Here is a 57,671-nt window from a genome sequence, read left to right as displayed (position 1 = left end):
GCAGCTACGCCCGGCATCGTCAATTTGTAGGGAACATTACTGTACAGCCAGGTTTCACCCTGCGTCGGCACATTGGCGACAAACTGCAAATAGCCTAACATGGCATCGCTCAGCACGATGTCGCGCGCCATGCCGGTAATCGTGGGATTAGTCAGTAATTCAACCCAACGAGTAAACTGTGGCTGGACGCCGGAAAGCGCCACCTCCGCCAACTGTTGCTGGAAAGCCTGCACCGCTTGCTGATCCTGCCAGAGTGGCGCCATATTACGCGCGGCGTAGATACCGGCTAATCCCGGCAGATAGAAAGGCTGCTGACTGGGGCTAAAAGCCTGCTGAATTTGATGCTGACTCGCCGCCACTGACATGGCGCTATGTGAAGTTCCGGGTAAAGCGGCAATGATCGCGGCATGGCTGGTGGCCAGCGGCGACAATACCAGTGAAACACTGAGTGCGAGTACCGCACGATTCATTCTGCTTCTTCTATTCAGCCACATCCCTGCCCCCTTCTCACCTAAGACACAGCGCCCTGTTTTCGCTATGTACAGCCTTACTCTTATTGTTGAGTATACAAATAAAAAACGGCATCTGCCTCAGTGTGCAGATGCCGCTTACAGATTAAACGGTGCGCTGTTTTTTAACCAGATTCAGCGTCAGGTATTTTCTGTTTCTAAATCGATATCACTGGTGTCGCGTTTTGCTGGCACAGGATCTGCCGAGAATCCACGCAGCCCCACCACATGCACGTGTTCAGTGTTGTTAAACACTTTACGCACCAGCTTGTAGGTGGTGCCTTTCTCCGGGCTGATGTTCTCTGGCGCAGCAATCACCAGCTGCATCTCCAGACGCTCACACAGTTCGAACAGGGTGGCGATGGAGCGGGCATCGAGACGCGCCGCTTCATCAAGGAACAGCAGTCGGCATGGCGAAATGTCTTTACCGCGCAGACGACGTGATTCCTCTTCCCAGCTTTGCACCACCATCACCAGAATTGACATACCGGTACCGATCGCTTCACCGGTCGACAACGCTCCACTCTCTGCGCGCAGCCAGCCATCGGAGCCGCGGTTCACTTCCACTTCCATCTCAAGATAGTTGCGGTAGTCGAGCAGCTCTTCACCGATGGTTTGTGGTGTGCGCTGCCCCATATCAATTTGTGGATTCAGACGTTGATAGAGTTTCGCCAGCGCTTCGGAGAAGGTCAGACGATTGCTGGTAAACAGATCCTGATGCGCTTCATGTTCTTCAGACAAGGTATCGAGCAGCGTAGAGTGCGCTTCACGCACGTTAACATTCAGACGTACACTGCGCACCTGACCAAAGCTCACGGCCTGCAAGCCCTGGTTCAGCTGACGAATACGATTCTGCTCACGCTGAATGGTTTTACGAATGATATTCGCCGCGCTGCGTGAACTGATGGCCAGCGTCTGCTCGCGTGCCGTCAGCTCTTCCGTCAGACGATTCAGCTCAATCTCCATCTGCTCGATGGCTTCAACCGGATCGTCAGTACGAATGATGTCCTGACGAATACGTTCGCGCAGATGCTGATAAACTGCGATAAAGAACTGTACTTTGCGTTCTGGACGTTTTGGATCTTCCGACATGCGCAGCACATCACGCAGATGTTCGTTATCCGCCACCGCCAGACGCAGTGCACCCAATGCCTTATCCGACATTGAACGCAGTTCATCTCCGCCCAGATAGGCCATCTCACGACGATGCAGGCGACGCTCCATGCCGTTCTCTTTGACCAGACGCAGCACCGTACACCAGCCTGCTTTAGCGCTGACGACCTGCTCACGAATCTGGTGATAATCGCGCTCCAGCTTGCGCAGTTTCTTCTGCAGGCCGTCCATTTCGGCTTCGCAGAACGTGAGCTGTTTCTCCAGCTGATTACGACGAGCACGGTTATGGCTTAATGCGGTATAAAGTTCGTCGCGTCGGGCGCGGGCGCGCTCTTCGGCGCTGGCATCGGCATGCACGCCGATATCCTGCATCTCCTGCTGCAACTCTTTCAGCATGTCACGCTTGGCGTCATAGGAACTTTTCAGTGATGCCAGCACTTGTGAATATTGTGTCAGCTGCGCCTGATGTTCGCGCAGACGTTCACGCGCACGACTGCGCTCACCCTCCGCCTGATCCAGACGCTGGCGCAGTTTTTCATTGAGATCGCTGTTGCCGGTCAGCATGCCGGCAGAATCTTCATAGCTAAAGTGGGCGCGACGTTGCACCACCTCCGTCAGGGCAAAGGCCTGCTGACGCGCATCACGCTGCTGCTGCTGTGCTTGCTGGTAATCGCGCTCCAGCTGATCATGCTGCTGCGGATCGCTTTGCAACACCGACACCAGCGGTTCCAGCTTGCTGATTTTAGCGCCATGCTGATGCAGGAAGCGCGCCGCTTCCTGAGCTTCTTCGACGCGTTCACGGATCTCTTCGCAGCGATCGCCAAGTGAATCATCCAACAGCAGATTCACGCGTGGCAGCAGGCGGTTGAGCTGGCTGACGCCCTCTTTAGCCTGTTCAAACTGGGCACGCTGCTGCTGGTTATCATTCTCATGCTGTGCCAGACCCCGTTCCAGCTCGCCACGACGGCTGTTTAGCTGGCGGATCAGCGCTTCAGGATCCTCATCAAAGGCCACCGCTAAATGGCTACCGATAAAGCGGCTGAAGGATTGATGCAAGCGCTGCGTTTTCTGCACGTCAAAGGACAAAGTGGCAAACCGTTCTGCCAGCTGGTCGCGTTCATTGTTCAGCAGTTCCAGCTGGTTTTCACGCGCAGCGCGGCCAAACAGCGGCACTTTAGGGAAGCGGGAGTAGCGCCATTGACGCTCAGCCACTTTCACTACCACGGCGTTTTCCAACTCATCAACACTGAAGACGCTGTCATCAAACGCCTGCGGATCCCCTTCAATCAGATAGAGGTCTTCCGGGCAATCCTCCAGGCCATCCAACAGTTCACGCACCAGAGATAAATCGGGTACCACAATCGCATGACGCGATGGGCCATACAGCGCCGAGAAGTACGGTGCGTCATCCAGTGTGACGTCATCGTAAATTTCCGACAGCAGTACGCCGCCAAATCGTTCCGCTAGTTGCGTCAGGCGAGCATCTTCCGCACCACCAGGTTGACTTAAACGCTCGATCTGCTGCTCGACTTCACGTTTACGTGCCGCCACATTGTCACGTTCAACGGTGGTTTCACGCTCACGTTCCAGCAACTGCTGCATGAACTCAGTGATCTGCTGGCTGTTAGTCAGCGCCTGACCCGTTTGCTCGCTAAGCTGCGTCAGGATTTCCTGCGCGGCCAGCCAATGTGGCGCACGCGCCGTCAGTGCAGTGATGCGTTCACGCAGCTGTTCCAGTTCCTGGCGCATCAGCATGCGGCGTTCACCGGCATCGGACACGCTTTCGTTCAGCTGTTCAATCTGTGCTTCCAGCTCGCGCTGCAGCCCTTCCAGCGCGTCGGCATCGTACTGTTGCCCCTGACGCTTGCAGAAATCGGCTAACAGGCGCTCGGCATCATGCTGCTCGCGCAGGCGCGTTTCCAGCTCATTGAGACGCAGGCGCAGCGAAGAGAGCTGATCGGCATGATGACGCTGGTTAGCCGCATCACGCAGTAAGTCGCGTCCCACTTGCCATGCATCCTGACGGCTCACTTCTCCGGCAATGCTGGTCACCAGCGCTAAGGCCTGCTCAAACTGGCTGTGCGCCGCTTCGGCCACGCTGAGTTTCTGTTCCAGACGCAAAAGCTGCTCAGTGGCTTCTTCTTCGCGTGCCTGGAAGGTTTCCTGCCACTCCGTTGCATTATCGATGGTCAGATCGGGCAACTGACACTGCGCGCGCGCTTTATCCAGCGCCTGCAACGCTTGCTGATACTGAATGGCCCGCGTTTGTTGCACATCGAGTGCCTGCTGGAAATCGGCTAACTGGCTTTTCAGCTCATCCACTTCAATTTCAGCCGCTTCGGCACGCGCTTCATTCTCTTCCTGCACTTCACGGGCTTCCGCCACCACTTCATTCTGTTCTTCGAGGCGGTAAGTCAGCTCTTCGAGATCGGCATCATAGCGCTCGATCTTCTCCTGCTGACGCATGGCTGTCTGGACCAGATTCAGGTGATCGCTGGCGCCTTGATAGTCAGTTTCCAGATCGCTTTCTGCACCGTTGTGCTCAGAAAGTTCACGCGCCATTTCGATGTGGCGATACTGCTCCGAAGCCAACTGGTTACGGCTGGTAAACAGCTCATTGCGCAGTTGCAGTGCCCCATCGAGATGAATGCGACGCTCGTTGGCGTGACGCATATAATCTGCCGACACATAGCTGGTGGCTTCAGAGATCAAATGCTTAAACAGGTCGCGATCGGACTGCGTAACGCGAATCGCTTCCAGCGTCATGCGGTTTTCACGCAGCGCGGCTTCCATATCCTGGAAGGCTTTGCGCACGCCACCATTTTCTGGCAACAGATAATCACGTAGTGAACGGGTGATAGCGCTGGAGATACCGCCGTACAGCGAGGCTTCAATCAGACGATAGAACTTACTGCGGTCGCTGGCGGTGCGCAGACGACGCGGCACCACGCCCAGCTCGAACAGGACGGCGTGGTAATCCGTAACCGAGTTGTACTGACGGAACTGCACGCCTTCCTGCGCTTCAACGCGTTCTTTCACTTCCGCCAGCGGTAATACGCGCGCCTGGCGGCTGTTAAGGATTTCGGTCAGCATATCGGTCGGCTGCGAATCGGTCGGCAGGCCATGAATACTGAAGGGTTTGATATCGACTTTTTTATCGCGTCCAGCAACCTGTTGCAGACGCACGCCGACCACCACGCGCTGATGGCGCGAATTGACCACATCCAGCACCGCATAGCAGACACCCGCGCGCAGTTTACCGTGCAGACCTTTATCGCGAGAGCCCGAGGTGGCCCCCGCTTCGGTGGTGTTACGGAAATGCAGCAAGGTGAGGTCGGGGATCAGCGCCGTGACAAAAGCCGCCATGGTGGTGGATTTACCCGCACCGTTACCGCCGGAGAGCGTGGTCACCAGCTCATCGAGATCAAAGGTACGGGCAAAGAAGCCGTTCCAGTTGATCAGCGTTAGCGAACGAAACTTACCGCGTTCAATCATTCCTGTTCATCCTCCGCGTTATCATTCGCATCGCTTTCAACGTCATTGTCGTTATCTGCATCATCACTCTCGTTGGCCGCGGCTTTGTTCTCCAGCGTCATGGCTTCGCCGTCGCGGATCAGACGCAGCTGTGCTTCACGCGCATCGTCACCGCTGCGCACATCCGCACCAAAGCGGAACACCGACTCCATGATGCGGAACTTGCTGCTGTCGTTGCCCATGTACCACACCATACCTAAGCGGCGCAGGCGGCTGATCGAAGCACGCATTTTTTCCTGCAGCTTGGCACGATCCAGGTCAGAACCGGTCGAACGCTGGTTTACCAGCTTGAGCAGTTTGCTCTCATCCGCCAGTGACAGCAGTTCGTCATACAGCTCCTGCTGGGTGAAAATCCCCTCATTGGCCAGACGCTCCGGGCTGAGGTAGAGGTAACACAGGATCTTACCGACCATCATATCCAGCTCGGACAGCACCGAGCGTGGAATCAGCGTGGTGGAACGTGGACGCAGATAGAAGAAACCTTCCGGCGCGCGCATCAGCTCAACGTTGTAGCGCGCATAAAACTCTTCCAGGTACTCCTGGTAATCCATCAGAAAAGCGTGATTATCCAGTTCTTCAATACCAATGTGGCGTCCCGCGCGTAACTGGCTATCGAGCGCCGGGAAAATCGGGTTTGCCAGTGCCAACGCCAGTTTAACTGGCATCACTTGTTCAATATTTGTCGATGACATGTGCCTGCACCTTGGCTCCGTAATCATTAATAGTCTGCCATTCTGCCGGCAGACCGGCTAAATCAGCTTCGGCGACACCGAGGCGTACTGCCTGATCGATGACGATACGCGCCAAATCAAAGTGGCGCGCACGCGGGTATTGCGCCAGATAATCGCGCATCACCGTAGCGAGATGGAGCGGCTTTTGCTCCAGCTTATAAATCTGCAATGCTTCTTCGATCATCGCGGCAAGCTGCTCACGAATCTCGTTAAACTCTTCGTACTCCATCTCTGGCGGCAGTTCGCCCATCACCTCATCATTACGCAGCGTCATCTCTTCATCGCGCATATCGTAAAGACGGTCGGCATTCGCGTAGGTCAATGCCCAAGGCTGGTCGAAGTAGTTCTGCACCGACAGGCGTAAACGTTGCGCGAAGACGCGGTTCTTATCCATGTCGATAGCGGTACGGATAAATTTATGTACGTGGCGGTCGTAGCCAATCCACAAATCGATGGCCTGCTGCCCCCAACTGATGATGCGGTCCAGCTTATTTTGCAGGTCAAACACCAGCTTATCGACAAAGCCCAAATCCGGGCTGCTCAGCGTAGCATCCTGAATGCGCAACAGATTGGCCTGCAATTTGTCACCCGCCGCTTCCAGCGTATCCTGCAGTTCACGCAGTGTGCCGGAGGTTTCGGACAGCAGCAGTTCACAGCTTGAAATCGCGGCACGCCAGTCTTTGTTGAGCAGGTCCGCAATATCGGTTTTCACCGCTTGTTGCTGCTCATCCATCAGACGTTGCGTCATGTCGATGCTGTCAAAAATCTCGGCCACGGAATATTTCAGCGGGGCAAAGACATTGCGATGCCAGTGGAATTCGTCACCGTCTTCTTCGGCGGCATCTGCGGCGCGCTTCAGTTCTTGCGCCACAATCGACAGCTGCATTGACAGGCGCAGCGTGGAAAATTCACGCTGGCGAATGTAGTAGTCGGTAATGCCGATGGCCAGCGGCGTCAGACGGTAAATCGCGTGGCCTTCAGTGAGCTCACTGGTAAAGCGATTGAGCAGACGCTGACGCACCATGTCATTGATGGCGTTGTTGGCACGCACCTGCACGGTTTCATGGGTTTGCTCAAAGGCTTTACTGACGTGACGAAACGCATCGATCAGTTCACCTTCACTCATTTCACCGTCCATGCGCTCACCGTTTAAGGTGGCGATAGCCAGCAAAAAAGCCAGACGTTCTACCGGCAACGCAAGTGAAAAGTCATTCTTGCGCGCCCATGCCACCAATTCGGGGACCGTCTGGGAAAATTCGCTCATAGTTGATCCTTCTACCTGGGTTTGCGCGCGGTCACGTGGATATAGCGCCCTAAACTTAAAAAGGGCTCCTGACGACAGTAGCGCCGTTCCATCTCAATAATCTCTTCAACGCTTTTGACGACGCCGGGCGGTGGCGGTTTCATGTAATCACAAAACACGCGAATGCCTGCACGCTGTTCAATTTCAAAGCCCGCATCACTTAACCAGCGATTGACGTCCTGAGGATCGCGCGGGAAATCCGGTGACAGCGTACGCTTTTTGCGTTTGGTCATATTGGCACGCAGATAGCCGAAATTGCCGAGTTGCAGGGTGCGGAACGTCAGGGCATGCGCATTGTAAAACATCAACGACAGCACGCCACCGGGCTTCAGCGTGTGCCACAAGGCACGCAGCACCACTTCCGGTTCTGCCACCCACTCCAGCACAGCGTGAAACAATACCAGATCAACCGGCTGATCCAAATGTTCGCCCACCTGCTGCGCGCTAATTTGTTTGAATTGCATGTTGTGGCTCACACCCTCGGTGTGCGCATGCGCTTCAGCCAGCTTTAACATCTCCGCGGAGAGATCGCACAACAGCACCTGATGGCCACGTGCCGCTAATCCACAGGAGATTTGTCCTACGCCACCGCCGGCATCCAGCACTGACAGTGCGCCTTCAGGCAGTGTCGGTAACAGCGCATCCAGTTCGTCCCACAGGATCGCCTGCCGTACCTGCCCTTTGCGGGTGCCATAAATGTTCTGCGAAAATTTGTCCGCCAGATCGTCAAAGTTACGATCCTGCATGATGATGGCTCCACTGTGCTGCATTCAACTTGTGCTATTTTGTCACAGGCTCAACAAGAATGAACCTTTCACGCCACAGTAACTGTCTGGCTGCTGTTTTTTCGGACAAAAGGAGCAAATTTCGATGTTTTTTGCCTTAAAGAAATGGATTGGCGCGATGTTATTACCTTTACCACTGCTGTTGTTGCTCATGGCAGTAGGACTTTTACTTCTCTGGTTTAGCCGTTGGCAAAAAGGCGGCAAAATCCTGATCTCTCTGAGTTGGCTGCTGCTTTTATTGCTCAGCTTGCAACCCGTTGCCGATCGTCTGTTGCGCCCCATCGAACAGCATTATCCAACCTGGAACGGTAGCGAACCGGTGGATTATATCGTCGTGCTGGGCGGTGGCTACACCTTCAATCCGAATTGGGCACCAAGTTCTAATTTGCTCAACAACAGCCTGCCGCGCGTAACAGAAGGTGTGCGCCAATGGCGTCGGAATCCACAAGCAAAAATGATTTTCACTGGCGCTGCTGCTGGATACAACCCCCGCAGCAACGCCAGCGTGGCGGCAGAGGTAGCCGAAAGTCTGGGAGTGCCACGGTCGGCGATTATCACGCTGGACCAACCACATGATACGGGCGAAGAAGCGCTGGCCGTCAAACAAACTATCGGCAATCACCCTTTCCTGCTGGTCTCATCGGCGAACCACTTGCCACGTGCAATGCATTTTTTCCTGAGCGCAGGTCTGAACCCCATCGCCGCACCGGCCAATCAGCTCGCGATTACCTCGCCAATCAGCGCCTGGGACCGCATGTTGCCATCGCCAATGTGGCTGGGTCACAGTGAACGTGCGATTTATGAAACCCTGGGCCAGATTTGGCAACGGCTGCGTGGCGATGATTTGCTGTCATCCGAGCCAGGGAAGTAACTGCTCGCGGGCATGATCAAAGCGCGGACGGTCAAACTGTCCGCTGCTTACCAACGTATCGACACAATCCCATAGCTGATACAGCCAGCGCCGCCAGATAAAGCCTTCAGAAACCGGCGCGCGTTGCAGGTAATGCTGCAGCAGTGAGGCTTCAGCCCCGCTATCTGCCAGCCGGATTAATTCATACTCACGCGGAGCCCAGAGAATATTGCCTGGCTGCATCATCGCTACCAGTTGGTCACTGCGTGCATCTTTCAGCATGCTGGATAAACGCAGGTTGCCGTGCATCAGCACGCAGGGATCGTCGAAGTCTTTGAAGAGATGAGTTAACTGCTGTCGGCTGCGGTACAGGATCTGCCGATCTTCCAATGTGAAAAATGGCGGTGACAGATAGCCCAACGTGGCCCACAGCACCTCGATGCGCTGGCGATACCAGGCTGGCCAGTTGTTTTCCTGGACACTATCAACCCTTCCCACTAATCCGTGGCTGTCGATACGGTGCCAGCCGAGTACACCCTCGACAATTTGCTCACACAGTTGCTCCCAGCGCACGGCGGTGCGCGCTGGCGCTTCGGCGGAGACGCCATTGAATCGCGCCATCAGTAGCATTTCATGTACCGGCGGCTGCTGACTCAGTACCAGGCCAAAAACCGCAGGTACTGTGACCAGTCCCTCATGGCCCAACATGGTGAGTTTTTTGGCTTCCAGCGCCGCACGGCCTTGATGACGAAAATACTTCGCCACCAGCGGCATCGGTTTACCGTCGTTGTCATAGAGTGCGTACAGCCGCGACTGCGCCTGTTCGCTAATGGTTTCGAGGCGGCTGATACCTTCACCCAGTATCAACGCCAGTTCTGAACGGAGCTGTTCCATGCGTTATCCTCCGCAGTCAATTGACTTCACTATCCTGGAGGTCATGGTGGCGCGAAACTTAGCGCCAGATCAAACTTTATGGCCAGCGCGAGCGGCTGGCCGGTCGGGCTTTACCCCTGCATGGCCGCACGAACACGGACCAGATCCTCTGGTGTGTCCACGCCAACACTTGGCACGGTTTGCGCTACGGCAACGTGAATCTTCTCGCCGTACCACAGCACGCGCAACTGCTCCAGCAATTCAATGTGCTCTAACGGGCAAGGTTCCCACGCAATGTAACGACGGATAAAGCCAGCGCGATAGGCGTAAATGCCAATGTGACGCAGCAAAGTGTCACCAATCTGTTCGCGCGATTTCGCATAGCGCTCGCGATCCCATGGAATGGTGGCGCGTGAGAAATAAAGCGCATAGCCTTTCGCGTCCATCACCACTTTAACCGCATTGGGGTTAAACGCTTCTTCAGCGTCGGTAATCGGCACGGCTAATGTCGCCATCCCTGCATCAGCCTGCGCCAGATTATCGGCGACCTGACGTACGATTTCTGCCGGAATCATCGGCTCGTCGCCCTGCACGTTGACGATAATGGTGTCATCGGCAAACTGATATTTCTCAATCACTTCTGCCAGGCGCTCGGTGCCCGACTGGTGATCCGCGCGCGTCATGCACACTTCGCCACCGGCAGCGGTTACCGCTGCAGCAACCTCGGGGTGATCGGTCGCCACAATTACGCGATCGGCGCCCGACTCGCGTGCGCGCTCCATCACGTGTATCACCATCGGTTTACCGTGAATATCCACCAGCGGTTTGCCGGGCAGGCGCGTTGATGCATAACGCGCCGGAATGATGGCGACGAAACTCATGGATGGATCTCTTCAACAGACAGCGTACGCGCTTCCACTTCGAGCAATACCGGAATGCCATCGCGCACCGGGTAAGCCAGGCCGTCTGGTTTACAAATCAGCTCCTGCTGCTCTTTGTTGAAATACAGTTTTCCGTTGCAAACCGGACAGGCAACAATCTCAAGTAAACGGTGATCCATAATTTTCTCCTTTCAGCACCGATTTGTCAGGCGCCTAGCATACCATAGCGCACCCGAAGCACAGTGCGCCGGGCGCGGCATTATTACGATGAACTCAATCGTTGATAACCCAACGATGCGTCCAGGCAGCAAGCAGTTCGGCTGGGACATTTTCAACGATGACCTCATCGGCACCTTGCCACTGTGCAAAGCGACTGATGGCTTTTTGCACATCATTCATAAAGGCCTGGGTAACACGCACGCCGGGCTCAAGCCAAAATGCACGAATAATCAGCTGCTGTGCCTGGCGGTCCATCTTTGCATCAATACGCGCTTTGAGTGCACCTCGGTGTAACACCGGCAGAACAAAGTAACCATAGACGCGCTTCTCAGCAGGGGTATAGCACTCAATGCGGTAATCGAAATTAAACAACTCCAGAGCGCGCCGGCGATCCCATACCACCGGATCGAACGGTGACAACAAGGCCGTGTGGGTGGCGCTGGGCATTTTATCCAGCAGAGGTAACAAGCTCTTATGCAGCCACATCTCACCGAGCTGTTCTACCTCAACGCACACGATTTCGCCTTGTGCTTCGGCATCCTTAATCCAGGATTGCAGGGGTGCACGCTTCAGCCGATAGTAATCGGCCAACCAACTGGCACGAAAAATACCGAGACTGCGGGCACTGTGTCGTAGCATCGCCAGTACCGCATCAGATTCACTCACTGCATGCTGTTCGTCATCCCAATCAGGCATCACGCGGGTGCGCAGATCGTACACCCGCTGGAAGTTACGTCGTTCGACCACCATTAACTCACCTGCGCTGAACAAGTTTTCCAGATGCCGCTTGTGGGGTTTCCAGGCCCACCAGCCGGGTTTAGTGTGCTTATCACTGGTAAAATCAGCCGCGCGTACCGGGCCATTTTCGGCGATGTGATTGAGTAAGGCAGCGATTTCCTGCTGATGTTCGTTTACCCACTGCTCGTTATATTTCCATCCCAGCCGCTGCGGCTCCAGCATGCGATGGCGTAGCAACGGGTAATCTTCGAAGGGGATGAAACAGGCTTCGTGCGCCCAATACTCAAAAAGCGCACCGGAGGCCAATGTTTCTTCCAGCCACTGTGTGGGATAAGCGCCAAGGCGGCTGAACAGCACCAGATAAGGGCTACGGGCGACGACATTGATGGTGTCGATTTGCAGTAATGACATCTGCCGCACGCAGGCATGGATATCGGACAGGCGGGCGCGGCGGCTCGGTGGGCGTAACAACCCCTGAGCAGCCAGGTGTAAATGACGAGCAATTTGGAGTGAAAGGGAAGATGTTGTGGTCATGACTCGATTCCCTTTGAGCAGGTTTAGCGCGAACGGGTGTCGCGCGCAGTCGTGCAGAGTTGGGTCACATCGGCGAGTAAAGCATCCAGGGACGCCCCCGACAGATCGGCATCAACCGGTAGATACCACCAGTTGTCACGAGCAAAACTACGGCATTTCACTGCGTCTTTTTCGGTCATCAGCAGGCATTGATGAGTCTGCGTCAAACGCTGTAACTCTTCTTTGCTATAAGCATGGTGATCGGCAAACGCGATTTCTGCCACCGGCTGGATGCCGTGCTGTTGCAACGTTTTGAAGAACCGCGGCGGATGCCCAATGCCGGCCATCGCCACCGTTTCTGGCAATTGATCGAGGTTGGCTGTCTCACCGTTCACCAGATTGATCGCCTTGCCGGGACGCAACGTCATGGCGATCTCACCGGCTTGCGCCTCTCCACCATTGACGATGATGGCATTGACGCTTTGCAGCCGGGATGCGCGCTCACGCATCGGACCTGCGGGCAGCCACCAGCCATTACCGAAGCGACGGACACCATCCACTACCACAATTTCACGATCGCGCTGCAACGCGTAATGTTGCAGCCCGTCGTCGGTAATAATCACATCCAGTTCCTGTGCGGCCAGCAGTCCTTCTACCGCCATACGGCGTTGAGGCGCGACGGCTACCGGCGCCTGAGTACGCTGCGCGATTAATACCGGCTCGTCGCCGGCTTGTGATGTCGGGGTATCGGCCGTCACCAGCAGTGGATAACGCTCAGCCTTTCCACCATAGCCGCGTGAGACAACGCCAACGCGCAGGCCACGCTGTTGCAGTGCCTGAACCAGCCAAATCACCACCGGCGTTTTACCGTTGCCGCCAGCCGTCAGATTACCTACCACAATCACCGGACAGGGCGCACGCCAGCTTTTACGCCAGCCACGCTGATAGCTGAGGCGAATCAAACTGCTGATTGCGCCATACAGCAAACTCAGTGGCCACAATAGCAGCCACAGTGGCGAGCGCCCGCTCCAGATGCGTTCAATCATTGACCAAACTGCAGTTTGTGAAGCTGTGCATAGGCACCCTTTTCGGCCAGCAACACGCTGTGCGTACCGCGTTCAACGATACGACCATCCTCAACGACCACGATTTCATCGGCTTTTTCGATGGTCGACAGGCGGTGCGCAATCACTAGCGAAGTGCGGTTTTTCTGCAGCTCATCCAGTGCGGCCTGAATCGCGCGCTCGGATTCGGTATCCAGTGCTGAGGTCGCTTCATCAAGGATCAGAATCGGGCAATCACGCAGCAATGCGCGCGCGATGGCGATACGTTGACGCTGGCCACCTGACAGCAACACGCCGTTCTCACCAATCACGGTATCCAGACCGTTATCCATCTTCTTAATAAAGTCCATGGCGTGCGCCATAGTCGCTGCCTGTTCAATCTGCTCGCGGGTGTATTCTCCATTGCGTGCATAAGCAATGTTATTGGCAATGGTGTCGTTGAACAGATGAACATTCTGAGATACCAGCGCCACCTGATTACGCAGCGAACGCAGGGTGTATTCACGCAGATCGTGGCCATCCAGCAGAATTTCACCGGAGTCGATATCGTAGAAACGGGTCAATAGGCTCGCCATGGTCGATTTACCCGATCCTGAGCGTCCTACCAATGCCACGGTTTTGCCCTCGGGCAGTGACAGATTGATATCACGCAGCGCCGGGACTTCACGGCCAGGATAGGTAAAGGTCACATTGCGGAATTCGACATCGCCTTTGGCACGCGTGATTTCACGCTTGCCATTATCGATTTCCTGTTCGCTATCCAGAATTGAGAACAAGGTCTGACAAGCAGCCATACCGCGCTGGAACTGGGCATTGACGTTAGTCAGCGACTTCAGTGGACGCATCAAGGCAATCATCGATGAGAACACCACAGTGATGGTACCGGCGGTGAGAGTTTCCATCACGCTGGGGAAACTGGCGGCGTAGAGCACAAATGCCAGTGCCAGAGAAGCAATCAGCTGAATGACCGGATCGGAAATGGAAGATGCCGAAACCAGTTTCATGCCCTGCTGGCGCATTTTGTTGCTCACCTGGGAGAAACGCTGTGCTTCAACATCCTGACCACCAAAGATCAGCACCTCTTTGTGCCCTTTCAGCATCTGTTCAGCACTGGTGGTGACTTGTCCCATGGTGTTCTGCATGTTTTTACTGATGCTGCGGAAGCGTTTGGACACTGTGCGAATCGCAAAGGAAACAATTGGCGCAAGGACAATCAAAATTAATGACAGCTGCCAGCTGTAGTAGAACATCATGATAAACAGGCCGATGATCGAGGCGCCTTCACGTACGACCGTCACCAGTGCACTGGAAGAGGACGAAGCAACCTGCTCGGAATCATAAGTGATGCGTGACAGCAATGTGCCGGTTGATTGCTGGTCAAAGAACGCCACGGGCATGCCCATCATGTGACCAAACAAGCGGCGGCGCATATTCATGACCACGTTGCCCGATACCCAAGAGATGCAATAACTGGAGATGTAGCTGGTCACGCCACGCACCAGCATCAGGCCAATCACCACCAGTGGCATCCAAAGCATGACGGAGCGGTCGGCCTTGCCGAAGCCATCATCCAGTAAAGGTTTCAACAGCGACAGCATTAAGGTATCGCCGGCCGCATTGAGAATCAGCGCCACCGCAGACACAAACAGTCCTGCTTTGTGCGGCGCAATCATCGGCCAGAGTCGGCGGAACGTCTGCCACGTTGAGAGATCTTTGTCTTGATGCATTATTTATTCACGCTGTTTGAAATAGCCGCTCATTCTACCTGGATTCACGTTTGACGCCAAACCACTGATGATACCAGCGAGGTTTTATTTGCTCCCTCAATCCCTTAATCTGCCATTCACCCTGCCGAATACCAATGTGGACCTGCCCGGATTGTGCCGTGTCATACCAGAGATAGCCCTGCTGGCGATAGCGTTCAACCACCGCTACGGCAGGCATGCGCCAGGCGTTATAGCGCGCCACCGACGCCACCGCGCCCTTTCCTGCAACACTACGTAACAGTAAAGGCCCCGAAGAGGTTCGGCTACCATGATGAGGGACCTGCATTAACGTGCTGGTGAGCTGGGTTTTCTCTAATGCCACCAATTTTCTTTCTGCTTCTGACTCAATATCCCCGGTGAGCAGCAGGCTGACAGCTCCATCGTCTACGCGTACGACACAAGAGTCATTATTTTGCCCTTGCGTATTCCCTGCGGGCGGCCAGAGTGCCGTAAAGGTCAGTTTGCCCCATTGCCACTGCTCTCCTCGCTGACAGGGTAAATGTCCCGCTTCACCCAATGCACTGCGGATCATCATATTGGGATTGGCCTGATGCAGTGAATTCAGCCCACCCCGATGATCCAGATGCTTATGACTTACCACCACCGTGTTTAGCTGTCGTCCCTTATACAGTAACCATGGCAGTATCACACGCGCGCCCGCATCATCTTCATTCCAGCGTGGACCCGCATCGTACAACACCACTTCATTACCCTGTGTAATCGCGATCGCCAGACCATGGCCCACATCCAGCACATCAATCTGCCAGTCATCTTGTTCAGACTGATGACGCCATAACAGAAATGCCAGTGCGCAGCCGCAGCAAAGCATCAGCGTGTTATTCAGCAAACCACTGCGCCACATAAATAAACCGCCCCATAGCAGGGCCACTGCCGGCAAGGCATCATTTAACGGCCACCATCCTGCTGGCAAGTATGCCAGGCCCTGCATCACCTGATTGACAGAAAAATCCGCCAACCGCCACAGTACCGAAGCGATGGGTTGTATGGGCAGCAAAAGCGCCAGCAGTATCAATGGCACGGTGAAAAGCGATACCACAGGCACCGCGATGAGGTTAGCGGCCAGTGCACTGAGGCTGATTCCCTGAAATAAAAAAATTTGCAGAGGAGCCATCAGTATCATCATGCCGAGTTGTAAGTGCAGCAATCTCAGCGGCAGCCAGCGCCAGGCCTGACGGTATCGATCCGGCAAGGCAAACCACTGGAACCAGATGATTAACATGGCGACGGCAAGAGCAGAGAGCCAAAAGCTTGCAGATAAGACGGTGAGGGGATCAAGCCAAAGCAGTACACCCATGCACAGTGTCCAAATCTGCCAGCCTGTTAACTGCCAGCCAGCGATTCTTATCGTTGTCCACAGTAGTAGCGCGACCAGCGCGCGCTGTGCTGGCGCATGGCTGCCCGACAGCCAGCAGTAGATTGTCGCGGTAATGATGCTCCCCATCAGTGGCAGCAGATAACCGATGGTGTGCGCAGGCTGCAGCAGCTGCAAGCCACGAACCAACATCCAGCCAACGCTGGCCGCAAGCGCAATATGCATACCGGAAATCGCCATTAAGTGTGCGGTTCCGGTCTCACGTAATAATTGTCGCTGAGTTTTGGTCATGTTCTCACGTTCGCCAAAAGCCAGCGCCTGCAAAATGGCAGGTTGTTGCAGGTGTTCAAAAAGAGGTTGATGATGGCGCATAACCTGCGTTCGCAAATTACAATCTACCGATTCCGCCAGCTGGTTAATGATTCTCCCCTGCAAAGGCGTATGGTTTGCCAGCGCAAAACGTTGAGCATCAAACCCGCCTTCATTCAAGCGACCATGCACTGCACGCAAACGTAAGGTCATTTTCCAGCGCTGCCCTGCACAATACCCCGATACACCTGGCTCCGCATTGATACTGACAAACAACGGCGGGAACTGATATCGCTCACCCACACGGATAATCTGGGCTTTAAATTGCTGTTGATTTTCCTTCACATCAACAATACGCAGCGTCACTTCGGCTGGCGCCATTGAAAACTGGTCAATCACATTCAGCATCTGTCTCGCTTCCAATAGCGCCCACGCCAGAAGCAGGATACCCATGCCAATAAGACGCAGCCCAGCCCAAGGCAGGGATGCCACAATAAGTGCTAGTAGCACCATCACAGCGATCATTTCCATGGTCGGTATTTGAGGTAACAAACCCAATGGTAGCGCCGCCAGGATCATGATTCTGGCTACTGCAATCCCTGTTATACGCATCACTTTTCTCCCGCAATGGGCACCAGTTTGCGTGCAATTGGCAGGAATAGCTTTCAGGAATGGGGAGAGCTGGATTGCGGATGCCAAAAAATCGAAGTGGCTTTCATTGTTGATGTGGGTTTAGGAATCAGATTCACAACAACGAATTTAGAGCAAAAAAAAACGACACCCAGAGGTGTCGCTTTGTCGTTCGGTAACGGCTTAGCCGTAGATATTTGCACGGTCACGCAATTCTTTGCCCGGCTTGAAGTGGGGAACGTATTTACCTTCCAGATCCACTTTGTCGCCCGTTTTCGGGTTACGACCAGTGCGCGGTGCGCGGTAGTGCAAAGAAAAGCTGCCGAATCCCCGGATTTCAATGCGCTCGCCCTGTGCCAACGTGGTGGCCATGTGCTCAAGCATCTCTTTAACTGCATCCTCAACGACTTTCGCCGGAATATGAGTATGCTGTCCAGCAAGTCTTTCAATAAGTTCTGACTTGGTCATGTAACCTCCGGTTAATCCTTAATGGGAAAGGTATGACAGCTTTTACCGAAACCGGACGACTTACATCGTCCGGTGCCTCGGGTCGATTACTCGCCTTTAGCCGCTTTGAACGCTTCAGCCATAGCGCTAGAGAAGTTGCTTTCTTCCTGTTTGGTGTTAACAGTGTTGATAGCTTCTTTCTCATCAGCCTGGTCTTTAGCACGAACAGACAGGCTTACAACGCGGTTCTTACGGTCAACGCCGGTGAACTTAGCTTCAACGTCGTCACCAACACTCAGAACCAGAGTTGCGTCTTCGATACGGTCCAGTGAAGCTTCTGAAGCGCGCAGGTAACCTTCAACGCCATCAGCCAATTCTACTGTAGCACCTTTAGCGTCTACTGCAGTTACTTTACCGTTAACGATAGCGCCTTTCTTGTTCAGGGTGATGTAGTTGTTGAATGGATCTTCAGCCAACTGCTTCACGCCCAGAGAGATGCGCTCGCGCTCTGCATCAACCTGCAGTACAACAGCAGCGATTTCGTCGCCTTTTTTGTACTCACGAACGGCTTCTTCGCCAGTCGCGTTCCAGGAGATGTCTGACAGGTGAACCAGACCGTCGATGCCACCGTCCAGGCCGATGAAGATACCGAAGTCAGTGATTGACTTGATTTTACCTTCAACGCGATCGCCTTTGTTGTGGGTCTCAGCGAACTGCTGCCATGGGTTGTTTTTGCACTGCTTCAGACCCAGGGAGATACGACGACGTTCTTCGTCGATGTCCAGAACCATAACTTCAACAACATCGCCCACGTTAACAACTTTAGATGGGTGAATGTTTTTGTTGGTCCAGTCCATTTCAGAAACGTGTACCAGACCTTCAACGCCCTCTTCGATTTCAACGAAGCAGCCGTAATCAGTCAGGTTGGTTACACGGCCAGTCAGCTTGGTGCCTTCTGGGTAACGCTTAGCGATAGCAACCCATGGATCTTCGCCCAGCTGTTTCAGGCCCAGAGATACACGAGTACGCTCGCGGTCGAACTTCAGCACTTTAACAGTGATTTCGTCGCCCACGTTGACGATTTCGCTTGGATGCTTAACGCGTTTCCAGGCCATATCGGTGATGTGCAGCAGGCCGTCAACGCCACCCAGGTCCACGAATGCGCCGTAGTCAGTGAGGTTCTTAACGATACCTTTAACTTCCATGCCTTCCTGCAGGTTTTCCAGCAGCTGATCGCGTTCAGCGCTGTTTTCAGATTCGATAACTGCGCGGCGAGAAACCACCACGTTGTTACGTTTCTGATCAAGCTTGATAACTTTGAACTCAAGCTCTTTGCCTTCCAGGTGCAGAGTATCGCGAACCGGACGAACGTCTACCAGTGAACCTGGCAGGAACGCACGAATACCGTTCAGCTCAACTGTGAAGCCACCTTTAACTTTGCCGTTGATAACACCGGTAACAGTTTCAGCTTCTTCGTAAGCTTTTTCCAGCGTGATCCAAGCTTCGTGACGCTTAGCTTTCTCACGGGACAGCAGGGTTTCACCGAAGCCGTCTTCAACTGCGTCAAGCGCAACGTCAACTTCGTCGCCAACCTGGATTTCCAGTTCGCCGGCTGCGTTCTTGAACTGCTCTGCAGGAATTGCAGACTCAGATTTCAGACCCGCATCAACCAGGACTACGTCTTTATCGATAGAGACAACAACGCCACGAACGATGGAACCCGGACGGGTTTCGATTTCTTTCAGTGATTCTTCAAATAGTTGAGCAAAAGATTCAGTCATATTGATAATCTTAGGATTCTTCAATTTAACGTCCACCTGACGTCATTGTCGGATGGGGTTGTTTCACATGCCCAGCACCGGATCCGTGGTACAGGGTTACTACAATTCAGTTACCGAATAGATTAAATGCCCAGCTTTTGGCGGGCATAATCAAGTGCCTTTTCAATCACTTGCTCAATGGACATACTGGTTGAATCCAGCACCAGAGCATCAGCGGCAGGCACTAAAGGCGCAATTGCACGATTACGATCGCGGTCGTCGCGTTCCTTTATCTCGGATAAAAGGCGATCAAAGTTAACATTAAAGCCCTTCTCCTGCAACTGTAGCATACGACGGTGAGCACGCTCTTCCGAACTTGCATCCAGGAAGATTTTTACCGGTGCATCGGGGAATACCACGGTGCCCATATCGCGGCCATCCGCAATCAAACCCGGCTCTTCACGGAATGCTCGCTGGCGACGCAGCAGCGCTTCACGCACGCGTGGGAAAGCAGCAACCCGCGAAGCCGTATTGCTCACTTCCTGCGTACGGATTTCACCGGTCACATCCTCACCTTCCAAAATGACCTGCATTTCGCCTTCAACAGACAAGAAACGCACGTCGAGGTGAGCCGCCATAGGCACTAATGCTTCTTCGGATTCAATATCCACCTGATGATGAAGTGCAGCCAATGCGAGTACGCGATAAATGGCACCAGAATCCAGCAAATGCCACTGCAATGACTCCGCCATCGCTTTACACAAGGTCCCTTTACCTGCGCCACTTGGGCCATCAATGGTAATTACCGGGGCGATTGCCGTCATTGTTCTCTCCTGTTGCTGCGTGCTTATTATCAGCCTTCTTGGCTGTTTGAATGCGCGGCATTATACGCTGCCCGCGTCAGGTTAGTTACCCTTTAGCGTAGACAGCGCCAGAAATTTCGACAGATTCAGAAGAATTTCCGCCCAACAAGACCAGAAGAGAGCGAGGAAACCCGGCACAAGCGTACCGGGTAGCGTGATCAAGAGGTCTGGCTGATTTTCGCCAACTGCTGGAAGTAATCCGGGAAGGTTTTCGCCGTGCAGCCGGGATCAAGAATGGTGACAGGCGTGTCCGATAACGCCACCAGCGCAAAGCACATCGCCATGCGGTGATCGTTATAAGTGCCAATATCCGCATGCTGAAGCTGAGCCGGTGGAGTGACACGAATAAAATCGTGACCCTCTTCTACTTCCGCACCCACTTTGCGCAATTCGGTCGCCATCGCCGCTAAGCGGTCAGTCTCTTTCACACGCCAGTTGTAGATATTTCGCATCAAGGTGGTGCCTTCCGCGAACAACGCCGTGGTGGCAATGGTCATCGCCGCATCTGGAATATGGTTCATGTCCATATCAATCGCGGTCAGAGAACCTCGTGTGCAGGCAATATAGTCATCACCCCACTCGATCACCGCACCCATTTTTTCCAGCACATCAGCAAAGCGGATGTCGCCCTGAACGCTGTTGCGGCCAATCCCGGTTACGCGAACCGTTCCACCTTTAATGGCGGCGGCGGCGAGGAAATAAGAGGCAGAAGAGGCATCGCCCTCCACCAGATAATCGCCCGGAGATTGATACTGCTGCTGGCCTTTCACCACAAAGCGCTGGTAGTTCTGGTTATCGACTTCGACACCAAAACAACGCATCAGGTGCAGTGTAATATCAATGTACGGCTTAGAAACCAGATCACCTTTGATGGTAATCACAGTGTCTTTCGGTGCCAGCGGAGCGGTCATTAGCAATGCGGTCAGGAACTGGCTAGAAACACTACCGTCCACACTGACATCGCCACCTACAAACCCGCCGTTCAGACGCAGCGGCGGATAATCCGTCTGCTCCAGGTAATCAATTTTGGCTCCGCCCTGACGCAACGCATCCACCAGATGACCAATTGGGCGCTCTTTCATGCGAGGTTCGCCAGTCAGCACAATCGACTGTTGACCCAGGCATAGTGCGGCAGCCAGCGGACGCATAGCAGTACCGGCGTTGCCCAGAAAGAGTTCCAGGGCCTGGTCACTGTGCAGCGGACCTGCATTTCCCACCACTTCGCACACGGTACGATCGGCAGAGAGCGTGTAATTGACGCCCAGCGCCTTCAGCGCATTCAGCATGTGTTTAACGTCATCGCTGTCCAGCAAATTGGTCAGGCGAGTCGTGCCGTTGGCCAGCGCGGCCAATAACAATGCACGGTTAGAAACGCTTTTTGAACCCGGTAAGTTTACCGTGCCGTCAACGCGAGCAATCGGTTGTAGAGTCAGGGAGTCCTGCATGTGAAACCAAATCTCCAGAAAAGACAAAACCCCGTTGTTTAACGGGGCCAGTGGCCAGCCAGGCTGGCCGATGATGAGTAATTAGCCGTGACGACGTTCGAAGTCGATCATGAACTCAGTCAGGGCTTTCACTCCTTCCAGCGGCATCGCATTGTAGATCGACGCACGCATACCGCCAACCACGCGGTGTCCTTTCAGTGCATGCAGGCCTGCCTGCAGAGACTCGTCCAGAAACACTTTGTCCAGCGCGGCATCAGCCAGCTGGAACGGCACGTTCATACGTGAACGGTTCGCAGCGGCAACATCGTTACGGTAGAAGCTGCTGTTATCAATGACGCCATAGAGCAGGTCTGCTTTCGCCTGATTGACCTTATCCATCTCAGCAACACCGCCCTTCTCTTTCAGCCATTTGAATACCAGACCAGAGAGGTACCAGGCAAAAGTCGGCGGTGTGTTGAACATGGATTCGTTTTCAGCCAGCACCTTGTAATCAAGGATAGACGGCACATAACGCTGCGCTTTGCCCAGCAGATCCTCTCGCACCACCACCAGCGTTAATCCCGCTGGACCGATGTTTTTCTGTGCGCCCGCGTAGATCACACCGTAACGGCTGACATCGATTGGGCGAGACATAATGGTTGAAGAAAGATCAGCTACCACGACTTTGTCACCAAAGTCAGGCTCTTCATCGATAGCAATACCATCAATGGTTTCATTCGGGCAGAAATGCACATAGGCGGCATCATCGTTCAACTGCCATTCACGCATTGGTAACAAAGCACGCTTACCGTCAAGCGTGGTTTTGACGTCGATGGTGTTCGGGGTGCAATATTTTTCAGCTTCTTTAATCGCGCTGTGTGCCCAGTAGCCGCCATCAATATAGTCAGCGGATTTAGCATCACCCAGCAGGTTACCTGGAATAGCCGCGAACTGCGCTCGCGCGCCACCATGGCAGAATAAAACTTTGTAGTTCGATGGGATCTTCAGCAGATCGCGAAAATCCTGTTCTGCGGCTTCAGCGACAGCAATGAACTCTTTACTGCGATGGCTGATCTCCATTACAGAGGTGCCTAATCCGTGCCAGTTTGTCAGTTCTTGTTCTGCACGACGGAGCACTTCTACCGGCAGCATCGCTGGGCCGGAGCTAAAATTATAAACCTGCGTCATTTCCCCTCACCACTGTCATATCGAACGGTTATGAATACCGTATCGGTTTTATCATTGCCTCCGAATGGCTGCAATCATTAATCCGATAGCGATCACAATTCCGGGGCGGGCTCCACCGCAGCTTATGTCATAAATGCAATAAGCCACGGAATTTTGTGAGGGAGATTCCCGATGTAAAATCAGAATGCTGCCAGGTGATGAAATAGCCATGACAATACCGCGATAAATTTAGACCACTGAATAGCGAAGCAGGCGCAAAACCCGTATCATTGCGCGCTTTACGCCCACCCCATCGACTTGAGAGAGCGCCAACATGACGCAAACGTTTATTCCAGGAAAAGACGCCGCACTGGAAGACTCCATCGCACGTTTCCAGCACAAACTACAGGACCTGGGCTTCAACATTGAAGAAGCCTCCTGGCTGAACCCGGTTCCACACGTCTGGTCTGTGCATATCCGCGATCGCGACTGCCCGCTGTGCTTTACCAATGGTAAAGGTGCCAGTAAGAAAGCGGCATTGGCTTCGGCGTTAGGCGAATATTTTGAGCGTCTCTCAACCAACTACTTCTTCGCCGATTTCTGGCTCGGTCAGTCCATCGCCAACGGCGATTTCGTTCACTACCCGAATGAGAAGTGGTTCCCATTGACCGACGATGACAGTTTACCAGCAGGGATTCTGGATGCGCGTCTGCAGAAATTTTACGATCCAGAAGATAGTCTGAGCGCCTCAGATCTGATTGACCTGCAGTCAGGTAATGTTGACCGTGGTATCTGCGGCCTGCCATTTACTCGTCAATCCGACCAGCAGACGGTGTACATCCCGATGAACATCATCGGCAACCTGTATGTTTCTAACGGCATGTCTGCCGGTAACACCGCGAATGAAGCGCGTGTACAAGGCCTGTCTGAAGTCTTTGAGCGCCACATCAAAAACCGCATTATCGCTGAGTCAATTAGCCTGCCAGAAATTCCTGCTGAAGTGATGCAGCGTTACCCCGGCGTGATTGAGGCGATTGAACGTCTGGAAGCCGAAGGTTTCCCGATCTTCTCCTACGATGCTTCACTGGGCGGCAAGTACCCGGTTATCTGCGTAGTGTTGTTTAACCCGGCCAACGGCACTTGCTTTGCTTCATTCGGCGCGCACCCTGACTTTGGTGTGGCATTGGAACGTACCGTTACTGAACTGCTCCAGGGCCGTGGGCTGAAAGACCTGGATGTCTTCACCCCACCGACCTTTGATGATGAAGAAGTGGCTGAACACGCCAACCTGGAAACCCACTTTATCGATTCCAGTGGTTTAATCTCCTGGGACATGTTCAAAGATGATGCGGATTATCCTTTCGTCGACTGGAGTTTCTCAGGCAGCACGCACGAAGAGTTTGATACGCTGATGGCTATCTTCCGCGCGGAAGATCAAGAGGTTTACATCGCGGATTATGAGCATCTGGGCGTTTACGCCTGCCGTATCATCGTACCGGGCATGTCAGATATTTATCCGGCAGAAGACCTGTTATTGGCCAACAACAGCATGGGCGCGCCGCTGCGTGAAACGTTGCTGGCGCTGCCAGCCAGTGAGTGGGAACCGGAGGCGTATCTGAACCTCATCGAGCAGTTGGATGAAGAAGGTCATGACGACTTCACTCGCGTCCGTGAGCTGCTGGGTCTGGCGTCAGGTAAAGACAATGGCTGGTACACCCTACGTATTGGCGAGCTGAAAGCCATGCTGGCACTGGCGGGCGGAGATTTGGATCAGGCTCTGATCTGGACGGAATGGACCATGGAGTTCAACCAGTCAATCTTCAGCCCTGAACGCGCCAACTATTACCGTTGCCTGCAAACCCTACTGTTGCTCGCCATGGAAGAAGAACGCGATCCTCTGCAATATCATCGTGCCTTTGTGCGGATGTATGGCGAAGCCGCCGTTGATGCCGCTTCTGCAGCGATCAGCGGTGAAGCGCCATTCTACGGCTTGCAGGCAGTGGACCTCGATCTCAAAGCCTTCCCGGCTCATCAGGCCCTGCTGGCCGCCTATGAAAAACTGCAGGCAGCAAAGCGCAACTACTGGTCGAAGTAATATTCACGAGCGCTTAGCGCGATATTTTTGCTAACGTTGAGAATGGCACTGATTAATCCCGGTGCCATTTTTTTTGCCTCAAATTGTCATACTCAACATTGAATATTGGTAATTAACAATTCAGTTTCATTGATTAAACTGAATTAACATTAAGTCAATTTCAAAGACCCTTCATTAAACTTATTTTGCATAAATTAAAAATTTTTTAGTTGTTATAATTCAAATTGTTACATGCAAATTCCTTAGCTTAACGCCTCGCTTATCCCGTGCCTCCCTGCCATTTATGATCCACATCAATTCCTGACCTATACTCCTTTGTTAGTATCTTTACAGACAATTTCAGGAGAGCGTTAGTGTGAAAGCTGACAACCCTTTTAATGCATTATTACCCGCGGCCATGGCGAAAGTTGCTGAAGATGCCGGCGTCTATAAAGCCACTAAACATCCTTTAACCACCTTCTTCTTAGCCATCACTGCTGGCGTATTTATTTCTATCGCATTTGTTTTCTACATTACTGCCACCACCGGTAGTGGCGCGATGCCCTATGGTATTGCGAAACTGATTGGCGGTATCTGCTTCTCTCTGGGTTTGATGCTGGTTGTGGTATGTGGCGCGGACCTTTTCACTTCGACGGTTTTGATTGTGGTGGCGAAAGCCAGCGGGCGCATCACCTGGATGCAACTCGGTCGTCATTGGCTGAATGTCTATATCGGTAACCTGTTTGGTGCGCTGTTCTTTGTCGCGCTGATTTGGTTAGCAGGTGAACATATGGTTGCCAACGGTGCGTGGGGGTTGAACGTCCTGCAAACCGCCGATCACAAAATGCATCACACGTTTATTGAGGCCGTTAGCCTCGGCACACTGGCTAATCTGATGGTTTGCCTGGCCGTATGGATGAGTTACTCCGGCCGCAGTCTGTTTGACAAAATGTTTGCCATGATATTGCCGGTCGGGATGTTCGTTGCCAGCGGATTTGAGCACAGCATCGCCAACATGTTTTTAATCCCTATGGCCATTGTCATTCGCGACTTCGCCAGCCCGGAATTCTGGCAACTGGCCGGCTCCAGCGCCGCACAGTTCCCCTCTCTCAGCGTTGGCGACTTTATTGTTAACAACCTTATTCCCGTGACAATCGGCAACATTATCGGCGGCGGATTGTTAGTCGGTTTGACCTATTGGGTCATCTATCTTCGTGGTGATGAGCCGGTTCACTAAGCAATTGATACGGGCGTGCTCAAGGGCACGTCATCGTCAGAGTCTCCCTAAATAAGGCAGGTATATCATGTCCGAACTTAACGAAAAAATGGCGTCAGCCTGGGAAGGATTTAGCGCCGGCGAATGGCAGAACGGTGTCAACGTCCGTGACTTTATCCAGAAAAACTACACCCCCTATGAAGGTGACGAATCTTTCCTCGCAGGCGCCACACCCGCCACCACTAAACTGTGGGACAGCGTGCTGGAAGGTATAAAGATTGAGAACCGCACCCATGCACCGGTTGATTTCGATACCGACCTGGCTTCTACCATCACGTCACATGATGCGGGTTATATCAATAAATCGCTGGAGACCATCGTAGGTCTGCAGACTGAAGCTCCACTAAAACGCGCCATTATCCCGTTTGGCGGCATCAAAATGGTCGAGGGCTCTTGTAAGGTTTATGGCCGTGAACTCGACCCAGCGCTGAAAAAAGTCTTCACCGACTATCGTAAAACTCATAACCAGGGTGTGTTCGATGTCTATACCCCTGATATTTTGCGCTGCCGTAAATCCGGTGTCTTAACCGGTCTGCCAGATGCTTATGGTCGTGGTCGTATCATCGGTGACTATCGCCGCGTGGCGCTGTACGGCATTGATTATCTGATGAAAGATAAAGTGGCGCAGTTCAATTCACTGCAAAGCGATATGGAAAATGGTGTCAATCTTGAAGCCACCATCCGCCTGCGTGAAGAAATCTCCGAGCAACACCGTGCGCTTGGCCAGATTAAAGAAATGGCGGCCAAATACGGCTCTGATATTTCTCTGCCCGCTACCACAGCGCAAGAGGCTGTACAGTGGACCTACTTCGGCTATCTGGCCGCGGTGAAATCACAGAACGGCGCCGCGATGTCATTTGGTCGCGTATCCACCTTCCTCGATGTTTATATCGACCGTGATATTAAAGCGGGCAAACTGACTGAAGAAGGCGCGCAGGAGTTAATTGACCACCTGGTGATGAAACTGCGTATGGTACGTTTCCTGCGCACTCCAGAATATGACGAACTGTTCTCAGGTGACCCAATCTGGGCAACCGAGTCTCTGGCCGGTATGGGTGTCGATGGCCGTACTTTAGTCACCAAAAGTACCTTCCGCTTCCTGAATACCTTGTACACCATGGGCCCATCACCGGAACCTAACATGACCATTCTGTGGTCAGAGAAGCTGCCGGTTAACTTTAAGAAATATGCGGCCAAAGTCTCTATCGATACGTCTTCATTGCAGTATGAGAATGACGATCTGATGCGTCCTGACTTTGATAACGATGACTACGCGATCGCCTGCTGTGTGAGCCCAATGATTGTCGGCAAACAGATGCAGTTCTTCGGCGCCCGCGCCAACCTCGCTAAAACACTGCTGTATGCAATCAACGGTGGCGTGGACGAAAAACTGAAAATGCAGGTTGGCCCGAAAGAAGCGCCAATCACTGATGAAATTCTGGATTTCGACACGGTGATGGCACGTCTGGATCACTTCATGGATTGGCTGGCTAAACAGTATGTCACTTCATTGAATATCATCCATTACATGCATGATAAGTACAGCTATGAAGCTTCACTGATGGCGCTGCATGACCGTGACGTCTATCGCACCATGGCGTGTGGTATCGCAGGCTTGTCAGTGGCGGCGGATTCCCTGTCTGCCATTAAATATGCCAAAGTAAAAGCCGTGCGTGATGCGGATGGTCTGGCCGTAGATTTCGAGATTGAAGGCGAGTATCCGCAGTTTGGTAACAACGATTCACGCGTCGATGATATGGCGTGTGACCTGGTTGAACGTTTCATGAAGAAAATTCAGAAACTGCAAACCTATCGTAATGCAGTACCTACCCAGTCGGTGCTGACCATCACCTCTAACGTGGTGTACGGTAAGAAAACCGGTAACACCCCTGATGGTCGTCGTGCAGGTGCGCCATTCGGTCCAGGTGCTAACCCTATGCACGGTCGCGATCAGAAAGGTGCCGTTGCCTCACTGACCTCTGTTGCCAAACTGCCGTTTGCTTACGCGAAAGATGGTATTTCCTATACCTTCTCCATCGTGCCAAATGCACTGGGTAAAGATGACAACGTGCGTAAAACCAACCTTGCGGGCCTGATGGATGGTTACTTCCACCATGAAGCCAATATCGAGGGCGGTCAGCACCTTAACGTCAACGTAATGAACCGTGAGATGCTGCTGGATGCGATGGAACATCCGGAGAAATATCCACAGCTGACCATTCGTGTTTCCGGTTATGCTGTGCGCTTTAACTCGCTGACCAAAGAGCAGCAGCAGGATGTGATTACCCGTACGTTCACTCAGTCCCTGTAATCCTCCCTGAAATGTAAAGGCTCCTGCGGGAGCCTTTTCTCCACAAGTCTGTTTTGCCAGTTTGCTTTCGCTGGCAGCCTGGCAAAATCGACTTTAATCCAAGAGCACAACACAGATTGTGCCGCCTGTTGTTAAGGCTAACCCGGAGAATACATCGCAATGTCAACCATCGGTCGTATCCACTCATTCGAATCCTGCGGCACCGTTGACGGTCCCGGCATCCGTTTTATCACCTTCTTTCAGGGCTGCCTGATGCGCTGCCTCTACTGCCATAATCGCGATACCTGGGACACGCATGGAGGTAAAGAAGTCACGGTGGATGACCTGATGAAAGATGCACTGTCGTATCGTCACTTTATGAATGCCTCTGGCGGAGGAGTAACGGCATCAGGTGGGGAAGCGATCTTACAAGCCGAGTTTGTGCGTGATTGGTTCCGTGCCTGTAAGGCAGAAGGCATTCACACCTGCCTGGATACCAACGGCTTTGTACGTCGTTACGATCCAGTGATCGACGAACTGCTGGATGCCACCGATCTGGTGATGCTCGACCTAAAACAAATCAATGATGATGTGCACCAGATTCTGGTTGGCGTCTCTAATCATCGCACCCTCGATTTCGCGCGCTATCTGCAGAAGAAAGGCAAACGTACCTGGATTCGCTTTGTCGTGGTGCCTGGCTATTCCGATGATGATGACTCTGCCCATCGCCTCGGCGAATTTACGAAGGATATGGAGAACGTCGAGAAGATTGAGCTGCTACCCTACCATGAACTGGGCAAGCACAAATGGATTGCCATGGGTGAAGAGTACAAGCTGGATGGGGTAAAACCACCCAATAAAGAGACCATGGAACGGGTCAAAAGTATTCTGACAGGATATGGTCACGAAGTGATGTTCTGACAAAAAAGGGAGCTTAACGCTCCCTTTTTTCATTTGTTCATTCAGATATTATGCATGTGCAATTGGCGTGGCATGCTGGTCAGCTTTACGCAGCAGCATCACCAGATAGACCAGCGCCACAGCGGCTATCATCACAAACAGCAAACGGTCAGAGTAATTCTGCATCAGCATTGATGTCATGCCCGGCCCGACCAAACTGCCAATGGTGTAGCTGAACAGCAGCGCCTGATTCATCGCAACCAGTTCATGGTGCGCAACGGTTTCACATGCCCATGACATCGCCACTGGATAGAGCGTGAAGCCAGCCAGCCCCAGCACAAACAGCGCAGGCGCCATGGCAGTATCGCCCAACATGGCAATCGCCCCTAAAATGACCACAAACACCTGAACGCGCAACACCATCAGGCGCCCAAAGCGGTCGGCAAGACGTCCCACTGGCCATTGACCGACGATGCCTGAACTCACCAGCAACGCCATCCAGTAACCGACGTTAGCATCACTCATTCCCCGATGGGACAGATATAGCGGCATCAGTCCATACAGTGAGCCCAATACAATACCGGAAATAATGCAGCCGTTAATGCCCAGACGTGAGCTGCGACGGCGCAACATGGTCCAGATGCGACCGGTAGAAGCCTCTTCAGTCGCGGAGCTGGCATTAACACGCAGGAAGACCACCGGCAGCACGGCACAGACGATCAGCGCGGTAACCCATGGGATCACCTGCAGGAGCTCAGTCGAAACGCGACTCACCAGCAACTGACCCGCTACCGTGCCGAGATAGTAGATGATCATATAGGCAGCCAACAGTTGACCGCGATTACGCACTGTACCGCTGCACAGCAACGCACTCTCCACCACCACCCAAATCAGCGCACAGCCGACACCCGCGACAAAACGCAGTGCAGTCCAGCTGTAGAAGCCTTCTAACAACACCATTCCCATGGTTGCGACGGCAAACAGGGCGCTGGCCAGATAGAAACAGCGATTAAAGCCATAGCGGTTGATTAACCAGCCCGCCAGCAATGTCCCCAGCAGATTCCCGGTGTAATAGGCTGAGCTGGCCATACCCACCTGCCATGTCGGCAGTTGATCGTGAGTAAGCCAAAGCGGTACCAGCGTATTAAGCACAGCAATAGACACCGTCATGAGCATTAAGCCGCAGAGCAGCAACACGACGGGGCGTGACCAGGTAGACATAGGGATTAAAAACCAAAGAAATGGAGATAATTGCGCGCAGTTTGCCATTCGCTTTTTTAAAGTCAACGGGCAAAAAATCACCACAGCACAATTTGCTGCTGAACAATTTATTATTTTTATCTTCAGCAGCTTAGAGGAGATATATCATCATCACAACACATCGCTATCTTCATGAATTTATGGATTTTAGTGTTTTGAGAGACTCTGCTGACGATGACGTTTATTTCTGATTAATTCTTACTAAAAAATAATCGCTCGCTCCTGAAAATAAAAAACCCGGCATTGCCGGGTTTGACTATCAGAAAGCTGGGGTTAACCAATGATTTCCAATCCGCCCATATAGGGACGCAGCACTTCTGGTACTTCGATACGGCCGTCAGCCTGCTGGTAGTTTTCCAGCACCGCCACCAATGTACGTCCAACTGCCAGGCCTGAACCGTTCAGCGTATGCACCAGGCGAGGCTTCTTGTCGGTTTTACTGCGGCAGCGAGCCTGCATGCGACGCGCCTGGAAATCCCACATGTTGGAACAAGAAGAGATCTCACGATAGGTATCCTGCGCCGGCAGCCACACTTCCAGATCGTAGGTTTTGGCGGAACCAAAGCCCATATCACCAGTACACAGCAGCACCTTACGGTACGGCAGGTTCAGCAACTGCAGGACTTTCTCAGCATGACCAACCAACTCTTCCAGTGCGTCCATTGAAGTCTCAGGCGCAACAATGTGCACCATCTCAACTTTGTCGAACTGGTGCATACGAATCAGACCACGCGTGTCGCGTCCGTAAGAACCTGCTTCAGAGCGGAAGCACGGCGTGTGCGCGGTGAGTTTGATCGGCAGATTTTCTTCTTCCACGATCTCATCACGCACCAGGTTGGTCAGCGGCACTTCCGCCGTCGGGATCAGTGCGTAGTTGCTGCTGCCCGCTTCTTCACCCAAAGGCTTGGTGTGGAACAAGTCTTCACCAAACTTAGGTAATTGGCCCGTACCAAACAGCGTCTCATGGTTGACCAGATACGGCACGTAGGTTTCCAGATAACCGTGCTGTTGAGTGTGCAGATCAATCATGAACTGGCTGAGCGCACGATGCAGGCGAGCGATCTGCCCCTGCATCACGATGAAACGTGAACCGGTCAGTTTCACTGCAGCGGCAAAATCCAGCCCTTTAACGGCTTCACCCAGCTCAACGTGGTCTTTTACCGGGAAATCGAACTGGCGCGGCTGGCCCCAGCGGCTGACTTCCTGATTCTCGCTATCGTCTTTACCCAGCGGCACTTCATCGACCGGCAGGTTAGGCAGCGAAAGGGCAAAATCGCGGATGGTGTTTTGCAGTGTATCCAGCTCAACCTTCGCCGCATCCAGGCGTTCGCCTAGCACGTTCACTTCCTGACGCAGTGGCTCGATGTCTTCCCCACGCGCTTTGGCCTGACCGATGGATTTGGATCGGGAGTTACGCTCTGCCTGCAGATTTTCAGTTTCTACCTGCAGTACTTTACGACGCTCTTCGAGCGAACGCAGCGTTTCCACATCCAGTTTGAATCCTCGGCGTGCCAGTTTTTCAGCGACTGCGTCTGGCTCATTACGCAGCAGATTGGGATCGAGCATGCTTATCCTGTGTAATTAAGGTTGGTTGAACGAATGAAGGGATGCATCCCACTGGAATGCATTGAAATACTTGCTCACCTTACCGTAAGGCGTTTATCAGCGGTAGCGTTTTATCGGGCTATTTTGATCCTGTTCAGCCAACCAGGCGAGTTTTTCGCCGATTTTCCCTTCAAGCCCCCGATTGGTGGGTTGATAGTAGCGCGTTTGCGCCATTTCAGGTGGGAAGAACACCTCTCCGGCAGCGTAAGCATTGGGTTCGTCATGTGCATAACGATACTCTTTGCCCAGCCCCATCTCTTTCATTAATTTGGTGGGCGCATTGCGCAGGTGCTCTGGCACATCATAATCCGGGAATTCTCGTGCGTCGCGCATGGCCGCCTTGAACGCCGTGTAAACCGCATTACTTTTGGGCGCGCAGGCCAGATAGACGATCGCCTGTGCGATGGCGCGCTCACCTTCTGCAGGCCCGACGCGAGTGAAACAGTCCCACGCTGAGATAGCGACCTGCATGCCGCGCGGATCGGCATTGCCCACATCTTCAGAAGCGATCGCCAGTAAACGGCGTGCAACATATAACGGGTCGCCGCCGGCTGTAATAATGCGGGCATACCAATACAGGGCGGCATCTGGCGCCGAACCGCGCACGGATTTATGCAGCGCCGAAATCAGATCGTAGAAACGATCGCCTTTATTATCAAAACGCGCCGCCCTTTCTCCCGAGACTTCATTCAGCAGCTGTGGCGTCAGCTCACGCTGACCTTGCGCGTTGCTCTCTGCCATATCCGCCATCATTTCCAGCGTATTCAGCGCACGACGTGCATCGCCGTTAACCAACTCAGCAATCATGCGCCGGGTGTTTTCTGGGAGCAGAATGTCGCTGTTACCGTAACCCCGCGCACTATCCTCCATCGCCTGGGTGAGCACCTGTTCAATATCTTCCGTGGTGAGCGATTTCAGCAGATAGACACGAGCACGCGATAGCAGTGCCGAGTTGAGTTCAAACGATGGATTCTCGGTGGTCGCACCGATAAAGGTAATGGTGCCATCTTCAATATGGGGCAGGAATGCATCCTGCTGGCTTTTATTAAAACGATGAACCTCATCCACAAACAGGATGGTACGGCGGCCCAGTTGACGATTCTGCCGCGCGCGCTCGATGGCTTCACGGATCTCTTTCACGCCGGATGTCACGGCAGAAATTCGCTCGACATCCGCCTTGCCATAGTGCGCAATGATCTCTGCCAGTGTTGTTTTCCCTGTTCCTGGCGGCCCCCACAAAATCATTGAGTGCAAATGCCCGGCTTCAATCGCGCGCGGCAGCGGTTTACCCGCCGCCAGCAGATGCTGTTGCCCGATATACTGCTGCAATGTGCCTGGCCGCATACGCGCGGCCAGCGGCTGGAACTCATTTGAAGAGGCGAAATCCAGGGACAGGTTACTCACCGCGACCTCACTGACGTTGATCGTCCACCGTTACCCCTTTTGGCGGTGTAAAGGTGAACTTATCTGGGCTAATCGCACCGTTTTTCTGGCTCTTCAGCTGATAATCACTGTGTTGACCATCTTGCTCAATCGCACTGAATTTGTTGATGGTGCCGGATGCAGAGACGTTGATGGTGAATTGCTTCAGGTTGCCATCGCTGCTTTTTGGCGTCAGTTCGAAATTATCACCCTGCTGCTTGATGTTGTACTGCTGCCAGTCGCTTGGCTGATTTCGGGCAATCAGCATGAATGGCGTATTGCTGGTGGCGTTCTGCAGCAGGCTAACGCTGGCTTGCTCGACGAACGGATTATAGAACCACAGGTTTTTACCGTCGGAGATAATCACGCTTTCGTCTGGCGCGGTCATATGCCAGTTGAATAAGCTTGGGCGTTTAACCCACAGCTCACCTTCACCATCCTGTACATTTGCACCGCTGCCATCTGTCACTTTCTGGCTAAAGCTGGCATGGAAGCTGTTCACTTTGTTCAGACGCTGCTGCAAATCGCTCGACGCATCCGCCAATACCGACGAAGAAACAAAACCGGCCAGCAGGCCGCAGGCAATAACGCGTAATTTCATCTGATTCGATTCCTTATTCATGGTTTCCCGACACTTACTGCATTAAACGTAGTTGCCGCTCTGTCTGTTCGATAGAAGAAAAAGCCGAAAGCTCCCAACGATATGGGGATCGTTCTGCAGATAAACAACGGGCCAGTGTTAACTGGCCCAGAAGTAAGTCATGGCGTGCGCTAGATTACATCTCATGCGGCGGCGGTGATAGCACCTCGCGGTTACCATTATGGCCCGGTTCAGAGACAATACCCTGCGCTTCCATCTGTTCAATGATGCGCGCTGCACGGTTGTAACCAATACGGAACTGACGCTGAACCCCGGAGATAGAGGCGCGACGTTTCTCGACCACAAATGAGACCGCCTGATCGAACAGCGGATCAAGCTCTTCATCACCATCAAGACCGCCCGCTGTGCTCTCGCTCTCTTCACCCGCGGTAATGCTGTCGATGTATTGCGGACGTCCACGTGCTTTCCAGTCCTGCACCACCGCATGCACTTCCTGATCGCGCACGAAGGCGCCGTGGACACGCACCGGCATTGAGGAGTTAGGCGGCATGTACAGCATGTCACCCATCCCCAGCAGTGATTCCGCGCCGCCTTGATCAAGAATAGTACGTGAGTCAATTTTACTGGACACCGTAAAGGCGATACGCGTTGGGATGTTGGCTTTGATCAAGCCGGTAATCACATCCACCGACGGACGCTGGGTTGCCAGCACCAGGTGAATACCCGCCGCACGCGCTTTCTGTGCCAGGCGAGCAATCAACTCTTCAACTTTCTTGCCCACCGCCATCATCAGATCGGCGAATTCATCGACCAACACCACGATATACGGCAGTTTTTCCAGCACTGGCGGCGTAGTGTCCATGCTGTCACCCGGCTTCCAGAACGGGTCTGGAATTGGACGCCCCATGGCAGCAGCCTGCTCAATTTTCTCGTTGTAACCGGCAAGATTACGCACGCCTAGCGCAGACATCAGTTTATAGCGGCGTTCCATCTCACCCACACTCCAGCGCAGCGCGTTCGCTGCATCTTTCATGTCGGTGACCACCTCAGTCAGCAAATGCGGAATGCCTTCGTAGACGGAGAGCTCCAGCATTTTCGGGTCGATCATGATAAAGCGCACTTCTTCTGGTGTGGCTTTATACAGCATGCTGATGATCATGGTGTTCACACCAACCGACTTACCGGAACCGGTCGTACCGGCAACCAGCAGATGCGGCATCTTCGCCAGATCGGCCACCACCGGCTGGCCCGAAATGTCTTTACCCAGCACCACTGACAACGGTGACGGGTTATCACGGAACTTGTCGCAATCCAGCACTTCGCGCAGATACACGGTTTGGCGATGTTTGTTCGGTAATTCCAGGCCGACGTAAGGTTTGCCTGGAATCACTTCCACCACACGCACCGCGACGGCAGAGAGCGAACGGGCCAAATCGCGCGACAGGTTAGAGATACGTGCGGCTTTCACGCCAGGAGCGAGATCCAGCTCAAAGCGGGTGATAACCGGGCCAGGCGAGATGCCCACCACCTCAGCTTTCACACGATAATCGGCCAGACGCGCTTCAACCAGACGTGCTGTCTGCTCAAGCGCGAACATATCCACCGGTTCCTCTTCCGAAGGTGGAGAGGTCAGCAAATCAAGCGTCGGCAGCGGCGTAGAAGGCTTTTCCAGCGGACGTTCATGACGAACCAGGAACGGATGGAACAGGCTATCTTGCGCAGGTGCGACCGGTTGAGGCGCTTCTGCTGGCGCAGCATAGCTTTCGGTCTCGGGTGATGACCATGGACTATTGTGCTCATTCAGCGATGGCATGGCTTCCGGCTGCGGTGCTGCAGGTTGTTGCCACTGCGCAGGTGCTTCAGATTGCGGTGCGGCAGGCTGCTGCCACTGCGAAGGCGCTTCAGGTTGCGGTGCGACAGGCTGCTGCCATTGCGCAGGCGCTTCCGGCTCAGGCGTGGCAGCGATGGTAAACAATGGCTCGCTTGGGCCGTCATCAACCAAATCTTTCATCGGCGAAAAATCAAAGGCTGATGAAGTATCAAGGTTAAATACTGGACCTTCATTGGTATCAGATTGCTGATAGCGTTGTTGCTGCTGAGCGGCAAACTGATTAGCCAACTGCGCCTGATGTAAAGCCTCTTCATCTTCTTCGACTTGATGCTGTCCGGTCTCTGCATAGCGCTGCTGTTGCTGAGACGCAAACGCTTCACGCAGTTGGGCTTCCTGCAACGCGGCATCCTCTTCATGATCCTGTAACGGTTCATGATAGGTCGCGGTCATTTCAGGCAGTTGCTGTTCAGCTTCTTCGCGCGCTTTGTCTTCAGCCATACGCTGTGACGGCAACTTAATGCCGTAAGAAGCCAGTTCACGACGTGTTGGCAGTTTAACTTTGTTCGGACGCGGCAATTCAGGGCCAATACCCTGCTTCACCTGCGGGTTGTAATCGCGCTCCGGCACCACATCGAAAGCGGGTGTATACGCAGAAGCCGTTTTCGCTGCAGCTGCCCCCACTGCTGCGGCTGCCGCAGTGTTCAGAGAAGCAGATGATTGAGCGGCATCCTGCCAGTTCCCCATGCGTGGCCCTTCATCGTCATCAACGGGTGAAAACGCTGAAGGTGCAGGTTCGCCCGGAACTTCAAAGCGATACAGCGGCGGTGCGGGTTGAATAACCGGTTCAGGCGCAGGCGGTACCGCAACAGGTGCTTCTGCCGCTCGCACTTCCGGGGTATGAACAACAGGTGCCGCTTCGGCTGGTGCATTGAACACGGGGGAAGGCACAACTGGCGCCTGGTGTGCTGCTTCGGCGGTCACAGCAATGGCTGCAGCTGTCGCGGCACTGGCTTTGGCTAGCAGAGGATCATCCGGCAGCTGTTCGGCGATAGGCTCAGCCACCTTACGCGGCTTAGCCAGTAGAACGTCATCATCGTCATCATGCGATTGCGCAGCAAGCAGTTGAGGCGCAGCATGTTCGGCATGCTCTTCCTCTTCTTCGTACTCATCTTCTTCCTGCCAGGGTTCGTCATGACGAGAGCGGTTGCTGGCGAAGGTCAGCACGCCCATCACCACGCTCCCGATTTTTTCGGCGATCGTCAGCCACGACCAGCCTGTGTACAGGGTTATGCCTGCCGCCCAGACGCAGATCAGCGTTAAAGTACCGCCGGCAGAACTAAACCAGGGTGCCATCGCATTACTGACGAGGCTGCCAATCACACCGCCCGAAGCAAAGTACCAGATGTCATCGACGTTCAGCGCGGCTAAACCACAAGTGGTCACCACCAGCGCCAGCACGCCAATCAGGCGTAAGCCCACCGCAAAGTAATCGATGTAATCCTGGCGATCGCGCTGACGGAATGTAATCCAGCACAAACCAATGATGACCGGAGGTATGGCATACGCCATCACGCCGAAAATGAATAAGAGCGTATCCGCCAGCCATGCGCCGACACTACCACCCAAATTATGGATCGGTTCATGCCAGGCGGTCTGAGACCAGCTGGGATCGGAAGGGTTGAAGCTAACCAGCGACACCATCAAATAGATGGCGAACAGGGCCACAAGGATGAGCAACGCTTCCAGCAGCCTGCGTCCACTGCTCAGCGGTTGTAACGAAACGTCTTTATCTTCTGTATATTCCTGGCTCAAGAGAACTCTCCAGGTGCCTGTAAATTAAGAAGGCAACAGCGCCGGGCAAGCCCGACGCTGGTCCTGTATGAATTCACAGGAGTGTACCGAATTCCTGCAAGTTTTGCACCTGCCCTGCATTACCGGGTTTTGATCACCAGACGATTGCTCTGTTTGACCTCTTCCATCACCACGTAAGTACGGGTGTCGTTAACGCCCGGCAGGCGCAGCAAGGTTTCACCCAAAAGCTTACGGTAGGCGGACATGTCCGGTACACGGGTTTTCAACAGGTAGTCAAAGTCACCGGAAACGAGGTGACACTCTTGAGTTTCCTCAAGTTTTTGCACAGCGGCGTTAAATTGTTCAAACACATCTGGCGCACCACGATTCAGAGTAATCTCAACGAATACCAGCAGTGAAGCATCCAGATAATGTGGGTTCAGTTGTGCGGTGTAACCCAAAATGAAGCCCTGACGTTCCAGGCGACGCACACGCTCAAGACACGGCGTAGGTGATAAGCCAACACGTTTTGAAAGCTCAACATTAGAAATACGGCCGTCTTTTTGCAATTCATTCAGAATGTTTCTGTCGATACGGTCCAGATCTTTTCCGGGGCGTTTCTTATTGTCTACCATTATTATTGTCTCTCTTAATTCCTTCCCTTTACCTGCCACACCCTGAAAACGCTCATTGTTCAGGGCCTTACTGAAGTGAAGACGATAAGTCTGTGCAGTAATGCTTCCATCCGTATGACGCATGTTGTCTGTCCACATCATGCGTCATTACCAATGTCAGACTGAGTTTATCCGGCAAAAACGTGCAAAACAGAAATGAAATTCTGTTTTGAACCGCTAAATATTCTCCGCTTCTGGTAATGTTTTCGCAAAACAGCAGGCGATTGTCAAAGTAAAACATCCAAATTCAGTACAAGATGCCAGATAGAGTTCTGGGTTGCTGTTTTTAAATGAGAATTTTTATGCTGCTGCATCAAAATTTGCCGAGCATTGCCCCCTTTTGGCGCAATCGACGTGCAGAATTTGCACTCATCGACTACGCCGCTTGCAGCGATTGTTATCAAAATTGCTGAAACCTTTTTTTGCTGCGCTAATTTCCCTACAATCAAAAACTATGTTGTCGCAAAAAACTGAGGAACGCATGAGTACGGCCAAACACAGTAAGCTGCTCATTTTAGGCTCCGGCCCTGCCGGATATACTGCGGCAGTCTATGCCGCCCGCGCTAACCTGAATCCGGTATTGATTACCGGGCTGGAAAAAGGCGGTCAGCTCACCACCACAACTGAAGTGGAGAATTGGCCAGGCGATCCGAACGATCTGACAGGCCCGGCGTTGATGGAACGTATGCAAGAGCATGCCGAGAAATTCAACACCGAAATTATTTTCGACCATATTCATACGGTAGATTTGCAGAATCGCCCGTTCCGTTTAACGGGGGACAGTGGCGAATACACCGCTGACGCGCTGATCATTGCTACTGGCGCCTCCGCACGTTATCTCGGCCTGCCCTCTGAAGAAGCGTTCAAAGGCAAAGGGGTTTCCGCCTGTGCGACCTGTGACGGTTTCTTTTATCGCAATCAAGAAGTCGCGGTGATTGGTGGCGGTAATACCGCGGTGGAAGAGGCCCTTTACCTGGCAAATATCGCGGCGAAAGTCCATTTGATTCACCGTCGTGATAGCTTCCGTGCGGAAAAAATCCTGATTGATCGTCTGATGGATAAAGTGCGCAACGGCAACATCGTACTGCACACCGATCGCACACTGGAAGAAGTGGTCGGCGATCAGATGGGTGTCACCGGTGTGAAACTGCTTTCCACCAAAGGTGAAGAGCCGGAAACGCTGGATGTTGCCGGGCTGTTTGTGGCGATTGGTCATAGCCCGAATACTGCCATTTTCGACGGCCAGCTGGCGCTGGAAAACGGCTATATCAAAGTGCAGTCCGGTCTGCAGGGCAATGCGACCCAGACCAGCATTCCTGGCGTGTTTGCGGCGGGTGACGTGATGGATCATATTTATCGCCAGGCGATCACCTCTGCCGGCACCGGCTGTATGGCGGCGCTGGATGCAGAACGCTATCTTGACGGGCTTGTTAAAACCGATCTGTAACTTGTTAATAAGCTGATCATAATTGCAAAGAGGCGACCTGTTTAGGTCGCCTTTTTTATTGCCTGCATGCTAAAGTTCATGCGCTTACTATTTCCGGATACTTTATCCGGTTTTGCCTCTCTCCATCAGTGATCAAACGGCTTCGCATGGAAAAATCACGGCAGCAACATCTTCTTCGCTGGCTCCGCCAGCAACGTCTTCATGGCGCACGAAGTTTACGTGCCGCATCGCTATTCGGTTTTGCCGGTGCACTGGTGATTATTGCTCAAGCCTGGTTGCTGGCCTCGCTGCTGCAGAATCTTATTGTCGCCCAACAACCGCGCGGTGCCCTGCTGACTGATTTCATCCTGCTGCTGTTGTGCTTTGCTCTTCGCGCAGGTCTGCACTATGCACGAGAAATGGCAGGTTACCGTGCTGGCGTTGCCATCCGTCGCGCTCTGCGCAAGCAGGTACTGGATAAGCTGAATGATTTAGGTCCTGCCTGGGTTCAGGGCAAACCAGCGGGAAGCTGGGCAACGCTGCTGCTTGAGCAAATTGAAGAGATGCAAGAGTATTACGCGCGGTATCTGCCACAGATGTCACTGGCCGTTTTTATTCCCTTCGCCATCCTGATAGCCATCTTCCCGATTAACTGGGCGGCAGGATTGATCCTGCTCGCGACCGCACCGCTGATTCCGATTTTCATGGCGATGGTCGGCATGGGTGCCGCCGATGCAAACCGTCGCAACTTCCTCGCACTGGCGCGTCTGAGCGGCGATTTTTATGACCGCCTGCGCGGGCGTGAAACCTTGCGCCTGTTCTACAGGGCTGCCGCTGAACAGCAGGCGATTGCTGAAAGCACCACGGATTTTCGTCAGCGCACCATGGAAGTGCTGCGCCTTGCTTTTCTCTCTTCCGCAGTGCTGGAATTCTTTGCCTCACTGGCGATTGCCGTGGTCGCGGTCTATTTCGGCTTCTCCTACCTTGGCGAACTCAATTTCGGTCATTACGGCACTGGCGTGACCTTGTTTGCTGGATTCCTGGCACTGATATTGGCGCCTGAGTTTTTCCAGCCGCTGCGCGATCTGGGTACTTTTTACCACGCTAAAGCGCAAGCTGTGGGGGGCGCCGATGCACTGGATCGTTTTCTTAACGAAAGTCCGGAAATCCCAGCTTCCGCCTCCAGCCTGTCAGTCGCTTTCGATACACCTTTAAGCCTTGAAGCACAAGATTTGGTGGTGATGACAGCCAAAGGTGAAGCGTTATCACAGCCGCTGAATTTTACGCTTGAGGCGAATAAACGCGTGGCGCTGGTGGGTCAGAGTGGAGCGGGGAAATCAGCACTGATGAACGTGTTGCTCGGCTTTCTACCCTATCAAGGATCGCTGCGGGTCAATGGGCATGAACTGAGGGATATCAGCCGTGAGAACTGGCAGCAGCATCTGGCGTGGGTGGGTCAAAATCCCCATTTGCCCGCGACCACGTTGCGCGAAAACCTGTCTCTCAACAGCAGCATGGATGAAGCAACACTGCGCAGCGTTTTGCAACAGGCGGGCGTGGATGAGTTTCTCGCCCGTTTACCGCAAGGCCTCGACACATCCATTGGCGATGGTGGAATGGGCCTTTCTGTTGGCCAGGCACAACGCGTCGCCGTTGCGCGTGCACTGTTGAAACCGGCACAACTACTGCTGCTGGACGAGCCCGGTTCAGGTCTTGATAGCCAAAGTGAACAGCATGTGTTGCGCGCATTAAACCAGGCCGCCACACAGCAAACCACCCTCATGATCACCCACCAACTTCACGATCTTGCCAGTTGGGATGAAGTTTGGGTGATGCAATCCGGGAAACTGGTGCAGCAGGGGCAGTGGCAACAACTGATTGCTCAGGACGGGCCGTTGCGTGCCATGGTGCAGCATCGCCAACAGGAGATTATCTGATGAATCCACTATTGCCGTTTCTGCGCCTGTTTCGTCGTCATCCCTGGCGTTTAGGTCTGGGCATCGTGTTAGCCATTGCGACTTTGCTCGCCAGTATCGGCTTGCTCACCCTATCTGGCTGGTTCCTTGCCGCCTCATCGCTGGCTGGCGTGGCTGGCCTTTACAGTTTCAACTATATGTTGCCCGCAGCAGGGGTGCGTGGCGCGGCCATCACTCGCACTGCGTCGCGTTACTTCGAACGCTTAGTCAGTCACGATGCCACTTTCAGGGTGTTGCAGCATTTGCGTGTGTTCACCTTTAGCAAACTGATCGCACTGGCCCCCGAACAACTGGCCTGTTTCAGACAGGGCGAACTGCTTAACCGCTTTGTCAGTGATGTCGATACGTTAGACCATCTCTATCTGCGCGTCATTTCACCGCTGGTCGGCGCGGCGGTAGTGATAGTGGTAGTCACTTGCGGTCTGGCGATATTGGATGTGCCACTGGCGCTGCTGTTGGGCGGGATGATGTTGCTGACGCTTGTGCTCATGCCGCCGCTGTTCTGGCGATTAGGCACCTCAGCCGGGCATCGCATCGCCCAGCACCAAGCCAGTTGGCGTTTGCAACTGACGCAATGGGTAACCGGACTGGCTGAATTGCAAATTTATGGTGCTGCGGCCTTATGGCGTCAAAAACTGGATGCGGAGGAAATGCGCTGGCAGCAGGCACAGCAGCGTCAGCATCGTCTGCAAGCGCTGGCACAAAGCCTGTTATTGTTAACTAGTGGATCAACCGTCGTCTTGCTGCTGTGGATCTCCGCAGCGGGCGTGGGCGGCGATAGCGCACCTGGCGCATTCATCGCACTTTTCGTGTTCTGCGGCCTGGCGGCATTTGAAGCGCTGGCACCGGTAGCAGGCGCCTTTTTGCCGCTTTCGCAGGTCACTGGTGCGGCGCAACGCGTACAGGAAATCATTGAGCAAGCGCCTCTGATTCGTTTTCCATCCTCGACCGTGCCCTCTGATTCGGGCATCAGCCTGACGCTGGAAAAAATCACTTTCAGCTATCCGCAGCGACCGGAACCGGTACTCAGGCAATTCTCGCTGACACTGCGAACCGGTGAGCATCTGGCACTGCTCGGCCCCACCGGCTGCGGCAAATCCAGTTTGCTGGCACTGATCACGCGTGGCTGGCAGGCGCAGCAGGGTGACATTCGACTGAATAATATTCCCCTAGCTGAGTGGGACGAAAAAAGTCTGCGTCAACGTATCAGCGTGGTCACGCAGCGCGTGCATCTGTTTAGTCAGACGTTACGCGATAATTTACTGCTGGCACACCCTGCCGCCAGTGATGAACAACTGAATGCAGCACTGCATCAGGTTGGACTCACCCATTTGGCGGAACATGATGAAGGGCTCAACGCATGGATGGGCGAAGGTGGCCGCCCGCTGTCGGGAGGCGAACTGCGCCGCCTGGCCATTGCACGCGCCCTGTTGCACAACGGCGATCTATGGTTGCTTGATGAGCCCACCGAAGGCCTGGACGCCACCACCGAACAGCAGATATTGACGCTGTTGCGCCAGGTCAGTCAGGGTAAGACGGTTATCATGGTGACCCATCGCCTCAGCGGCCTGGCAACAATGGATCGTATTTGCGTGATGGACCAGGGACAGATTATTGAGTCGGGCACGCATGACGAATTAATCTCAAAAGCAGGACGCTATTGGCGTTTCCACCAGCGCTTTGCGCTATAGTCTTAGCGAGCAGCCCGAAAGGTAATTGACGCAATGAGACTGGTACAACTTTCACGGGATTCATTAAATTTTCCTCCGCCGGAGATGGCGCTGCGCGAGCCGAATGGATTATTGGCGATGGGCGGCGACCTCTCCCCTGCCCGACTGATGAACGCCTATCAGCGCGGCATTTTCCCCTGGTTTTCGCCCGGCGATCCGATTCTATGGTGGTCGCCCGATCCGCGTGCCGTGATGCTTCCTGAATCTTTTCATCTCAGCCGCAGCATGGCGCGTTTTCATCGCCGTTCACCTTTTCGCGTTACCATGAATCATGCTTTCCCGCAGGTACTGGAAGGCTGTGCCAGCGGCAGACAAGAAGGCACCTGGATTACCTTTGAGGTGAAACGCGCCTGGCTGCGTTTGTACGAGCTGGGTCACGCGCATTCGATTGAAGTCTGGAATGATAATCGGCTGGTAGGCGGCATGTATGGTCTGGCGCTTGGGCAGATTTTTTGTGGCGAGTCGATGTTTAGCCGCCAGGAAAATGCGTCAAAAACTGCGCTGTGGGTGTTCTCTCAGCATTTTCTCGCTCATCAGGGACGCTTGATTGATTGCCAGGTGCTTAACCCACATACGGCTTCGTTGGGCGCCGTTGAAATCCCGCGTGTCGATTATTTACAGTACGTGCAAACACTGGCGTGGCAGCCTGTTTTAAGCGGTTGCTGGCAAACACAAACCCTTTTTTGACCCTGCTCGCAGATGTTTTGCACACAATTCCCGACAAAAGTGATACAATAAGCGAGTTTGGTATGTCGTCCGCGCTTCGCTGTGGCGAGCCGGAATTGCCAGGTTGGGAATCTCATCCATTTCCCGAAGCTGTTACCGTTGTGCACTTGATGCCAATTGCGACAACTTCTTAGCCCGCTAATCCCCCGCAGACGTCAATAAAAACACCCGAATTTTTCCGTAATGCACGCGCAATGGCGCGACGCACGGCGAAGCGTTGGCAAAATCGCCAACGGTTCTTTACATAAATCATGGAATTCGGCATTATCTTGCCGGTTCAACAGTTTGGTAGTTCACCCCAGAGGATTCGATGGCCAAAGAAGACAATATTGAAATGCAAGGTACCGTACTGGATACGTTACCTAACACCATGTTCCGCGTAGAACTTGAAAACGGGCACGTGGTTACCGCTCATATCTCCGGTAAAATGCGCAAAAACTACATCCGCATCCTGACGGGCGACAAAGTGACTGTCGAGTTGACCCCGTACGACCTGAGCAAAGGCCGCATTGTCTTCCGTAGTCGCTAAGTTGTTGTCCACATCTCGCGTTTGTGGCAATTAACTGAGCGCGAAAAAAAAGGCCGGATTTTCATCCGGCCTTTTCTTATCTGCAACTCAGCACATCAGTGCACAGTCCCTTCGGTTTTCCGTTTTTCCGCACTCAGGAAATGGTAGGTCAGCTGGTTTTTTTCTTTATCCAGCGCCACCGAGACTGAACCGCCATCCACTAATGAACCAAACAGCAGTTCGTTAGCCAGTGGTTTCTTCAGATTCTCCTGCACGGCACGTGCCATTGGACGGGCACCCATCGCTTTGTCGTAACCTTTATCCGCCAGCCAGTCACGAGCATCATCACTGACTTCCAGCGAGACGCCTTTTGCATCCAGTTGCGCTTGCAACTCGACGATGAACTTATCCACCACCTGATGGATCACCGCGGTATCCAGATGACGGAACCAGATAATGTTATCCAGACGGTTACGGAACTCAGGCGTAAAGATCTTTTTGATCTCTTCCATCGCGTCGGTGCTGTTGTCCTGCTGAATCAAACCAATCGACTTACGCTCAGTTTCGCGAACACCGGCGTTGGTGGTCATCACCAGCACCACATTGCGGAAGTCCGCTTTGCGGCCGTTGTTATCGGTCAGCATGCCGTTATCCATCACCTGCAGCAGCAGGTTAAAGACATCCGGGTGCGCTTTCTCGATTTCATCCAGCAGCACCACCGCATGCGGATGCTTAATCACCGCATCGGTGAGCAAACCACCCTGATCGAAACCAACATATCCCGGAGGTGCACCGATCAAACGGCTAACGGTGTGGCGCTCCATATACTCGGACATATCGAAACGCAGCAGCTCAATCCCCAGGGCCTTCGCCAACTGAACCGTCACTTCGGTTTTACCGACGCCGGTTGGCCCAGCAAACAGGAATGACCCCACGGGTTTGCGATCCTGACCGAGACCGGCACGGCTCATCTTGATCGCTTCAGTCAGTGCTTCAATCGCGTTATCCTGGCCAAACACCAGCATTTTCAGACGATCGCCGAGATTTTTCAGCGTGTCGCGATCGGTGGCTGACACACTTTGCTCTGGGATACGCGCAATACGTGCCACCACAGATTCAATATCCGACACGTTGACCGTTTTCTTACGCTTACTCACCGGCACCAGACGCGCACGAGCACCTGCTTCATCTATCACGTCAATCGCCTTATCCGGCAGATGACGATCGTTGATGTATTTCACCGCCAATTCCACGGCTGCACGCACTGCCTTCGCGGTATAACGCACATCATGGTGAGCTTCATACTTCGGTTTCAGTCCGTTAAGAATCTGCACGGTTTCTTCGACAGAAGGTTCGGTAATGTCGATCTTCTGGAAACGACGCGCCAGCGCACGATCCTTCTCAAAGATGTTGCTGAACTCCTGATAGGTGGTTGAACCCATCACGCGGATTTTCCCGCTGGAGAGCAACGGTTTGATCAGGTTAGCGGCATCCACCTGTCCACCGGACGCGGCACCCGCACCGATAATGGTGTGAATTTCATCGATAAACAGGATGCTACTGGTATCTTGTTCCAGCTGTTTGAGCAGCGCTTTGAAACGTTTTTCAAAATCACCACGGTACTTGGTACCCGCAAGCAGCGAACCGATATCCAGCGAGTAGATGGTGCAATCTTTCATCACTTCCGGAACATCGCCCTGCACAATGCGCCAGGCCAGCCCTTCCGCAATCGCGGTTTTACCCACGCCAGATTCACCCACCAGCAGCGGGTTATTCTTACGGCGACGGCACAATACCTGAATGGCACGCTCCAGCTCTTTATCGCGGCCGATCAGCGGGTCGATTCCGCCGACACGAGCAAGCTGATTAAGATTGGTGGTGAAGTTTTCCATACGTTCCTCCCCGCCTGCTTGCTCTTCGTTAACCGGATTCTCCGCATTGTTCTGCGGCTGGCCCGGCTCATCTTTACGCGTACCATGGGAGATGAAGTTCACCACATCGAGGCGGCTGACTTCGTGTTTGCGCAGCAGGTAAGCCGCTTGAGACTCCTGCTCGCTGAAAATGGCGACCAGCACGTTCGCGCCTGCCACTTCGCTGCGACCGGATGACTGGACATGGAATACCGCACGTTGCAACACGCGCTGGAAGCTGAGCGTTGGTTGAGTATCACGCTCCTCTTCACTGGCTGGCAGCACCGGCGTGGTTTGTTCGATGAAGGCTTCGAGTTCCTGTCGCAGAGCCACGATATCCACCGTACAGGCTTCCAGTGCCTCTCTGGCCGACGGGTTGCTAAGCAATGCCAGCAACAGATGCTCGACGGTCATAAATTCATGACGGTGCTCGCGCGCTCTGGCGAAAGCCATGTTTAAACTGAGTTCCAGTTCTTGATTGAGCATTTGGCACCTCCCCCAATTATCGCTCTGACGACCTTTCCCCTATATGGAGACGGGCTCAGGCTTTTTCCAGCGTACACAGCAACGGATGTTCATTCTCTCGTGCGTAATTGTTCACCTGGGCGACTTTGGTTTCCGCCACTTCTGCAGTGAATACACCACAAATCGCCTTTCCGTGGTAGTGAACTTTCAACATCAGTTGCGTTGCACGTTCAACATCATAAGAAAAGAACTTTTGCAGAACGTCAATAACAAATTCCATAGGTGTATAATCGTCATTATTCAGAATGACTTTATACATTGAAGGCGGCTTTAACCCTTCGCGTACTTTATCTTCGGCTAGATGTTCAAAATTAAGCCAGTCGTTTGTGTTTGCCATAATGTTCCGTCGAAATTCTGCGTTACGATTGCGCGCATTTCTGCGCCCATTCCTAAGTTTAACATGTCTGTCAAGCCACCTTTCCCTTAAGAAAAAACGGCCCTAAAAGCCCATGCGCGACCTGTATCACAAAATTTGCAATAGCGTTAACTGCCTCAAATTTTGATGAATTTCTCCCCGTGCGCCAGGGCCGTTTGCTTGACGATAAGGACCGTTTCTCTACATTCTACTTACACAAGCTGATTGAGTTTTAAACAAACTCGACTCACAGCTTCAATGACCTCACCTACTGTTCAAAATGTCTTGCGAGGGAAGTAAAAGCATGGAGACGGGTACTGTTAAATGGTTCAACAACGCCAAGGGCTTCGGCTTTATCTGTCCGATTGGCGGCGGCGACGATATCTTCGCACACTACTCCACGATTCAGATGGAGGGATACAGAACGCTGAAGGCCGGCCAGCAGGTTCAGTTCGATGTCCATGAAGGGCCAAAAGGCAATCACGCCAGCTTGATTGTGCCCTGTGAAGTCACGCAAGTCGCCTGACGCGCGCATCTTCATTCATTCTGACCACTCCCGAAAAAAAATGCCAGCCGCAGACGCTGGCATTTTTCTTTTGCGGATTTTCCCGCCCCTCAATCTGCACGTCCGCGAGCTAACCACATCACGCGAGCAAACAGCTGATCCAGTAACGAGGGAATCGCCTGCGGCCCACGCTCTGCCGCCGCCATGGCTACCGCAATCGCCAATTCGGGTTTTGAGCTGTGATGAATCGCTTTAGTAATAATACGCCGCGCATTCATCGGCACGTTTAACGGCAGGTGCGCCACGTCGTGATAAACGTCGCTGAACCCCTGCTTATAGAGAAAATGTTCTATATCCGGAGCCGGGAACTGCGTCAGATGATCGTCTTGCTGCTCATGCTCCTGCAGTTGGCTCCGTGCGCTGGCTGCATACTTATTGCCCGCTTCGTCGCCGTCAGTCAATACATGCCAGGCAATGCCCATGCGTCTGGCAAACTTCAACAGCGGCTTAAGACCAGACTGCGCAAATTCGATGACTTTGACCCCTTCGGCCGCAAAATGGTAACCGCGCTGCCGTGCCAGTTCATTGATGATCCACACTTCCGTCTCCCCCTCCACCAGCAACCAGCAGCGGGCAAAGAGTGCCGAGGGGCGATTCACGCGGATATGAAAGCCAATACGGCGGCTCTCCTCAGCGCTCAATCCTTCAGGACCAATCCGCCATGCCGCAACGCGTGTAGGTTCACGCACCAGGCGACAAATATTCTCTAACGGCACCTGAGATAACAGCTCCCCCGAATTGGTGGTGGTGATTTTTTGCAGCGGCATTAAATCCAGCAGATTCCACGCCACTGACAGCATAATTGGATGCAGTCGCGTTTCCGGATCCTCCACCAGCAACAATGGATGAGCGCCCGGCGGCAGCGCTTCATTGCCGTGCGCCTGAATCAGTAAAGAGAACATGCGCAATAAAATGACCTGCCGACTGCGTGATTCCGTTCCCGCAATCAGGTGGTTAAGCTTGTCAAGTGAACGCCAGCCTTGCGAACCATCGCGTAATTCAGGTGCGACACGCGCCGCGCTGACCCCCGGTTGCTGCACAAGGAAGTAGTGCTCCAGCAATTGCTGCATGGTGTGCAAGCCCTGACGCAGTAAATCGTCGCTCAGATTCTGCGGCTGCACCACCAAATCCCGGGTTAATTTCTCGACTTCCTGTGACAATTCACTCAGCGTCGTGGCCCGGCGGTCCGCATCGGTGCTGCTGTGCCGTCCACGCCGGCCAAAGCGCGCATCGCGTAGTCTGAGCACGGGATAGAAGGCACGCAGATGGGCCAGCGCCGCCTCAGTGCCTTCCATCGCCAGCACATCGCCATTTTGGTCGATGAAGCGCCAGGTGGTTTTCACACCATGCTCGTTGCGGCGCGCACGGGTGCTGAAGCGGATAAAGCGCCCGTTTTCATCGCGCTGCCAGAAAGGCTGGAACACCGCTTCATCATCGCCCGCTTCTGCTCGAAAGCGAAACACCAGTTGCAGCTGGCGCAGGCGTGCTTCCAGATCGCCCGGTGGGAAGTGAAAATCATGTTCGGTAAACTGATAAGGTTCAGCCGCAGGCGCCAGTAATAACGTCAGCGCATCCAGCAAGCTGGATTTACCCCAGGCATTTTCACCAATCAGCAGATTGGTATCAGTAAGCGGCAACGACAGCCGATTGATGCCACGAAAACCGCGAATATCGATATGTTCCAGAAACATCATGCTATCCCTTGAGTGCTTTGCCTGAGCATGGTTCGCCTCGTTAAGTTGGTCAAGTTAATGCACGGGTAAAAGGTTTACACTTCAACTGTTTTCCGTTAGCTTGCGGCCCTCTCCCACGGATGGAAACGCGCTATGTATGGCTTGATCATCATTCTGCTGCCACTGATTGCTGGCTATTTACTGCATGTGACCCGTGCCAATCTGCTGCGCGGCGTCGCCCGCATGCTGAGCGCACTGGTGTACATCATCCTGTTTTTTATGGGCACCAGTCTCGCTTTCCTCGATAACCTCAGCAGTAATCTGCTCACCATTTTTCATACCGCGTTGATCAGTATGTTGTGCATTCTCGCCTGTTCTCTGCTGGCTTTCTGGCTACTGGAGAAGCGCGTGCCGTGGCATCACCCGCACAAGCAGCAAGCCCTGCCTTCACGTCTGCACATGGCGCTGGAATCCCTCAAGCTGTGCGGCTCGGTACTGGGCGGATTCCTGTTGGGATTAAGCCAGTGGTCAATTCTGCGCCACGCATCAACCATCAGTGAATATGCCCTGATGCTGATGTTGTTCCTGGTCGGCATTCAACTGCGCAGCAGCGGCATGACCTTGCGTCAAATTACGCTCAATCGTCGCGGCATGCTGGTAGCCGCGGTGTCGCTGTGCAGCGCCTTAATCGGCGGAATGCTGGCCGCATTATGGCTCGATTTGCCAATCAAAACCGGCCTGGCGCTTGCCAGTGGCTTCGGCTGGTACTCGCTGTCCGGTATTCTGATGACCGAATCCTTCGGCCCGGTGATTGGCAGCGCGGCCTTCTTTAACGACCTGCTGCGTGAGCTGATCACCATCATGTTAATTCCGCTACTGATCAGCCGTCAGCGCAGCATGACGCTGGGATTGAGTGGTGCCACCTCAATGGATTTCACCCTGCCGATTCTGCAACGCACTGGCGGCATGGAGATTGTTCCAGCGGCGATCGTGCACGGTTTTATCATGAGCTTATTAGCGCCGATTCTTATCGCGTTGTTCTCCGCCTGACCGCAGAGCGCATTTTTTCACGGCTGCGCGTCGTCTCCATCGTCTACGCTTTCTGACTGACACGTTTCCGCCATCGGGATGGATGGCAAAACACCAGAAAGGAGCGAATGATGAAGCAAACTGTGGCAGCACTGTTGGCCAAAACCCTGGAAAATGCGGGCGTAAAGCGCATTTGGGGCGTGACGGGCGATTCGCTCAACGGGCTGAGCGACAGCCTCAACCGCATGGGAACCATCGAATGGATGCCCACGCGCCATGAAGAAGTGGCGGCTTTTGCTGCCGGCGCTGAGGCTCAAATCAGCGGCGAGCTGGCGGTATGTGCCGGTTCCTGTGGCCCCGGAAACCTCCATCTGATTAACGGACTGTTCGATTGTCATCGCAACCACGTTCCGGTACTGGCGATCGCCGCACATATCCCTTCCAGCGAAATCGGCAGCGGCTATTTTCAGGAGACGCATCCGCAGGAGCTATTCCGCGAATGCAGCCATTACTGCGAATTAGTCTCTAACCCAGAGCAGTTGCCGCAAGTGTTGGGGATTGCGATGCGCAAAGCCATCCTTAATCGTGGTGTATCCGTGATTGTCATTCCCGGCGATGTGGCGTTGAAACCGGCACCGGAAGGCGCACGCAGTGAATGGTATTCACCGCAGTTGCCACATATTGTGCCCAACGCCAGCGAGATTGCCCGCCTGGCTGAAACGCTGAACGACGCAGAAAATATTACCTTGATGTGCGGCAGCGGCTGTGCTGGCGCGCATGCAGAAGTGGTGAAGCTGGCAGAAACGCTGAAAGCGCCCGTGGTGCATGCCATGCGCGGAAAAGAGCACATCGAGTACGATAATCCTTACGACGTCGGCATGACCGGCTTAATCGGCTTCTCATCCGGTTATCACGCCATGATGAACGCCGACACGCTGGTGCTGCTGGGCACACAGTTCCCTTATCGCCCGTTTTATCCGGCTGATGCCAATATCATCCAGATTGATATCAATCCCGCCAGCCTTGGCGCACACAGCCATGTCAATATGGCGCTGATTGGGGATATCAAAGCCACATTGCAGGCGCTGCAGCCGCAGCTCAACAGCAAAAACGATCGTCATCATCTCGACAGCGCGTTGGAACACTATGTGGATGCGCGAAAAGGTCTGGATGAGCTGGCCACCGCCAATGATAAACAGGCGATTCATCCGCAATATCTGGCGCAGCAAATCAGCCATTACGCGGCTGAAGATGCCATTTTCACCTGTGATGTCGGCACGCCCACCGTTTGGGCCGCACGTTACCTGAAGATGAATGGCAAGCGCCGTTTGCTGGGATCGTTCAACCACGGTTCGATGGCTAACGCGATGCCACAGGCGCTCGGCGCTCAGGCAATCGATAAGCAGCGTCAGGTCGTGGCGCTGTGCGGTGATGGCGGCTTCAGTATGTTGATGGGCGACTTTATTTCGGTGGCACAACTGAAACTGCCGGTGAAGCTGGTGATCTTCAATAACAGCGTGCTGGGCTTCGTGGCGATGGAGATGAAAGCCGGTGGTTACCTTACCGACGGCACCGATCTGGAGAACCCGGATTTTGCCGCCATTGCCACCGCCTGCGGCATTAAAGGCATTCGCGTCGAGAAAGCCTCTGAACTCAACAGCGCGCTGGAACAGGCGTTTGCGCATGATGGCCCGGTACTGATCGATGCGATCACCGCTAAGGAAGAGCTGTCGATGCCGCCGCAGATCAAAGCCGAGCAGGCCAAAGGATTCAGCCTGTACATGCTGCGCGCGATTCTGAATGGACGGGGTGATGAGATTGTTGAACTGGCGAAAACCAACTGGCTGAGGTAAAACGGATAACCAGGCCAGATAACTCACAACGCGGGCGCTCAGCCCGCTTTTTTGTTTCAGGAGAGCGATGTGATCGATTTACGCAGTGATACCGTAACCCGCCCAAGTGCCGCCATGCTGGATGCGATGATGGCCGCCGAAACTGGCGATGATGTCTATCGTGACGATCCCACCGTCAATGCGCTGGAAATCGAGGCCGCCCGCCTGAGTGGCAAAGCCGCAGCGCTGTTCTTCCCGACCGGCACGCAAGCCAACCTGGTGGCGCTGCTGTGTCACTGCCAGCGCGGCGATGAATATATCGTCGGTCAACAGGCACATAACTACAAATACGAAGCGGGTGGCGCGGCGGTACTGGGCAGTATTCAGCCACAACCGATCTCGCACGCCGAGGATGGGTCGCTGCCGCTGGCGGATATCGTTGCCGCTATCAAACCCGATGATATCCACTTTGCGCGCACGCGCCTGCTGAGCCTGGAAAACACCCATCACGGCAAAGTGCTGTCGCAGAGCTATCTGGAACAAGCGTGGAAGTTAACGCGCGAACACAAACTGGCGCTGCACATTGATGGTGCCCGTATCTTCAACGCGGTGGTGGCGCAAAATGTTGAGCTAAAGGATATCGCGCGTTATTGCGACACGCTGACCATCTGCCTGTCCAAAGGACTCGGCACCCCGGTGGGTTCACTGCTGTGCGGTGATGAAGCCTACATTGAGCAGGCGCGTCGCTGGCGTAAGATGACCGGCGGCGGCATGCGTCAGGCGGGCATCCTGGCGGCGGCGGGTCTGTACGCGCTGAAGCACAACGTGGCGCGCCTGAAAGAAGATCACGACAATGCCGCGTGGCTGGCTGAACAGCTCAGCGCCATAGGGGTTGAGGTACTGAATCAGCACACCAACATGTTGTTTGTGAAAGTACCGGCGGATCAGGTTGACGCACTGAAAAGCTGGATGCACTCCGGCGATGTGCTGATGAGCGTGGGTCCGGTCACGCGCATTGCCACCCACCTCGATGTCAGCCGCCAGGATTTACAACGTCTGGTTGCGCACTGGCAGGCGTTTTTAGCGTAACAGGCCGCAAAGTGTCTTGCAGGGACGGCTTTCGGGCCGTCCACAAGCTCACCAACGCGAGGCCCTGTTTCAGCCGCACCGTATTTCACCAGCAGCGCCCGAGCTATCGCCAGCGTTTCCGCATCGGCGATGCCATACACCGTCTCTTCACTGCGCTGCGCCGTATTTCGCCAATAGCGCCCGAGCTATCGCCAGCGTTTCCGCATCGGCGATGCCATACACCGTCTCTTCACTGCGCTGCGCCGTATTTCGCCAATAGCGCCCGAGCTATCGCCAGCGTTTCCGCATCGGCGATGCCATACACCGTCTCTTCACTGCGCTGCGCCGTATTTCGCCAGCAGCGCCCGAGCTATCGCCAGCGTTTCCGCATCGGCGATGCCATACACCGTCTCTTCACTGCGCTGCACCGTATTTCGCCAGCAGCGCCCGAGCTATCGCCAGCGTTTCCGCATCGGCGATGCCTCGATAATCCCGCGCACGGAAGTGCATCTGAAACGCCGCAATCAGCTTACGCTGCATTGTCGGGGTATTCGCTGAATTGACGTCATAACCATAGCGCTGCAGCACATCCAGCAGTTCGGCCTGATCGATGGGCGCATCCGCTGCGAGCCCATTGAGATAGCGCTGCACGGTGGCGCTATCGGGCCATGCGCCCAGCCCCTGCTGCGCCAACTGCTGCCACGGGAACAGGGGGCCAGGATCCTGTTTACGCTGCGGCGCGATATCGCTGTGCCCCACCAGATTTTCAGGCGTGATGGCATAACGCTGCGTGATATCTTTCACCAGCGCCACCAGCACACTGATTTGCGCGGGCGTAAAAGGCTGCCACTCCACGCCGGTTAATGTCCGCGTGTAGCCACGATTGACGATCTCAATGCCAATCGAGGTGTCATTGATACGGGTCGCACCGCGCCAGAAACTCGGCCCGGCATGCCACGCCAGTTCGCGCTCCGGCACCAGTTGCCAGATGACGCCCTGGCCGCCTTTTTGCGCCGGCTGCTGCGGGATCAAATAGTGGGCACTGACTTCACGATCGGTGAGCGTGGCCAGCGAGGATGGCAGATCTTCGGCGGTATAATGGATCACCACCACTTTAATGCGTGGCCGCGCACCCTGCGCCGGATGCGCGGTATCGACCCAGTAGCCGTTGCGCGGCTCAACAGACGACTGACAGGCACTCAGTAAAAACGCCAGCGCCAACAGAACAGCAAAACGCATCAGCGAATAATCACTGCGGTACCGGTCACACTGACCATCAGCATGCTGCTGTCTTTGCCCACGGTTTCATAATCGATATCAATGCCGACGACCGCATTCGCGCCCAGCGCCTTTGCCTGCTCTTCCAGCTCTTCAAACGCGATCTGTCGCGCTTTGCGCAGCTCTTTTTCATAAGCACCGGAACGACCACCGACGATATCGCGAATCCCGGCAAAGAAGTCACGGAAAATGTTGGCCCCGAGAATCGCTTCACCGGTAACCACACCGCAATATTCAGTGATGCTGTGCCCTTCTAAGGTGGGCGTGGTGGAAAATTTCATTTTTCTCTCCTGAGGTGAACAGCTCGTACGGCGTAAAAGCAAGACTATACTCTATGCTAAAAATGACGCTTTGCCAGTGAACAATAAGGAAATCGAGATGAGAAACAATGCCTTTGCGCTGCTTGTTCCCGCTGCGTTACTGCTCAGTGCCTGTACCACCGTTGAACCGGTGATCAAGGATAACGGACCGCGCACTGCCAGCTGTGCCGACGGTGGCCCAGATAGCGTCGCGCAGCAGTTTTACGATTTGCGCATCAGCCAGCCCAGCCAGGGTCTGCCCGATAGCACCGCGCTGGCGAAATATCGCCCTTACCTGAGCGATCGCCTGTATCAGAAACTGCTGAGCGCCAGCACGCAGAGCAGCAAACCTGCCTCATGGAGCCAGGGCGATCTGTTCTCCAGCCTCGCACAGGGTCCCACGTCCGCCGATGTTGCCAGCGCCTCAACCATTCCTAATCGCGATGCACGTAACATCCCACTGCGCGTCGATTTGAGCCGTGATGGCAAAAGCTGGCATGACGAGGTATTGATGATTCACGAAGGAACCTGCTGGGCGGTGGATGATATTCGTTACGTCGGTGACTGGCCGCACGCAGGCGGCGGATCGCTCAGCCAGCTGCTGGAAGAGAAGAAATAGCTGTTCAATTTTACAGCACTCAGTTCTAAACATAAGCGCGCCGCATCTTTGCGGCGTTTTTTGTTAATTTTTCATCAATAAATTGCAGCCAGCGAGCCCTTCCCGGCGTTGACCTGCGCGATATTGTGCTACGCTTTTGGGACTTCACTGCTGTTTAATAAATTTTAACCCACCACAATTGCATAACTATTCTGGTGACGTTAAGATTCGCGGCACTAATTACTATTCATTTTTTGCGCATGGGTATTCAACTAAACGCCATAAACTGTTTTTACGGTGCCCATCAGGCACTGTTCGATATCAACCTGGCTTGTCCGCAGGGAGAGACGCTGGTGTTGCTCGGGCCGAGTGGCGCGGGTAAAAGTTCGCTCCTGCGCGTCCTCAATCTGCTGGAGCAGCCGCGTTCAGGCAGCCTGCAGATTGCCGGGAATCACTTCGACTTCAGCAAAGCGCCGTCAGACAGCGCAATCCGTGAACTGCGCCAAAACGTGGGCATGGTGTTCCAGCAATACAATCTGTGGCCTCACCTCACCGTGGTGCAGAATCTGATTGAAGCACCGTGCCGCGTGCTCGGTCTCAGCAAAGACGCCGCGCGTGCGCGTGCCGACAAACTGCTGGAACGTCTGCGTCTGACCCCCTTTGCCGATCGTTTTCCATTGCATCTTTCTGGTGGCCAGCAACAACGTGTGGCGATTGCCCGAGCGTTGATGATGGAGCCGCAGGTGCTGTTGTTCGACGAACCCACCGCCGCGCTCGACCCTGAAATCACCGCGCAGATCGTCAGCATCATTCGTGAGCTGGCACAAACGCAGATCACCCAGGTGATTGTGACCCACGAAGTCGAGGTGGCGCGCAAAACCGCCAGCCGCGTGGTGTACATGGAGAACGGCCATATCGTTGAGCAAGGCGATGCCAGCCACTTTACACAGCCGCAAACCGAAGCGTTTGCACATTATCTTTCGCACTAAGTCAGGATGCATCTAATGAAAAAAGTCGTACTTGCTGCACTGCTTGCCGGTCTGAGCCTCAGCGCTTCTGCTGCGCAGACCCTGCGTTTCGCCACTGAAGCTTCATATCCTCCATTTGAATTTGTGGATTCTGACAACAAAATTCAGGGCTTCGATGTCGATCTGGCCAATGCGCTGTGTAAAGAGATTGATGCGACCTGTACCTTCACCAACCAGGCATTTGACAGCCTCATCCCCAGCCTGAAGTTCCGTCGTTTTGACGCCGTGATGGCGGGTATGGATATCACCCCAGAGCGTGAAAAGCAGGTGCTGTTCTCCAAGCCTTACTACGATAATTCCGCGATCTTTATTGCCCAGAAAGGCAAGCTGGCGAATGTGGATGCGCTGAAAGGTAAACGCGTTGGCGTTCAGAACGGCACCACGCACCAGAAATACCTGTCTGATAAACACAACGACATCACGGTTGTGCCTTATGACAGCTACCAGAACGCGGTTCTGGACCTGAAAAATGGCCGTATTGATGCGGTATTCGGTGACACCGCCGTGGTGAACGAATGGCTGAAACAGAATGCCAACCTCGCACCACTGGGTGAGAAAGTGACCGATAAAGATTACTTCGGTACCGGTCTGGGTATCGCCGTCCGTCAG

46 protein-coding genes (2 of these 46 cut by a window edge) are annotated in these 57,671 nt (G+C 53.9%); 18 read left to right on the top strand and 28 right to left on the bottom strand.

All coding sequences use genetic code 11. The annotated features are described in order from the left end of the window. The 5 genes from ldtD to cmoM all read right to left on the bottom strand — a co-directional run. Positions 1–494, bottom strand: partial view of a L,D-transpeptidase gene (ldtD, locus tag JK231_RS05830; RefSeq protein ID WP_058961772.1) — the start only. The gene continues 1,321 nt to the left of window position 1, outside the view; 494 of the gene's 1,815 nt are visible here — the first part of the coding sequence; it begins with the start codon at positions 492–494; its stop codon lies off the left edge, out of view. A gap of 156 nt (positions 495–650) precedes the next feature. Then, the gene (mukB, locus tag JK231_RS05825; protein ID WP_160868956.1) at positions 651–5,117 is read right to left on the bottom strand and encodes a chromosome partition protein MukB; all 4,467 of its coding nucleotides are present in this window, start codon (positions 5,115–5,117) and stop codon (positions 651–653) included. Then, the gene (gene mukE / locus JK231_RS05820) at positions 5,114–5,848 is read right to left on the bottom strand and encodes a chromosome partition protein MukE (RefSeq protein WP_034820531.1); all 735 of its coding nucleotides are present in this window, start codon (positions 5,846–5,848) and stop codon (positions 5,114–5,116) included. Before mukE ends, mukB begins: the two co-directional genes overlap by 4 nt. Then, positions 5,829–7,151 (bottom strand): chromosome partition protein MukF, encoded by a 1,323-nt coding sequence (mukF, locus tag JK231_RS05815; RefSeq protein WP_034820534.1) that lies wholly within the window; start codon positions 7,149–7,151, stop codon positions 5,829–5,831. The genes mukE and mukF overlap by 20 nt, the downstream gene beginning before the upstream one ends. An 11-nt stretch (positions 7,152–7,162) precedes the next feature. Beyond that, the gene (gene cmoM / locus JK231_RS05810) at positions 7,163–7,936 is read right to left on the bottom strand and encodes a tRNA uridine 5-oxyacetic acid(34) methyltransferase CmoM (RefSeq protein ID WP_211728168.1); all 774 of its coding nucleotides are present in this window, start codon (positions 7,934–7,936) and stop codon (positions 7,163–7,165) included. 124 nt (positions 7,937–8,060) lie between these two features. Here cmoM and elyC point away from each other — a divergent pair, with 124 nt between their 5' ends. Continuing rightward, positions 8,061–8,846, top strand: a complete 786-nt coding sequence (gene elyC, locus JK231_RS05805) for an envelope biogenesis factor ElyC (RefSeq protein WP_097119319.1) — start codon at positions 8,061–8,063, stop codon at positions 8,844–8,846. Here the strand turns inward: elyC and JK231_RS05800 are convergent. The 12 genes from JK231_RS05800 to serC form a co-directional block, all read right to left on the bottom strand. Continuing rightward, the gene (locus JK231_RS05800) at positions 8,826–9,719 is read right to left on the bottom strand and encodes a YcbJ family phosphotransferase (RefSeq protein ID WP_160832433.1); all 894 of its coding nucleotides are present in this window, start codon (positions 9,717–9,719) and stop codon (positions 8,826–8,828) included. The genes elyC and JK231_RS05800 overlap by 21 nt on opposite strands. A gap of 110 nt (positions 9,720–9,829) precedes the next feature. Then, positions 9,830–10,579: a 3-deoxy-manno-octulosonate cytidylyltransferase gene (kdsB, locus tag JK231_RS05795; RefSeq protein ID WP_034820546.1), complete on the bottom strand. Its 750-nt coding sequence runs from the start codon at positions 10,577–10,579 to the stop codon at positions 9,830–9,832. Beyond that, positions 10,576–10,758, bottom strand: coding sequence for a Trm112 family protein (locus tag JK231_RS05790; protein ID WP_007887424.1), 183 nt, complete (start codon positions 10,756–10,758; stop codon positions 10,576–10,578). The genes kdsB and JK231_RS05790 overlap by 4 nt, the downstream gene beginning before the upstream one ends. 94 nt (positions 10,759–10,852) lie before the next feature. Beyond that, the gene (locus JK231_RS05785; RefSeq protein ID WP_211728167.1) at positions 10,853–12,070 is read right to left on the bottom strand and encodes a winged helix-turn-helix domain-containing protein; all 1,218 of its coding nucleotides are present in this window, start codon (positions 12,068–12,070) and stop codon (positions 10,853–10,855) included. A 23-nt stretch (positions 12,071–12,093) separates the two neighbouring features. Then, entirely contained in the window at positions 12,094–13,095 is a 1,002-nt protein-coding gene (gene lpxK, locus JK231_RS05780) for a tetraacyldisaccharide 4'-kinase (protein WP_211728166.1), read from the bottom strand. Beyond that, on the bottom strand, positions 13,092–14,840 hold the full coding sequence (gene msbA, locus JK231_RS05775) for a lipid A ABC transporter ATP-binding protein/permease MsbA (protein WP_097119323.1): 1,749 nt from the start codon (positions 14,838–14,840) through the stop codon (positions 13,092–13,094). The genes lpxK and msbA overlap by 4 nt, the downstream gene beginning before the upstream one ends. Positions 14,841–14,874: 34 nt before the next feature. After that, on the bottom strand, positions 14,875–17,133 hold the full coding sequence (locus JK231_RS05770) for a DNA internalization-related competence protein ComEC/Rec2 (protein ID WP_211728165.1): 2,259 nt from the start codon (positions 17,131–17,133) through the stop codon (positions 14,875–14,877). A gap of 201 nt (positions 17,134–17,334) precedes the next feature. Then, positions 17,335–17,619, bottom strand: a complete 285-nt coding sequence (ihfB, locus tag JK231_RS05765; RefSeq protein WP_003849360.1) for an integration host factor subunit beta — start codon at positions 17,617–17,619, stop codon at positions 17,335–17,337. Positions 17,620–17,705: 86 nt separating this feature from the next. Next, entirely contained in the window at positions 17,706–19,379 is a 1,674-nt protein-coding gene (gene rpsA, locus JK231_RS05760; protein ID WP_034820570.1) for a 30S ribosomal protein S1, read from the bottom strand. 122 nt (positions 19,380–19,501) lie between these two features. Then, positions 19,502–20,182 (bottom strand): (d)CMP kinase, encoded by a 681-nt coding sequence (cmk, locus tag JK231_RS05755; RefSeq protein ID WP_034820574.1) that lies wholly within the window; start codon positions 20,180–20,182, stop codon positions 19,502–19,504. 197 nt (positions 20,183–20,379) lie between these two features. Further along, entirely contained in the window at positions 20,380–21,666 is a 1,287-nt protein-coding gene (gene aroA, locus JK231_RS05750) for a 3-phosphoshikimate 1-carboxyvinyltransferase (RefSeq protein WP_058961782.1), read from the bottom strand. An 81-nt stretch (positions 21,667–21,747) separates the two neighbouring features. Further along, positions 21,748–22,833, bottom strand: a complete 1,086-nt coding sequence (gene serC, locus JK231_RS05745; protein WP_200570792.1) for a 3-phosphoserine/phosphohydroxythreonine transaminase — start codon at positions 22,831–22,833, stop codon at positions 21,748–21,750. Between the two features lie 313 nt (positions 22,834–23,146). Here serC and ycaO point away from each other — a divergent pair, with 313 nt between their 5' ends. From ycaO to pflA, 4 genes are all read left to right on the top strand, one after another. Further along, complete coding sequence (ycaO, locus tag JK231_RS05740; RefSeq protein ID WP_211728164.1) at positions 23,147–24,907, top strand: 30S ribosomal protein S12 methylthiotransferase accessory factor YcaO; 1,761 nt, start codon at positions 23,147–23,149, stop codon at positions 24,905–24,907. A 355-nt stretch (positions 24,908–25,262) separates the two neighbouring features. Continuing rightward, on the top strand, positions 25,263–26,123 hold the full coding sequence (focA, locus tag JK231_RS05735; RefSeq protein ID WP_034820596.1) for a formate transporter FocA: 861 nt from the start codon (positions 25,263–25,265) through the stop codon (positions 26,121–26,123). A gap of 67 nt (positions 26,124–26,190) precedes the next feature. Beyond that, positions 26,191–28,473, top strand: coding sequence for a formate C-acetyltransferase (gene pflB, locus JK231_RS05730; protein WP_097119328.1), 2,283 nt, complete (start codon positions 26,191–26,193; stop codon positions 28,471–28,473). 159 nt (positions 28,474–28,632) lie between these two features. Then, complete coding sequence (pflA, locus tag JK231_RS05725; RefSeq protein WP_211728163.1) at positions 28,633–29,373, top strand: pyruvate formate lyase 1-activating protein; 741 nt, start codon at positions 28,633–28,635, stop codon at positions 29,371–29,373. 48 nt (positions 29,374–29,421) lie between these two features. Here pflA and JK231_RS05720 read toward each other — a convergent pair whose 3' ends face one another. Next, complete coding sequence (locus JK231_RS05720) at positions 29,422–30,573, bottom strand: MFS transporter (RefSeq protein WP_058961785.1); 1,152 nt, start codon at positions 30,571–30,573, stop codon at positions 29,422–29,424. On the opposite strand from JK231_RS05720, the gene JK231_RS05715 reads away from it, so the two are divergent. Further along, positions 30,521–30,748 carry a hypothetical protein gene (locus JK231_RS05715; RefSeq protein WP_211728209.1) on the top strand — a complete coding sequence of 76 codons (228 nt, stop codon included), beginning with the start codon at positions 30,521–30,523 and terminating at the stop codon, positions 30,746–30,748. The two genes, JK231_RS05720 and JK231_RS05715, sit on opposite strands and share 53 nt — an antisense overlap. A gap of 137 nt (positions 30,749–30,885) precedes the next feature. Here the strand turns inward: JK231_RS05715 and serS are convergent, their stop codons facing one another. From serS to lrp, 5 genes are all read right to left on the bottom strand, one after another. Then, positions 30,886–32,178, bottom strand: coding sequence for a serine--tRNA ligase (serS, locus tag JK231_RS05710; RefSeq protein ID WP_058961786.1), 1,293 nt, complete (start codon positions 32,176–32,178; stop codon positions 30,886–30,888). 96 nt (positions 32,179–32,274) lie between these two features. Then, positions 32,275–33,621 (bottom strand): replication-associated recombination protein A, encoded by a 1,347-nt coding sequence (locus tag JK231_RS05705; RefSeq protein WP_097119330.1) that lies wholly within the window; start codon positions 33,619–33,621, stop codon positions 32,275–32,277. A gap of 7 nt (positions 33,622–33,628) precedes the next feature. After that, entirely contained in the window at positions 33,629–34,240 is a 612-nt protein-coding gene (gene lolA, locus JK231_RS05700; RefSeq protein WP_034820613.1) for an outer membrane lipoprotein chaperone LolA, read from the bottom strand. Positions 34,241–34,415: 175 nt separating this feature from the next. After that, positions 34,416–37,883, bottom strand: a complete 3,468-nt coding sequence (locus tag JK231_RS05695) for a DNA translocase FtsK 4TM domain-containing protein (protein WP_211728162.1) — start codon at positions 37,881–37,883, stop codon at positions 34,416–34,418. A 119-nt stretch (positions 37,884–38,002) separates the two neighbouring features. Beyond that, positions 38,003–38,497, bottom strand: a complete 495-nt coding sequence (lrp, locus tag JK231_RS05690) for a leucine-responsive transcriptional regulator Lrp (RefSeq protein ID WP_006118610.1) — start codon at positions 38,495–38,497, stop codon at positions 38,003–38,005. Positions 38,498–39,017: 520 nt separating this feature from the next. Here lrp and trxB point away from each other — a divergent pair. The 5 genes from trxB (at position 39,018) to infA (ending at position 44,923) form a co-directional block, all read left to right on the top strand. Next, entirely contained in the window at positions 39,018–39,983 is a 966-nt protein-coding gene (gene trxB / locus JK231_RS05685) for a thioredoxin-disulfide reductase (RefSeq protein ID WP_045834092.1), read from the top strand. A gap of 146 nt (positions 39,984–40,129) precedes the next feature. Beyond that, a complete protein-coding gene (gene cydD / locus JK231_RS05680; RefSeq protein ID WP_211728161.1) occupies positions 40,130–41,899 on the top strand; it encodes a cysteine/glutathione ABC transporter permease/ATP-binding protein CydD in 1,770 nt (589 codons plus the stop codon). Next, positions 41,899–43,629 carry a cysteine/glutathione ABC transporter ATP-binding protein/permease CydC gene (gene cydC, locus JK231_RS05675; protein WP_211728160.1) on the top strand — a complete coding sequence of 577 codons (1,731 nt, stop codon included), beginning with the start codon at positions 41,899–41,901 and terminating at the stop codon, positions 43,627–43,629. The genes cydD and cydC overlap by 1 nt, the downstream gene beginning before the upstream one ends. A 33-nt stretch (positions 43,630–43,662) precedes the next feature. Beyond that, entirely contained in the window at positions 43,663–44,355 is a 693-nt protein-coding gene (gene aat / locus JK231_RS05670; protein WP_097119335.1) for a leucyl/phenylalanyl-tRNA--protein transferase, read from the top strand. A gap of 349 nt (positions 44,356–44,704) precedes the next feature. Beyond that, complete coding sequence (gene infA, locus JK231_RS05665) at positions 44,705–44,923, top strand: translation initiation factor IF-1 (RefSeq protein WP_002211347.1); 219 nt, start codon at positions 44,705–44,707, stop codon at positions 44,921–44,923. Positions 44,924–45,018: 95 nt separating this feature from the next. Here the strand turns inward: infA and clpA are convergent, their stop codons facing one another. Both clpA and clpS read right to left on the bottom strand, forming a co-directional pair. Beyond that, positions 45,019–47,298: an ATP-dependent Clp protease ATP-binding subunit ClpA gene (clpA, locus tag JK231_RS05660; RefSeq protein ID WP_034820660.1), complete on the bottom strand. Its 2,280-nt coding sequence runs from the start codon at positions 47,296–47,298 to the stop codon at positions 45,019–45,021. A 55-nt stretch (positions 47,299–47,353) separates the two neighbouring features. After that, on the bottom strand, positions 47,354–47,674 hold the full coding sequence (gene clpS, locus JK231_RS05655; protein WP_034820663.1) for an ATP-dependent Clp protease adapter ClpS: 321 nt from the start codon (positions 47,672–47,674) through the stop codon (positions 47,354–47,356). Between the two features lie 322 nt (positions 47,675–47,996). Here clpS and cspD point away from each other — a divergent pair, with 322 nt between their 5' ends. Continuing rightward, a complete protein-coding gene (gene cspD, locus JK231_RS05650; RefSeq protein ID WP_038647847.1) occupies positions 47,997–48,218 on the top strand; it encodes a cold shock-like protein CspD in 222 nt (73 codons plus the stop codon). An 89-nt stretch (positions 48,219–48,307) separates the two neighbouring features. On the opposite strand, the gene JK231_RS05645 is transcribed toward cspD, so the two are convergent. Further along, entirely contained in the window at positions 48,308–49,948 is a 1,641-nt protein-coding gene (locus tag JK231_RS05645; RefSeq protein ID WP_211728204.1) for an ATP-dependent endonuclease, read from the bottom strand. 135 nt (positions 49,949–50,083) lie between these two features. Between JK231_RS05645 and JK231_RS05640 the strand changes: the two genes are divergently transcribed. From JK231_RS05640 to ltaE, 3 genes are all read left to right on the top strand, one after another. Continuing rightward, on the top strand, positions 50,084–50,980 hold the full coding sequence (locus JK231_RS05640; RefSeq protein ID WP_166936476.1) for a lysine exporter LysO family protein: 897 nt from the start codon (positions 50,084–50,086) through the stop codon (positions 50,978–50,980). A 110-nt stretch (positions 50,981–51,090) separates the two neighbouring features. After that, positions 51,091–52,812, top strand: coding sequence for a ubiquinone-dependent pyruvate dehydrogenase (gene poxB / locus JK231_RS05635; RefSeq protein ID WP_211728203.1), 1,722 nt, complete (start codon positions 51,091–51,093; stop codon positions 52,810–52,812). Positions 52,813–52,881: 69 nt separating this feature from the next. Continuing rightward, positions 52,882–53,880, top strand: coding sequence for a low-specificity L-threonine aldolase (gene ltaE / locus JK231_RS05630; protein WP_097119339.1), 999 nt, complete (start codon positions 52,882–52,884; stop codon positions 53,878–53,880). 393 nt (positions 53,881–54,273) lie between these two features. Here the strand turns inward: ltaE and JK231_RS05625 are convergent, their stop codons facing one another. Together JK231_RS05625 and JK231_RS05620 are read right to left on the bottom strand one after the other, a co-directional pair. After that, positions 54,274–55,098 carry an N-acetylmuramoyl-L-alanine amidase gene (locus tag JK231_RS05625; RefSeq protein WP_160832419.1) on the bottom strand — a complete coding sequence of 275 codons (825 nt, stop codon included), beginning with the start codon at positions 55,096–55,098 and terminating at the stop codon, positions 54,274–54,276. After that, positions 55,098–55,418 carry a heavy metal-binding domain-containing protein gene (locus JK231_RS05620; RefSeq protein WP_100702561.1) on the bottom strand — a complete coding sequence of 107 codons (321 nt, stop codon included), beginning with the start codon at positions 55,416–55,418 and terminating at the stop codon, positions 55,098–55,100. The genes JK231_RS05625 and JK231_RS05620 overlap by 1 nt, the downstream gene beginning before the upstream one ends. A gap of 97 nt (positions 55,419–55,515) precedes the next feature. On the opposite strand from JK231_RS05620, the gene JK231_RS05615 reads away from it, so the two are divergent. From JK231_RS05615 to artJ, 3 genes are all read left to right on the top strand, one after another. Continuing rightward, positions 55,516–56,055, top strand: a complete 540-nt coding sequence (locus JK231_RS05615) for a lipoprotein (RefSeq protein ID WP_160832417.1) — start codon at positions 55,516–55,518, stop codon at positions 56,053–56,055. 239 nt (positions 56,056–56,294) lie between these two features. Then, the gene (gene artP / locus JK231_RS05610) at positions 56,295–57,023 is read left to right on the top strand and encodes an arginine ABC transporter ATP-binding protein ArtP (protein ID WP_097119342.1); all 729 of its coding nucleotides are present in this window, start codon (positions 56,295–56,297) and stop codon (positions 57,021–57,023) included. Between the two features lie 15 nt (positions 57,024–57,038). Next, positions 57,039–57,671, top strand: partial view of an arginine ABC transporter substrate-binding protein gene (gene artJ, locus JK231_RS05605; protein WP_034820697.1) — the 5' portion only. It continues 99 nt past the right edge of the window; only the first 633 of its 732 coding nucleotides appear in the window; its start codon is at positions 57,039–57,041; the stop codon falls past the right edge of the window.

The sequence above is a fragment of the Pantoea sp. JGM49 genome (assembly GCF_018257655.1).
GTDB classification, from domain to species: Bacteria; Pseudomonadota; Gammaproteobacteria; order Enterobacterales; family Enterobacteriaceae; genus Pantoea; species Pantoea communis.
The sequence above is the reverse complement of the archived record's forward strand: the minus strand, read 5'-3'. Positions and strand labels throughout refer to the sequence as shown.

What these genes read in the sequence shown, in the direction of transcription:
- mukB (WP_160868956.1), bottom strand. Translation starts at nt 5,117, where the DNA reads ATGATTGAACGCGGTAAGTTTCGTTCGCTAACGCTGATCAACTGGAAC.
- mukE (WP_034820531.1), bottom strand. Translation starts at nt 5,848, where the DNA reads ATGTCATCGACAAATATTGAACAAGTGATGCCAGTTAAACTGGCGTTG.
- mukF (WP_034820534.1), bottom strand. Translation starts at nt 7,151, where the DNA reads ATGAGCGAATTTTCCCAGACGGTCCCCGAATTGGTGGCATGGGCGCGC.
- cmoM (WP_211728168.1), bottom strand. Translation starts at nt 7,936, where the DNA reads ATGCAGGATCGTAACTTTGACGATCTGGCGGACAAATTTTCGCAGAAC.
- elyC (WP_097119319.1), top strand. Translation starts at nt 8,061, where the DNA reads ATGTTTTTTGCCTTAAAGAAATGGATTGGCGCGATGTTATTACCTTTA.
- JK231_RS05800 (WP_160832433.1), bottom strand. Translation starts at nt 9,719, where the DNA reads ATGGAACAGCTCCGTTCAGAACTGGCGTTGATACTGGGTGAAGGTATC.
- kdsB (WP_034820546.1), bottom strand. Translation starts at nt 10,579, where the DNA reads ATGAGTTTCGTCGCCATCATTCCGGCGCGTTATGCATCAACGCGCCTG.
- JK231_RS05790 (WP_007887424.1), bottom strand. Translation starts at nt 10,758, where the DNA reads ATGGATCACCGTTTACTTGAGATTGTTGCCTGTCCGGTTTGCAACGGA.
- JK231_RS05785 (WP_211728167.1), bottom strand. Translation starts at nt 12,070, where the DNA reads ATGACCACAACATCTTCCCTTTCACTCCAAATTGCTCGTCATTTACAC.
- lpxK (WP_211728166.1), bottom strand. Translation starts at nt 13,095, where the DNA reads ATGATTGAACGCATCTGGAGCGGGCGCTCGCCACTGTGGCTGCTATTG.
- msbA (WP_097119323.1), bottom strand. Translation starts at nt 14,840, where the DNA reads ATGCATCAAGACAAAGATCTCTCAACGTGGCAGACGTTCCGCCGACTC.
- JK231_RS05770 (WP_211728165.1), bottom strand. Translation starts at nt 17,133, where the DNA reads ATGCGTATAACAGGGATTGCAGTAGCCAGAATCATGATCCTGGCGGCG.
- ihfB (WP_003849360.1), bottom strand. Translation starts at nt 17,619, where the DNA reads ATGACCAAGTCAGAACTTATTGAAAGACTTGCTGGACAGCATACTCAT.
- rpsA (WP_034820570.1), bottom strand. Translation starts at nt 19,379, where the DNA reads ATGACTGAATCTTTTGCTCAACTATTTGAAGAATCACTGAAAGAAATC.
- cmk (WP_034820574.1), bottom strand. Translation starts at nt 20,182, where the DNA reads ATGACGGCAATCGCCCCGGTAATTACCATTGATGGCCCAAGTGGCGCA.
- aroA (WP_058961782.1), bottom strand. Translation starts at nt 21,666, where the DNA reads ATGCAGGACTCCCTGACTCTACAACCGATTGCTCGCGTTGACGGCACG.
- serC (WP_200570792.1), bottom strand. Translation starts at nt 22,833, where the DNA reads ATGACGCAGGTTTATAATTTTAGCTCCGGCCCAGCGATGCTGCCGGTA.
- ycaO (WP_211728164.1), top strand. Translation starts at nt 23,147, where the DNA reads ATGACGCAAACGTTTATTCCAGGAAAAGACGCCGCACTGGAAGACTCC.
- pflB (WP_097119328.1), top strand. Translation starts at nt 26,191, where the DNA reads ATGTCCGAACTTAACGAAAAAATGGCGTCAGCCTGGGAAGGATTTAGC.
- pflA (WP_211728163.1), top strand. Translation starts at nt 28,633, where the DNA reads ATGTCAACCATCGGTCGTATCCACTCATTCGAATCCTGCGGCACCGTT.
- JK231_RS05715 (WP_211728209.1), top strand. Translation starts at nt 30,521, where the DNA reads ATGAGCATTAAGCCGCAGAGCAGCAACACGACGGGGCGTGACCAGGTA.
- JK231_RS05720 (WP_058961785.1), bottom strand. Translation starts at nt 30,573, where the DNA reads ATGTCTACCTGGTCACGCCCCGTCGTGTTGCTGCTCTGCGGCTTAATG.
- serS (WP_058961786.1), bottom strand. Translation starts at nt 32,178, where the DNA reads ATGCTCGATCCCAATCTGCTGCGTAATGAGCCAGACGCAGTCGCTGAA.
- lolA (WP_034820613.1), bottom strand. Translation starts at nt 34,240, where the DNA reads ATGAAATTACGCGTTATTGCCTGCGGCCTGCTGGCCGGTTTTGTTTCT.
- lrp (WP_006118610.1), bottom strand. Translation starts at nt 38,497, where the DNA reads ATGGTAGACAATAAGAAACGCCCCGGAAAAGATCTGGACCGTATCGAC.
- trxB (WP_045834092.1), top strand. Translation starts at nt 39,018, where the DNA reads ATGAGTACGGCCAAACACAGTAAGCTGCTCATTTTAGGCTCCGGCCCT.
- cydD (WP_211728161.1), top strand. Translation starts at nt 40,130, where the DNA reads ATGGAAAAATCACGGCAGCAACATCTTCTTCGCTGGCTCCGCCAGCAA.
- cydC (WP_211728160.1), top strand. Translation starts at nt 41,899, where the DNA reads ATGAATCCACTATTGCCGTTTCTGCGCCTGTTTCGTCGTCATCCCTGG.
- aat (WP_097119335.1), top strand. Translation starts at nt 43,663, where the DNA reads ATGAGACTGGTACAACTTTCACGGGATTCATTAAATTTTCCTCCGCCG.
- infA (WP_002211347.1), top strand. Translation starts at nt 44,705, where the DNA reads ATGGCCAAAGAAGACAATATTGAAATGCAAGGTACCGTACTGGATACG.
- clpA (WP_034820660.1), bottom strand. Translation starts at nt 47,298, where the DNA reads ATGCTCAATCAAGAACTGGAACTCAGTTTAAACATGGCTTTCGCCAGA.
- clpS (WP_034820663.1), bottom strand. Translation starts at nt 47,674, where the DNA reads ATGGCAAACACAAACGACTGGCTTAATTTTGAACATCTAGCCGAAGAT.
- cspD (WP_038647847.1), top strand. Translation starts at nt 47,997, where the DNA reads ATGGAGACGGGTACTGTTAAATGGTTCAACAACGCCAAGGGCTTCGGC.
- JK231_RS05645 (WP_211728204.1), bottom strand. Translation starts at nt 49,948, where the DNA reads ATGTTTCTGGAACATATCGATATTCGCGGTTTTCGTGGCATCAATCGG.
- JK231_RS05640 (WP_166936476.1), top strand. Translation starts at nt 50,084, where the DNA reads ATGTATGGCTTGATCATCATTCTGCTGCCACTGATTGCTGGCTATTTA.
- poxB (WP_211728203.1), top strand. Translation starts at nt 51,091, where the DNA reads ATGAAGCAAACTGTGGCAGCACTGTTGGCCAAAACCCTGGAAAATGCG.
- JK231_RS05625 (WP_160832419.1), bottom strand. Translation starts at nt 55,098, where the DNA reads ATGCGTTTTGCTGTTCTGTTGGCGCTGGCGTTTTTACTGAGTGCCTGT.
- JK231_RS05620 (WP_100702561.1), bottom strand. Translation starts at nt 55,418, where the DNA reads ATGAAATTTTCCACCACGCCCACCTTAGAAGGGCACAGCATCACTGAA.
- JK231_RS05615 (WP_160832417.1), top strand. Translation starts at nt 55,516, where the DNA reads ATGAGAAACAATGCCTTTGCGCTGCTTGTTCCCGCTGCGTTACTGCTC.
- artP (WP_097119342.1), top strand. Translation starts at nt 56,295, where the DNA reads ATGGGTATTCAACTAAACGCCATAAACTGTTTTTACGGTGCCCATCAG.